Source organism: Bartonella refiksaydamii (genome assembly GCF_902652675.1).
GTDB lineage: Bacteria > Pseudomonadota > Alphaproteobacteria > Rhizobiales > Rhizobiaceae > Bartonella > Bartonella refiksaydamii.
Map to the genome: position 1 here is coordinate 1 of NZ_LR736291.1, position 57671 is coordinate 57671.

Sequence of the window (57671 nt, forward strand, 5' to 3'; positions counted from 1 at the left end):
CCAAAGGGGCAAGTTCAACCTTTGATCGATCATGATGAGGAATAGGTGCAACTTGTACCAATTGCTCAAAGAACAATAGAACCAAGTTGATCCTATTGCATGAGTACAGCAATAGGGTAATGTTTACCCAATTCCTCAAAGGAGCAATGGTGCAAACATTGCACAATTGCATACTGAAAAGCAATTCGGTCAAGTTGACCGAATTGCTTAAATATTTTTCTCTTTAATAATGTGCTTAGAATACAGAAAAATTATCACTCAATTCATTTTAAAAGAGGTCACTGCATCTTATAAATGCCGCGTCTCAAATAATCCGACTCTGGCTCAAGAAATCATCATCTCAAATTGCGACTTTTAGGATGAAGAGAAAAGATGCATTAAAGGGTCTTTAAATACCCTCTGAAAGGTCTTTGAAGACCCTTTGAGAACCCCTTAAAAAACTTTTGAAAAAAATAAATTGGTACAAAACCTAGTGGCAAAATATACAAAACCTGCCGTCAAGCTACAGCCGTCAAGCTACAGTCAAGCTACATCAAGCTACAATCAATCTGAAAAAAAGACGGTAGCGGAGGAGGGATTTGAACCCCCGACACAAGGATTATGATTCCTCTGCTCTAACCTACTGAGCTACTCCGCCAAAATAGAAAGATATGATTGCAACTTATATCATCCTTTGCGGATATAAGAGGTAGAATAGTGAGATGTCAAGCATCGTTTTTAAGCTTTTCTCTTGTCATTCTGTTTCATCCTCGATATGGAATGAATGGGAGTATGTTTTTTATATGATGAGTAGGGTAAGGCATAAAATGGTGCCACGTGTAGCGGTTTTAGGATGCGGTTCTTGGGGTGAAAATCATATACGTACACTTCAAGAGCTTGGAGCTTTAGTCGCAGTTTCTGATATAGATGTTGAGCGCTCTGCGCAGTTTGCTTCTATGTATGGCGTTAAAGCCATTGCGCCCAAAGATCTTTTTACTCATAAAGATATTGATGCGCTTGTGTTGGCATTGCCTCCGCAATTTCATACAGAAAATGTTCTGCGTGCTGTTAAAAATGGTAAAGACGTCTTGGTTGAAAAACCAATAGCCTTGAATATTTCTGATGCTGAACGTCAAGTGCAGGTTGCCGGTGAATATGGGCGCATTTTTATGGTAGGGCATATTTTGCGATTTCACCCTGCTTTTGAAAAAATATGTGAGTTGGTGGCAAAGGGAGAACTGGGGGATGTGCGTTATATTTATTCTCATCGATTAGGCTTTGGCAAATTTCATACACAAAGTGATGCTTTATGGGATCTTGCTCCTCATGATCTTTCAATGATTTTGACTTTGACAGGTTGTGAACCTTCTGAAGTTCGCGGAGAGGGGGCTGCTGTGGTTGATAAGCTTTCTGATTTAGCACATGTTCATATGGTCTTTCCCAATGGTATACGTAGCCACCTTTTTGCTTCACGTCTCAGTCCCTATCGTGAAAGGCGCTTAACAATTGTTGGTACAAAGGCTATGCTTGTCTTTGATGATATGAAGCCGTGGAGCCGTAAATTAGCGTTGCATCCTTTTATTGTTTGGCAAGAAGGTAAAGAGTGGAATTTTAGCACGGATGAGCTGAATTACATTGAACTTTGTGAAGGTTTGCCGTTAACTTATGAATTGCAGCATTTTCTTCATTGTATTGAGACGCGTCAAGCACCTCGTACAAATGGTAATGAAGCTGTTGCTGTTTTAAGAATTTTGACTGCTGCTCATATTAATTATCATGGATAAAAGAGATGAGTAGTGATTTCACACGGGTATAACTATCAATGGAGTTAATATGCAATTCATCGACCTTGCAGCGCAGCGCTTGCGCATCGAAGATAAAATTAATAATGCAATTGCACATGTGGTCTCCAGCGGTCAATATATTTTAGGGCCGAAGGTAACGGAATTTGAAGATCGCTTAGCAGATTATCTTGGTGTCAAGCATGTAGTTGCGTGCGCTAATGGCACTGATGCGTTGAAAATACCTCTTATGGCTAAAAATATTGGTTCAGGTGATGCTGTTTTTTGTCCTAGTTTCACGTTTTCGGCAACTGCTGAAGTGGTTGCTTTGGTAGGTGCTGAACCTGTTTTTGTTGATGTTTTGCCTAATACATTCAATATTGACGTTGATAAACTTTCTGAAGCAATCGAAATGATCAAAAAAGAGGGGCGTCTCAAGCCAAAGGCAATTATTGCTGTTGATTTGTTTGGGCTTCCTGCTGATTATACGCAAATTGCTAAAGTGGCAGCAGAGGAAAATCTTTTTGTTATTGAAGATGCTGCGCAATCTATGGGGGGAAGAAACGGTAATATTATGTGCGGAGCTTTTGGTGATGTGGCTGCGACAAGTTTTTATCCTGCTAAACCATTAGGGTGTTATGGCGATGGGGGTGCTATGATGACAAATGATGATAATTTAGCAGTACTTTTACGTTCTATTCTGTTTCATGGTAAAGGTGAAACACAATATGACAATGTGCGTATTGGTATGAATTCACGTCTAGATACCATTCAGGCTGCAATTTTGCTAGAAAAGTTTGTTATCTTTGAAGATGAGATAGAAAAGCGTGTGGACATTGCTCAATACTATTCTAATAATTTAAGAGATATTGTCACAGTTCCAGAAGTGGAAGAGGAAGAGCGTTGTGCCTATGCACAATATACTATTAGGGTGGAAGATCGCGACAAATTAAAGGATTATTTACAGGAAAATTCTATTCCTACAATGATTTATTATAAAACTCCATTACATAAACAGTTAGCTTATAAACACTTTCCTTATGTAAAAGGTTCTCTTTCAGTTTCTGAATCTCTGGGAAATTGTGTTTTAAGTTTACCAATGCACCCTTATTTGACGAAAACTGATCAAGATATGGTTATTCAGCGAATCAGAGATTTTTATCTTTAAAGTTATTATTTTAACGGTGAGTTTTATTTCAGTTATGCTTTAAAAGGTGCCCTTTGTGTTTTAATTAAAAAATAAAGTTAAAATTAGCGAGAGTTCTGTTAAGAGGGGCGCTCATATCTTGTAAAGACTGTTTCAATATTAATTAATCCCAATATTTTTTAAGTCATTTTAAAAGGCAACTTATGTAAGAGTTTTTTGGGAGATGCGGTGCATTTTTTTGCGAATACGTGCTGCTAGGTCATTATTGCTTTTGGAGCTTTTGATCAATGTGTTGATGGGTGATGATTCACCCTCCTGTAGTGCTATTTGGACAGCTAATGTTGCTGCTAATTCTTTTGTTTCTTCACGCAGTTCATCTAGGAGTTGATGGCACGTTGTGGTGTCAAGTCCATTGGTTTGAATTTTTTGTAAACGTTGCTGATAATGGGCGATTTTTTCACGCATAGTTTTGATTTCCATTATGAAAGTGTTTGTTGTGATAACATTTTATTCGATTGGAACAGTTTTTTTGGAGGAAGACGAAGTGTTTTGTGTGGAGAGATTTAATTGATGAAGTTGTTCTGTTACTTGGCTAAGTTGTATTTTTTGTCTAGCATATTTTTTTTGCAAAGAGTCGTATTTTTGTTCACAACGTACTAGTTCTACAGCGTGTTGAGCACAAAGAAAATCATAGTTTGCTTGTATCTCAGTGTGTGATGACGGAATTTGTACAGAAACAACTTTATGTGCAAAATGCAGAGCTCTACGCCAAATAAGAGGAGCAAGAAGCACAAGCAACCAAGAAGTGGAAGCGACTCCAAGAATAAAAAAAAGAAATGATTGTATAAGCATAAATTTCCTTTTCAATGAGAGTTCGTTTAAAATGGATTCCATGTCGGTTTGGGTGTTAATTTTAAATATCCTATATTAATGCCAAGACGTGCGCCAATTCCTGTACGTACTGGAATTAGCAAGACATTGTGCCGCTTGAGGACATGAAAGCCAACACCTGCAATTAAATAGGCCGAACCTGAAATACCACCATAGCGTCCCCATAAATTATTTATATTATTAAGGTCGTAAACTAAGATCATTAAACGGGAACCTTGTCCGCCAAAATCCCATCCTACAGAAGGTCCTTGCCAAAAAACTTTATACTGACCGTAGTTTTTGGTAAAAAGCTTTCCTTCGCCATAGGTTAATCCAGCAAAGAAAGCACCAGAAGCTTCTTCCCCTAAAATATAGGCATTTGGATGACCGTATTGTGAAAAGATATTTTGAATTGCTACTGCTATACCGCTGGTAGTTTTTCCAAAAAAAGTATGACCAGAATCGATAATTTCTTGTAGCGAATAATGGAGTTGGTTTTGTTCTATTGGTCGGAGTTGGGCATTTGCAGTGTTTATGATTACGAATAAAAGGAAGATCATAGATACAATACTTTTGTACCTGCGCGTTAGAAGAAAGAGAGTCATAGAGTTTTTCCCTTTTATTAGTTACAAACAAAAAGATAATATTAGGATTTTCATTCTATTCAAACAAAAAATAAGATGTAAGGTTATTTAAATTCTTGAATTTGTTTCTGAAGAAATTTTTAGCGTAATTGTTAAAGCATCTCATATGTATGCATTGGATGTTAAGAATTTTGCTTTAAAAGGAAGCTTATTTTAATCTAGGAGTTCTCAATAATTATGACGTTAGCTGTTGCTTTGAAGCCTATGGATCTTGCTGCTTTGCTTTGTAGCCGTATTTGCCATGATTTGATTTCACCCGTTGGTGCTATTCAAAATGCAATGGAGCTCTATGATGAAGGGGGAGCTGAAGAAGATGCTTTGCAATTGGTGCGTTGGTCCGTTGCGAGTGCTTCTGCACGTCTACAATTTGCGCGATTGGCTTTTGGTTTTGCAGGAGCAAGTGGGGGACAAATAGATACACGTTCTGCTGAAAAAGTTGTTCAACAATATATGAAGGAAGAAAAAGCAATTTTAAAATGGCAAGCTCCTGCTCTACTTTTACCAAAAAATGAAGTTAAACTTTTGCTTAATTTGTTATTGATTGCAAACGCAACGATTTCTCGTGGGGGAGAAATTGTGGTTATGATTTTGCAAGATGAAAATGAACGTTTTTTTCGATTTGAGATTTGCGGGAAAACTTTACGTATTCCTTCTCATTTTATTGCGTTATATAATGGGAACATTCAGGAAGAACTTATCGATGCTCATGTCATCCAATTTTATTATACAATGTTACTTGCTGAGATGACAGATATGAAAATAAATATCGAAGAAACTGACAGTTGTGTTATTTTGGAAAGTGTGAAAAAGCTTTAAACAAAATAAAACTACTTAAGCCATGTAAAAAGAGGGTTTAGATTGTATTAGTGTGCGAGCCTTTATTGTCATAGAGAAAAATCTCGGCCCGCTACACTCCGAGATTTTACAATGTGCATTTTCACTGTTTAAGCGGTTTGACGTACGTTTTCTTCAACTGGATCACGTAACACATAACCACGTCCCCAAACTGTATCGATGTAGTTCACATGAGAAGAGACCGCTTCCAATTTCTTTCGCAATTTACAGATAAAGACATCGATAATTTTAAGTTCTGGTTCATCCATCCCACCGTAGAGATGATTGAGAAACATTTCTTTGGTAAGTGTAGTACCTTTGCGTAGAGAGAGAAGCTCTAGCATTTGATACTCTTTACCAGTTAAATGAACGGGACGCCCAGCAACTTCGACCGTTTTTGCATCAAGGTTAACGGTAAGATCGCCGGTAACAATAACCGATTGTGCATGCCCTTTAGAGCGACGAACAACTGCATGAATACGCGCAACGAGCTCATCTTTATGGAAGGGCTTTGTCATATAATCATCTGCACCAAAGCCAAAACCACGTACCTTGTCTTCAATGGCATTCATGCCGGAAAGGATGAGAACAGGAGTTTTTATTTTTGCTAATCTTAAGGTCCGCAAAACATCATACCCTGACATATCAGGGAGATTCAAATCAAGCAAAATGATATCATAATCATAAAGTTTACCTAAATCGACTCCTTCTTCACCTAGATCAGTGATATAGACATTAAAGTTTGCTGACTTTAGCATTAACTCAATGCTTTGAGTAGTTGCTTTATCATCTTCAATTAGTAATACGCGCATCTTAGATCCCTCACTTTGCTCCTCCGAATCAAAAGGAGCATTTTTATTTTATAACAGTTGGTAAAACCACTGTTTATAAAAAACAATTCATAAAATCAAACACTTACAATACAAGTGTTTATGAACATTTCAGTAGTACGCGCAACAAATCACCACTGAATTCCCCACTATCTATTATAGTGGTTAACAAAATATTTTTATTTTTGAAAGAGGCTATAAAATTATTTTAGAAAAATCGCACATTTTTTAATTTAATAAAAAAATCAAGTGCTTTTTCCGATAACTTTGGCTTAAAAAAATTTATAAAAGATTATTTTGAGTTACTTTTTTACAATTTCAGTGTTTATTTACGGAGCTTTAAGTCTCTGCATTCTACAATGGGGGTGAAAAGTAAAGAAATAGTTATTTCACTTTAAGGCAGATTGTGTTTGCAGGTGCTTTGAGAGGAGAAAAATTATAATTTTGAGTCAGGAAATACACAGTTTTCATCAGAACGAGTGTAATGAAAAATATATGTAAGAGTGTGGAAGCAAATTTTGGGTTGGCGCAATCAAGGAGTAGAAAGTATGAAGCCACGGGAAAGTATGGTGCAATTGAGGATGTTTCAAATGCGTGGGAAGCATCGTGAAGTTGCACAGCTTGAGATGATGATCGCAGAGTTTGAGCAAATGGTGTTAGAATTGGAAGCGCAAATTATTAACGAAGAACGTAAATCTGGAAATAATGATGTTCACCATTTTGCTTATTCTGCTTTTGCTCGTGCAGCACGACAGAGGCGTGATAATCTTATAAATTCGATTCGTGATTTGCAGCTTCAAAAAACAAATGCTGAAATTGCTCTCCATGAAGTTAAAACAGAGTTGCAACGCGCACAGCTTTTGGAGACGCGGGAAAAGAAGGCAAAAATCGATGATGATTGTATTTTAGTTCAATCTAATTCAATGGCTGGATGATAGAAATTTTTGTTTGAAAATCAATTTGTTAAGATGTTTATGCGCTGAAAAGATAAAAACAGCCAAACTTGATAAAAGCTTGGCTGTTTTAAGGGTATTATAGAGCCGATATTGAATCATTATCAGTAGTAACTAATGCCTGTAATGTTGGATTCTGGTCGTTCGTAATCCAGCTAAACCGTGTTCATCTATCAAACTTTGCCATGAAAGAAATTCTTCTACGGTCAAAGTATAGCGTTGACACGCTTCATCAAGACTTAACAATCCACCCCTGACAGCCGCAACAACTTCAGCTTTGCGACGAATTACCCAACGCCGTGTTGTTTTCGGCGGTAGATCGGCGATTGTAAGTGGACTTCCATCTGGCCCAATAACATATTTCATTTGTGCTTTTATCAAAGTAGTCATTGTATCCTCTACTTTAGTCAAGGACTTGATTCGTTTGTAAAACATGAAATTTAAAAAAGAGCTAAACACCTTGAAAAAAAATTAATAAATTAAGCCAATAGGTCAAAATATGGTGCAGAGTGAGGTGCATAGAATGGTCTATTACCATGTTTTTGTTGCATTTTTTAAAAAACAAAAAGGATTTTTATTGTGCCTTATTTTTATCACTCTTTTTTCGTTTGCAGCTTCTTTAAAGTAAAGTTTACACTACTGGTTGTGGAGAATATAAAAAAGCTATAAAAAAGGACAAGTGACAGAGTGCACATAGGAAAATGAGCAAAAAGATGCGCATTTCAATAGAGAATGAAACATGTTTTTGAACAGTCTTGATTTGCCAAGCAAACCTGAAAATTCCCGCATTGTTGTGGCAATGTCTGGTGGGGTTGATTCATCTGTTGTTGCAGGTCTTCTAAAAAAGGAAGGGTATGATGTCGTTGGGATTACTTTGCAGCTTTATGATTATGGTGCTGTAACACATCGTGTGGGGGCATGTTGTGCCGGACAAGATATTGAAGATGCGCGTCGCGTGGCAGAGACACTGGGAATACCTCATTATGTTCTTGATTATGAAGAGCGATTTCGCGAAGCTGTGATTAATCCTTTTGCAGAAAGTTATGCACATGGAGAAACGCCCATACCCTGCGTGGCATGCAATCAGACTGTCAAGTTTGCTGATTTATTAGTAACTGCGCGCCAATTAGGTGCGGATGCTTTGGCAACAGGGCATTATATTCGCTCGCGTCCCAATGGAATACATCGGGCACTCTTTCGTCCTCTCGATATTGATCGCGATCAGAGTTATTTTCTTTTTGCAACGACACAAGAGCAGATTGATTATTTGCGTTTTCCCCTTGGTGATCTTCCAAAAGCACGTGTTCGTGAAATAGCAGCAGAAATGGGATTTGTTGTTGCTAATAAGCATGACAGCCAAGATATTTGTTTTGTTCCACAAGGAAAATATTCTGATGTTATCACAAAATTACGTCCAGAAGCCGCTAATCCTGGGGTTATTGTGCATATTAATGGACAGGTTTTAGGAAAACATTCGGGGATTGTTAATTATACTGTTGGTCAGCGTCGTGGTATTGGTGTTGCAACGGGTGAAGCGCTTTATGTGATTTATCTCGATGTAGAAAATGCGCGTGTTGTTGTTGGACCGCGTGAAATGTTGGAAACATATAGGCTTTTTTTGCGTGATGTAAATTGGCTTGGTGATGAGCAATTAGATAATTTCCCTTCTGATGGTGTTGAGGTTGCCGTAAAAGTTCGTTCAACACGTCCACCCCATCTTGCTCGCGTATATTATCAAGACGGTGTTTTTTCCGTTGAATTGTTGGAGCGTGAAAACGGTGTGGCACCAGGGCAAGCTTGTGTTTTTTATAATGGAAAAGGTGATGGAGCACGTGTTCTTGGAGGTGGATTTGTTACTCATTCAGAACGTGCTGCCGGTGCTGAAGGGATGTTGAAGCGCGTTTTGTGCAATCTAGAAACAAAAGCTACTGTCTCTTCCAAAATTTAAACTACCATTTCTTATAAATACAAAGTGGCATTTTCATCGGATATTTTTTACAAATTAAAGTATTATCAATCTTTAAGAGAGTTTATCAAAATCACTAAAATGGGCGAGTGCAATACCTGATTCTGTGGCAACATTGAGGCTGTCGAAGCCATGAGCCATCGGAATATGTAAGGTGTCTGATTTTTGTAGTACATGGTTTGGTAAGCCATCCCCTTCTGTTCTCAAAATAAGGGCTGTTCTGTTTGTTATTTTTGCTTGCTTGAGAGTGTATGGGCTAGAGGGAGAAAGCGCATAAATATGAAAGTCTACATCGTGTAAAGCTGTTATAATGTCATTAATATCGGCGCCTTGTGTGTAGGGCGTCTTGAGAGCTGCACCAGCAGAAACTCTGATTGATTCGCGGTAAAGTGGATCGCATGAAGTTTTATCAACGATAATGCCATTACTGGCAAAGGCAGCTGCATTGCGAAAAATAGCACCCATATTATCGTGATTAGAGATGCCACACAAAACCAGAATCAAGGCTTTTTCTGGGAAATCTTGTAAAAAATTTTGTAATGATAGTAGCGTTTTGCGTTTACCGATACCGAGCACACCACGATGAACATGGAATCCCACGACATTATCCATAACTTTTTGTGAAATGCAATAAATGGGACATGTTGGCTGTGTTTTTCCTAAAAGGGGTATAAATCCAGGAAGACATTCTGTCACAATAAGCAGAGAGAGAGCTGAAAACTCTTTTGAATGCAACAATGCCGACAATATTATTTTGCCTTCAGCAATAAATTGATTTTGTCGTCCAACAAGATCTTTTTCACGGATATTGTGATAGTCTCTCAAACGTGGATCATCAGTTTCATAGATTGTGGTGATATTCAAATGCATATGGGGCTTTAAAAGTTCTTTTTTCTAAATTGCCGGATGTTAAATATTTGCTTTATTTTTGAAGAGAAAGACGAAAAAAACATTATTTTAAACCTAGGGTAGAATTTATGTTGACATGATACAACCATTGATATATAAAGAAAGCACCGAGGGCGGTACAATGTGTTTTGTTTTCGCATCGGGTGCAGGGTTTTAGGTCCCCGCTATTTCCTGAGCTCTGCATACCCTTAATTTCTAAGGGAAAAGAATCTGGGTCCCCAATGCCCAGATTCTTTTTTTTGGTATTCTTTTTTCGTTCCTGAAAATGGTTTTTAAGTTGTTTTAGCAGTCATATTTTTTGATACAGTTGAAGTATAAAATTGCAACAGAACGCTAAGCGGTCTTTTTATGCTTCGCACGATTATGTCGATTTGTTAAATGGTTTTATGATCATAAAAAATTGAATTATGATGCGTACAAATGATGCATTTGAGAAAAATAACAGGTGATTTTTCTTAAGGGCTGTTAGTTTGAGTTATATCCATGTTACTTCCGTTCCTTGCGTTATATTGTATAATCATAGGGCAGTTATTGCAATAACAATGGTAGGTTGAGAGAGTCATTTATTGTATTGTAAAACTTCTGTGATATTGAAGAAATATTGGTGTCATGTCAAAAATATCATAGGGATATTGTGAGAAGTGTTAGGTTTTATTGCGTGAAGAAGAGGGTGTGGTTATGGATGTAAGAATCAATATACAAAGCTTGACCTTATACTCTATTTTCGTCGCTTGTATCGTTTTTGCTCTGAAATATTGGGCATATTACATTACTGATTCTGTTGCACTTTATTCTGATGCCTTAGAATCCATTGTAAATATACTTGCTGCATTGGCAGCATGGTGGGCTGTTAAAATCAGTATGAAGCCGGCAGATCATGATCATCCTTTTGGACATCATAAGGCGGAATATTTTTCTGCGATTCTTGAAGGAATCCTAATCATTATCGCAGCAATTATTATTTTAAGAGAAGCATGGGTTGCTCTTTCAACCGTGAAATTATTGCAAAAGCCTGGGATATGGCTTGTTATTCATCTTGTTGCAAGTGTTATAAACTATATGTGGGGTTGGATTTTAATGAAGCAGGGAAAAATTCACCGTTCACCAGCTCTTAAAGCTGATGGAATACATTTCATAACAGATGTTTTTACGTCACTTGCTATTTTAATTGGTCTGGTTGCTGGTTTTGTGGGTGGATGGAGTGTTTTGGACCCGATTTTAGCGATAATTGTTGCCGTTAATATTCTTTTACAAGGCTGGAAGGTGATTAGGAGTGCTATTCAAGGCTTAATGGATGTTGGAGTTGAATTAAATGAAACGATGCGAATTCGTGAGCTTATTTCTGCAAATGCACATGGTGCACTTGAAGTGCATGATTTGCTTACGCGTATCTCTGGTAGAGTCACTTTTATAGAGTTTCATTTGGTTGTCCCAGCTGCAATGTCGGTGGGAGAAGCTCATCAAATTTGCGATAAAATTGAAGGGGTTCTTCAAAAAGAATTTGATAATGTGCGTATTTCTATTCATGTCGAGCCTGAAGATGAAGCTAAGTTGCCTCTAGGTACAACGGTGATTCCTTTTATATAAAAAAGATTTTTCCCAATTATCTGTAGTAACGTAAAATATTGAGTTTCAGGATAGTGATATAAAGCCTGATGGAATAGACTCGAAAAGAATTAATCTATAGTCAGATGGGTAGTTAAAAATTTCTTTCTTTTAGAGTGAAGAAGAGGCTGAACTATTATTTAGAGGGATATGAACAAAAAGATATTTTCGTTTTTTGCTTTTTTTACAACTTTTTGGCTATTCTTACAGAGTGTTTAAAGATTAATTATTTCAGTACACGTTATTTCATTTTTTTTATTGATAAGATTATAGCGTTGCAACTGGCAGTTCCAACGATGGTGAAAACGCTCAATGGCAAATAAATTAAAACCTGCTGGTGGTTTTTTATCACCAAAAGCTTGCGATGCGGAAGCAACACCAACAATAGGAATTTTTCCTATTGTTCCTTCAACGGTCTTTAGTGTGGGTAAATGGGTATGTCCGTGAAGAACAAGTTCACAGCCATGATGTTTGATAACATCTAGAAAACGTTCGATGCCCCATAACTTTTTATGCCAAGAGGTTGCATGATGAAAGGGAGGATGATGTATCATGACAACACGAAACAGATTGCGTGCTGTTGCTTCGTTTAAAAATTGCGATAAAGCTTGCGCTTGCATTTTACCAAAATAACCAAAAGCTTGAAAAGGTGGTGTAGCTATGGCTGAGGATGCCCCTATAATAGCAATATTTTTGCGAATACGCATATAAGGAAAGGGAAAGGCATTTTGAGGAGGAAAATCATCTTTGATCCAAGGTTGGAAGAGAGTACAGGCTTTTAGGAATGCTCCACGGACATAGGCGTCATGATTACCAAATGTTAAAGAAATATTTTGAGGCTGTCCTTGCTTAAGCAACCAATTGTGTGCTTGTTCAAGTTCTTTGTCGAGAGCAAGATTGACAAGATCTCCAGAGATTACAAGATGATCAGGATTTGTTTTTTTTAAGGTGTCCATTAAAGTTTCTAGGACATTTGTTGCCATTTGGCTCTTACGTTTTCTTTGCCAATTAAGATAGCCAGTAAGCCGCTTGCCAAAAAGTTCAAATAAGGAAGGTTGCGGTAGAGGTGAAAGATGCACATCCGATATATGGGCAAGATAAAACATAGATGTTAGCATAGCGTTGAAAACAAGTTAGGCAATAAAAAAGATTGTAAAACAATCCAGTGCATTTGGGAAGTAAGATGGGATTGTGAAATAAAAAACAGTTTGTCATAAATGTCAAAAAACTTTGGGGAATTTATGCTTCATTGGTTTTTGAATGACAAAAAGGGAGTATGATACTCCATGTTATTCTTCATCTCATCGGCGTATATTTTTTTGTAAGATGCATTGCACTTTTAGATTTTGGTATAAATACTCAGTTTTTTAACGGCTTTCGCGATACCACATGCTGTTCAATAGTAAAAGACAAGCAAGGAGCGCAAAGAAACCGGAAAAGATCGAAAAATAGAAGGTATTGATTAAACGGGTCTCCGTTGCTTCTTTCAGAACAATTGAATGAGCAGAGGAGGATGTTGGGCTTGTTTGTGATCGAATTACCTTGAGGGGGGGAAGATGAATGCTTTTCCTTTGTTTATTATATAAACGTGTGATGTGCCCGCCAGTCTGTTTACTGATGGGGGCTAATTTTTCTTCCGTTGAAATTAAGTCAAACAATTCGAGATTATCAAATATCCCTACAGAAGAAAGCGCTGTTAAATTGCCATTTTTGATGGTAAAAACACCTGTTTCATCGGTATTAATAGCTGCTGTAAAGACACCTTCCTGTTCTTTTGTAAGGGTAACATTTTCTTTTTTTCCAGAAGGAAAAATTATTTCAGCTGGCTCTGGGTGATCTTTGAGCGTTTGGCGGTGAATCATTAAACGATGTTGGTCGCTGGTGGCACTTAACTTTTCTTCTTCAAGTTCTGGTTCTTTCATAAGCCAATGAGCAATTCTGCGATAAAGAGCTGCATAAGGACCTCCTCCATCGAAACCTCTTGCCCAAAGCCAACTTTCGTCGGAAAGCAACATGCCTACACGTCCTTTACCAACATGAGAAAGAAGTAAAAGTGGTTGCTCATCAGCTCCTTTCATGAGAGCAGTGCCTTTGTATCTGTTTTGAATGGCAATTTGTCGTAGCCATTTTCCCCACTGAGAGGTTGGATAATTAAGTGTTGCAAGTCCTCTTGTGACAGGATGACGTTCACCTTCCTTTGTTAATTGAGGACGAAAAGGTTTTTGAATAATAGCACCATTTGGTCGTGCGGGTAAGATGCTTATTAAAGGTGTTTTTGCAAGCGAGTTTTGTTGGGTAAACTCAGGCCCTGTTACCATCAGCAACGCACCACCCTTTTTTACATATTGGGCAATATAATCATAATAAATTAATGGAAGAACAGCAGAGTGTTGGTAGCCGTCAAAGATGATGAGATCAAAATTACTGATCTCTTCAACAAAGAGTTTTCTTGTAGGGAAGACTACAAGTGATAATTGGCTTGATGGTGTATTATCTGCTTTGTTGGGAGGACGCAAAATAGTAAAATGAACAAGATCAATATTGGAGTCACCTTTCAAAAGATCACGCCATGTTCGTTCACCATTGTAAGGTGCACCTGAAATAAGAAGGACACGCAAATTTTCTCTGATTCCTTCAATAATAGCTATAGCACGGTTGTTTTCGAAGCTTAATTCACCTTTGTGCGCATCGGTGGTAACTTGGATGATATTTTTTTCAGCATGAAGAAGAGTGATTTCAGTTTGAAAAATAACGCCAGGAGTTACAGAATAATGGCCAACTTCTTGTCCATTGATACTTATAGTAATGTTTGCTTGCGTTGGTAGAGATTCTTGGGATTGTCCTTTATCTTCTACCAAGATGGAGAGCATTTGTGGTTTATTAATAAGGGCAAAGCGGGGAGGAGAAACAATTTTGATTTGGCGGTCAAATTCATCTGATCTTCCTGTTATAAGAGCATTGACAGGTGCTTGATGGTGAAGTTCTGAGAGTGATGGAATGTCATGGACTTGTCCATCAGTGATGAAGATTGTACCTGCATAACGAGATGGTGGGACATCAGATAGTGCTTGTGTTAAAGTACTAAACAAATTTGTTGAGTGCGCATATTGATTATCAGCGAGTTTTCCTGCCTCAATAAAGCGTGGCTCAAATTGCGGATAATGCGCCAATACATTGGTTAATTGTGCGCGTGCTGCATCACTATCACTTGTGCGTGTGCCAAACGTTTGGCTTTTGCTGCGGTCAATAACAATGCCTACAGTGCTTTTAACTGGTTCACGTTGCTCTTTTATGATCATGGGATTAAGCAGAGCAAGGATGAGTGCGGTTAATGCTATAAAGCGGAATAAAGAGCCTTGACGTTGTGTAACAAGGCCAATAATGACGAAAAATATGGATAATCCACTTAAGAGGAGAATCCAAGAGAGTGGTAAAAAAGGTTGAAAAGTGATGAATGCTATCATTACCTTCTTTCTCTTTTAAAGCGTTCTAAGAGTGCCGGAACATGAATTTGGTCAGCTTTATAATTTCCTGTAAGCACATAGATAACAATATTTAATCCTGCACGAAATGCCCATAGGCGTTGCATTGGATCATTAGGAATAAGAGGGTATTTCCACATGCCTTTTTCATTTAGTGCCCAAGCACCAGCAAAGTTATTCGCGGTGATCAGAAGGGAACTTACATTATCACCCGTGGCAAGAAAGCTTTTGTTTTTTTTACTTGTCGATGATGATTCAACCCACAAAGGTGAACCACGATAGAGTCCGGGGAAATCAGGCATAATATAAAAAGAACGCGCAATAACATGATCGGTTGATGCTGGTTCAATGGCTGGAATGTTCAATCCCTTTAAGATGGTTCGTAATCTTTGTGTAGCAGGGGTGGCAGCTCCTTCAAGATTAAGGTCGGTATTTATCTGATCACGCGTGTCAAATAAAATAGTGCCTCCGTGTTTCATAAAGTTATTTATTTTTTCAAGGCTTTTTGGAGTTGGTACAGGACTGTTAGCATCAATTGGCCAGTAAATGAGAGGATAGAAGGAGAGTTCATCTTTATCGAGATCAAGTGCTATCACAGAGCTTGGCAAGAGCATTGTACGTTCTGCAATAAATTGGCTTAAGGCTTCTAGACCACTTTTACTCGTTTTATCAATTTCATGATTATTCGTTATCACGTAAGCAAGATGTGTAGAACCAGCTGCTTGTACTATGGTTTCATTATTATTTTCTGTACCTTGTGCATGAACTGTTGGATTATATGAAAATAAGGCGATGATACCTATTGTAAGGGGGAGGAAAAGGAGTATATTGCGCCGCCGGTTGAGAAAAAAAGCACCTCCCATCCATAACATGAGAAAATTGTCAAAGGCGAATAATAAGAGAGCCAATCCTAAAAGTGGGCCAGTAAGATGTTTTTCTTTTGTATTGTAAGATAAAGGACTCTTGCTTAAAGGGGATAGTAATGATGATTGCTTCATCAAGTATGATGAATGATTTAAGAGATTAAGTGCATAAAAATTATTTTTTATGCCGTAGAGTCCAGGTGGGGTATAATAGGAAGGAAGAGGCGGCTCTTGGCCATCAAGGACTAATGGAACAACATGAGGAGGAGGCATTTGTAATTGCCCGTCGGTATTCACTGTTCGCCAAGGATTTTGTATTGTTGTTCCTTTTTTTATGTTTTTTATGTGTGATGGGTTTGTGTTTTCATAGGCGCTTAATGTGATCAGTTTTTGCAACATTTGTGCAAAAAAGCCAGAAAGTAGAAGATTTGACCATGTGGGATCGGGAGCGATATGAATAAGAATGAGTGTTCCTTTGCCACGACGCGTTGCTGTAATAAGGGGTGTTCCATCAGAAAGACTGAGCCATGTTTTTTCAAAAAGATCTGAGCTTGGTTCTGCTAGAATTTGGCGAGTGACAGTAACATCTTCTGGAAAAGGAAGATCGAAGAAGAAGCTATTTTTTGCAAAAGGCGCAAGTTTTTGCGGTTTAGTCCAAGACATAATACTCCCAAGTGAACGTTTACCAGGACGCAGTGGTACTGGTAGTAGGCTATCGTAGTGTTCTGCAGTACTCAGATTCTCCCCTGCAAAGCGAATGAGTGTTCCTCCTTTATTTACAAAATTAGACAGCTTTTTTTCTGCTTCTTCCGACATGTTCACAATATCCCCCATAATGAAAACAGAAGGACTTTGTTTGAGTAAGTGATCAATATCAGTTGAAAGTTCTCTTCCACCGGCTGTTATAAGCTGTGTGTGGCTTTGTAAGGCTTTGATAATGTAGTAAAATGGAGAGAGCAGAGGCTGTACCATTTCATTGGTACCTAGTGAGAGGAGAGCAACACGGTTTACTCTATTGTGGCTGTCTACTAAGAAAGTAGCAGCAGCATGTGCTTGGTTATTGATTTTTATCCAAGCAATATCATTGTGGAGTTCAAGTGGTACATTAAATGGAACAAGCGCTGTTGTTTCTCCCTCAAGAAAGTTTGTTGTAAATTGTCCGAGCAATTTATTGTTTGCATCGTAAAGACTTAGAGTAGCTGGAGTTTTGCCACGTGTCGTTGGACGGATGATGCGCGCTACCATGTTTCCATTGTTATTTTCTATGGCCGCTATGCCGACTAAATCCGAAATATCAGCTGAGTACCATAAGAGTGTTTTGGGTTTTAATTGTTTAATAAGAGCGAAAGTTTGATCATCTTCACTTATTTGTAATCCATCACTTAAGTAAGCAATATCAAGGGGTTTACCTTTGGTTATTTCAATGAGTTTTTTTAGAGCTGACATACGATTGACAGGCCAAGGGTGAGGCTGTAAATGCATTAAATGTTGTTTTATAGTTTTTGCGGGCAAGGGGACTATATTGGAGCTATCATTTTCAGCAGTTGCAAGTAAGTAAATATCTTTTTGATGTTTTTCTGCTTGTGCAAGGAGAGTTTTGGCAATAGAAATGCGTTTTTCCCATTCTCTCGCTGACGCCCATCCATTGTCGATAATGAGTGCAAGGGGATGAGACCCAGAGAGTGTAATTGGCTTTTGATTCCAAGTGGGTTGTGCCAAAGCGATAATAATGAGCGCCGCTATGGTTAACCGTAATACCAGTAACCACCAAGGTGTATGATTTGCGGTTTCTTGCTGATTTGTTGGTTTTGGTAGAAAGCGCAAAGGAGGAAAGAGCTCTTTACGCGGGGATGGAGGTGTTATCCGTAACAACCACCAAATGGCTGGTAGGGATAAAAGTCCTAGTAATAACAAGGGAGCAGCAAAACTCAAAACAACCTCCTGCTGTGAGATGGAGGGCACCCCATTTTATTTGCAAGATGCAAAATGGTTTCTGTGAAGGGCTGGTTTGTTGTACTCACGTGATAGGTCCATCCTTGGCGTGAGCAAAAATTTGCTAACTCTTGTCTCCTTGCTTGATACAGTTTGCAATAGTGCTTACGAAGGTTTTCTGCTTTTCCGAAAATGTGCTTTTCTTTCGTTTCAGGGTCAAAAAATTCTGTGCGACCCTTATAGGGAAAGTTTTCTTCTGCGGGATCAGCAATTTCAATTAAATGAGCCGTGACCTGTTTCGTAGATAAAGTGTTTAAATGTTGAATGATTTTTTCAGGACGATCAAGAAAGTCGCTTATTATGATAGCATGCGAAAAACGCGTAATCGTTGAAAAGTTTGAAAATGGATTTTCACTTTGATGATTTGTCAAAGCTAATGCCATCCGTTCTAGTATATTGGATGCCATTGTAGGGGACATTAAGTTAGGGATAGCAATACGTTCACCACTTTGGGCTAGAAGTGATGCCAATGCAAGGGTAAGAATGATAGCATGATCACCCTTAGAGATTTTGGAAAAGCGCGAACAGTAATGCATAGATGCACTTTGATCAGGACAAAACCAAACTGTTTGTGTCATTTCCCATTCATGTTCGCGTAGGTAAGTATGTTCATCACGTGCTGAGCGACGCCAGTCAATGCGTGTAATGGATTCTCCTTCAACATAAGGGCGAAATTGCCAAAAATTTTCTCCGTTGCCGCGTTTACGTTGTCCATGCCATCCAGTTATCAGTGTCTTGGCGATTTGACGTGCTTGTAGAAGAAAATATGGCATTTTCGCTGCATTTTCATGCAGTTTAACCGCAAGGGTCATTGGAGGCTGTTTTGAAACTTTTTTACCAATAGCCATCAGAGAGTGTCTTTCACGAGATTATTGATAACATCTTTTATGGTTATATTGTCAGAATGTGCGGAAAAATTGAGTGCCATGCGGTGTTGTAATACGGGGTAAGCTAATGCCTCAACATCATCAAGTGAGGGAGCTAAACGCCCATGATAAAGGGCACGGGCGCGGACACAGAGTGAAAGCGCTTGTGATGCTCGAGGACCAGGTCCCCAAGCAATATAAGCATTTGCAAGAGTATTGTCTTTATGAGGGCGGGCTGAACGGACAATCTTTAAAATGGCTTCTATAATATTTTCCGAGAGTGGCATTTTACGAACGATCTTTTGAATTTTTTGCAGTTTTTGAGTTGACAAAATCGGTTTTGCTTTTTTGTTTTTCTCTCTCGTTGTTTCTAAAATAATACGTCGTTCTGTGCTTAAATCAGGATAGTCAATATCAATTTGCATCAAAAAGCGATCCAGTTGTGCTTCAGGAAGTGGGTATGTTCCTTCTTGCTCAAAAGGATTTTGGGTTGCAAGCACATGAAAAGGTTGTGGTAAATCATAACGATTACCGGCAACAGTGACATGATATTCTTGCATGGCTTGTAAAAGAGCTGATTGCGTGCGAGGAGAAGCGCGATTAATTTCATCAGCCATGAGAAGTTGGGTGAAAATAGGGCCTGGAACATAGCGGAAAGAACGCTTACCATTTTTATCTGAATCCATAATTTCAGAACCAATAATGTCCGAAGGCATTAAATCAGGAGTGAATTGGATGCGTTTTTCATCAAGTCCTAATACTGTTCCTAAAGTTTCAACAAGACGCGTTTTAGCAAGTCCTGGAGCACCCACGAGAAGAGTGTGTCCACCAGCAAAAATAGCTATTAAAGCATATTCAATCACATGATTTTGTCCAAAAATAACTTTATCAATTTCTCGTTGTAAAATATCCAATTCTTTGTGTGCTGTATCAATATCATTAATAATTTCTTGGGCTTCATGATTGATATTAGCTTTTTTAAGAGAATTGGATGATGTATCAGGTTGACTCATATTTTTTCCTTAAGGCGTCTATTGAAAAATCACTGATTTTCTCTGCATAATAATGAATATTTTATAATTTGTAACAGAAAATGAGGAGAAAAGAAGTGTAATATGCTGTTTTTTTATATTCGTACATACACAGAGTAATCTATTTGGAACAAACAGATGTGTTGTATAAGGGATAGCTTAGAAATATTGTCCTCATGAGGATATTTGATTAAGGCAATGAGGATAATTTTTGAAAGGTTAAAGGGTGAGTATAAGACAAAATTTTAAGCAGGTTGAGTGGTTACAGCATAGTGATGTCCAAACACTTCTTCGTATTTTGTCTTTGGAGGGTGAAGAGGCGCGTATTGTGGGGGGAGCAGTGCGCAATCAGCTGTTAGGACAGCCTATTAGTGATATTGATATTGCGACAACCTGTTTGCCACAACAGGTTATAGTACGCGCAGAAGAGGCAGGATTTAAAGCTATTCCTACAGGCGTTGCGTTTGGTACAGTGACTGTGGTTTCTCAGTCATGTTCTTATGAAATAACAACGCTTCGCTCTGATATTGAAACGGATGGTCGTCATGCAAAAGTGGCATTTGGTCGTGATTGGCAAAAAGATGCTGAGCGGCGGGATTTTACAATTAATGCACTTTATTGTGATGCTGCTGGGCAGCTTTATGATGATGTAGGAGGCTTGGATGATATTGCCAGCCGGACAGTGCGTTTTATTGGTATTGCAGAAAGTCGTATCCGCGAAGATTATTTACGTATTTTGCGTTTTTTTCGCTTTTTTGCTTGGTATGGAACAGGACGACCTGATGTGCAAGGATTAAAAGCATGTGTTTGTTTAAAAAATGGTCTGCAAAAACTTTCATCTGAGCGCATTTGGGGAGAAATAAAAAAACTTCTCGCTGCTTCAGATCCAATACGTGCTCTTTTATGGATGCGTCAAAGTGGAATTTTAACACGCATTCTCCCTGAAACAGAAAAATGGGGAATTGATGCAATCCACTCATTGGTGAAAGCAGAACAGGCTTCTGGTTGGAAAATCGATCCATTGTTGCGGCTAGAAAGTCTTCTTCCTCCTGATCCCGTACGTCTTCATGACATGGCGCATCGCTTGCGTTTTTCTCATAAAGAAACAATGCGGTTAAAGGAATGGGCAGAGTTAAAAATGATTAGTCAAAACTGTTCAGATGGTTTCGTGCAAAAATTGATTTATTTTCATGGTCGACAGCCGGTTTTGGACCAATTGTCCTTATCTGTAGCAGCAGCACATACTGATGCTTTTGAGGGAAATGGGATTTCGCAAAAAGTAGAAGATTATGAAAGACTTTATCAGCTTGCTCAAAAATGGCAGATTCCAACGTTTCCTGTTAAAGGCAAAGATTTGATAAAAAAAGGTTTTTCTAAAGGAGTGCTTTTGGGGAAAAAACTCAAAGAGCTAGAAATGATATGGATTGAAAGCGGATTTTTAATGGATCGTAATGCATTATTAGAAAGAGTTAATTCATAATACGGACTTTTACAAAAAAGCTTTTGTTATTTTTATGGCAGGATTGTTTGTAGTTGCTTGATTATTGGTAGCAGAAATGGTGCGGTGAAGTGTTTAGCTTCCAACTCTTAATCTTATTTTGCATAATTTTTTCGGATGATTTGTAAAGGTGCTTTGAAGATTATAAAGTTTTAAGAGATTGTAGGTCCTAGGAAAATGTGGTGATTGCGTTCTTTTGAAAATTATAGGCTATGTACAATACATGGGGCGTTTTTATCAATGTATTGAATCTCTTAATGAGATTTTTGTATTTTCTTTATGAAGTTTTTCTTTTCTCATTATAACCAATTTGGCGAAGCGCTTCTCCTGTTGTTATAGCGACGCTCATTGCAAGATTGAGAGAACGTGCGTGTGGTTGCATGGGAATTTTCAGTGCACAGTCAACGGCTTCATGAATATAGTCGGGAACTCCAGCTGATTCACGACCAAAAAGTAAAACGTCGTTTTTCTGATAGCATACCTGCGTATAACATGTTTTTGCCTTTGTACTCAAAAGCAAAAGGCGACGGTTAAAGTGTCTCATGTTTTTTATAAAATGTTGCCAATCAATGTGTCGCTCTAGCGAGGCGTATTCAAGATAATCCAACCCTGCTCGCTTAAGGTTGCGATCTGACAAATTAAAGCCTGCGGGCTCAATAATGTGCACATGTAAACCAAAACAGGCACTAAGACGCAGAATTGTTCCAGTATTACCAGCAATATCGGGTTGAAAAAGAGCAATGTGAAGTGTCATATTTCATGTAGTATGATTTTTCTTTCGTGTTTGTAAAGAAGCTCTGTATCTTATTCAAAAAAAATAATTGAGAAGCACGTAATTTTTGTGTTTACCTGTTATTCAATTTAGATTTCAAGGAAAAGCTATGCTCCTCAATTTGTTATTAGATGAGTAAAGCATGAACAGTGAAAAATGATCATGATTAATGAGTTTCAATACAGATTTGGATGATTAGAAGAATGTGTCCTATCCAGAGAATGTCCAGTTTATTTTTCTCGCAACATTTTGTTGCTTGAGTCAGGTGTTTATCCGTGAAAGAATTCGATTAACAATAAAGATCGCTCGTGGAGTCATACCAGTTATCAAATAGGCTTTTATTATTTCTTTTATAAGTATTAATTATGGGACAAGCTTTATTAACTCGACAAGATGATAAAGCAGGTTATACGTAGAATTTCGATATTGTTGGTAGAGGAAATAGCAGAATATTTAGTGAGTCAAAAATCAAAGGAATTCTGGGGTTTCGTAGTAAATAGGATAGCTGTAAAAGATAATATATCTGAGAATATTGCTTTATAGAGCTTGAGAATGTTGAAGCTGTATCTACAATTGGAATAAGAAAATTTTAATTTCCAAATGTAGGATTTGAAAAACAAAAAAGTGTCGAAGATAGCAAGTATGGGGAATGTTTATGCTCAATTATTTATTGAAATTGCGTTTAGTTAGGGAAAGACAAAAAAGAACAAATCATATAAATGACAAAAAGTCTTTTGAGGGATATTTTTCATGGTTGAGGAGGCTAAATGATCAGGGATTATGTAATGGGGAAGGGTATGGTAAAAGAAATTTCTGAAGCTCGTGCTACCAAATTGGATATTCTTAGAGATTGTCAGGCGAGTAATCCTAATCTTGAAGGTGAAGAAGAAGCGACGGATTTCGCGCGTTCTGCAGGCGAGGGACGTGAGAATTGGCTTATTATCATTAATCTTTGCACGCATCTAGGTTGTATAACACTTGGATAATTAGGTAAATTTTGGGGCTAGTTATGCCCGTGCCATGGCACTGCTTATGATACATCTAGAAGAGTGCGCTCAGGGCTTGCTCCTTATAATTTAGTTATTCTGCCCTATCAATTTCTTTCTGATACTTTGCTGAAAATAGGATAAAGTGATGGCAAAATTTCCTTCCTATTTTCCTAAAAGTGCTCTTTCCCGTTGGTTTGATAAGCGTTTGCCTCTCCCTCGTCTTTTTTATAATGTATTTGTCATTTTTCCTGTTCCACGTAATCTTAACTATTTTTATACATTCGGCGGTATTTTGACCGTTATGCTTTTATCACAGCTTTTGACCGGTATTGTATTAGCACTGCATTATGTGCCAGATGTTCATTTAGCTTTTGAAACTGGTGAACATTTTAGGCGTGAAGGGCAGTTTGGTTAGCTTTTTCGTCCATGGCATTGTGTAGGATCTTCGTTCTTTTTTATTGCTGTTTATATCCATTTAGCACGTGGTCTTTATTATGGTTTTTATAAAAATATGCGAGAAATGGTTTGAAACACGGGGGGTGTATCTATATCATTATGATGGCATAGCATTTTGGGGTTATGTGCTGGTTTGGGGGATGATGTCTGTTTCCGCAGCTTCAGTGGTTGCAGGCCTTTTAAAAGCTGTTCCTTTAATGGGGACGTGGTTGCATGAAACGTTTCTTGGTGGTTATAGCGTAGGACAACCAACCTTGAACCGTTTTTGTGTTTTCCATTATTTATTGTCATTTGTTTTGCTTTTTCTTGTGGGGCTGCATATTTTTGCACTCCACCAAATTGGGCAAGCTAATCCAACCGGTCTTGCAATGCAATCAGATGAGGAATTTGTTCCTTTTGCGCTTTATGCGCTTATCAAAGATATTTTTGCCATTACTGTTTTTTGATTTTTTTGGTTTGTTTTTTGTTTTATATGCCTGATTATATGGGACAGGCTGTAAATTATAGCGCCGCTGATCCTTTAAAGGCGCCTCTTTGTGTGGTACTAGGGTAGTATTTTCTGCCTTTTTATGCGATGTTGCGTGCTATAACCTTTAATATTGGTGCTCTTTCATCAACTTTTCTGGGTGTTGTTCTCTTAGCTGGTTCGGTTTTCGTTTTGATTTTTGTCCCATGGTTAGATTGCTCTAAAATATGTCCCGCAAGATATCGACCTATTTATAATTTTTTTGGGGGCGTTAATTATCGATGTTGTTTTTACTTGGTTGGCTTGGTTCACAAGAAATCAGTGACAGAACCCTTTTATAGACGTAATTGGCTACAGCATATTATTTTATATTCTTTTTGATTGTTTTACCGCTCCTCCCTTCTTTTGAAAAGAGTCGTTCTCTTCCTTCTTCAATTATTGAAGATCTGAAACAGAAAAAAATGTTCTATGGTAAAAGTTTTTATTGTATTGATTGTTATAATAGTGATGAGTTTTTCCTCTCACAGTATTGCTGGTAATGTCTTTGATACAGAGGGAGTCTATTTTTTCCTTTACAATCTCCTAAAAAACAGGAATGGAGCTTTTCAGGACCATTTGGGGCTTATGATAAGGCGCAATTACGGCGTGGGTTAAAAATTTATAAACAGGTTTGTTCTAGTTGCCATGGGTTAAAATATGTAGCTTTTTGTGATTTGAAAGCGCTTGGCTATGATCAGGAATAGATTAAGGTTTTTTCTAGGCAATATGAAGTAAGCGATGGACCTAATCGAGAAGGGAAATTTTTTAAATGCGCAGGTATTGCAACAGACACTTCTCCTTTTGCTAATGAAGAAGAAGCAAAATTTGTTCTTAAGGGCGCTTATCCTTCAGATTTATCACTAATGGCACGTGCACGTGTTATATATTTACCGTTTCCTGCTTTGATTACTGATGTATTGATTCATTATAATGCTGCTGGTCTAGATTATATTACGGTTCTTTTAACAGGACATCAGAAGGTACTAGAGAATACAAAATGCTGATGATTATTGGTATAATCTTATTTTATTGCAAGTAATTCTTTGACTATGGCACCTCCTCTGAGGGATGGTGTTGTATCCTATGAGGATGGGACTCCTGAAACAGTTGAACATTATGCACGTGATGTTTCTGCTTTTTTTGATGTGGGCTGCTGATTCCACATGGAGTTTCGTAAAAAACTGGTTTTCGTGTTATTTTATTTCTCATCTTTTGGGGAGGGCTTGTTTATATTTTAACAGTCCGTATCTGGTATAGTTTAGAGGAGGAACTTGAGAAGAAAACAAAAGATTGAAAAGGAGAAAAGGCTAAGATTCTGGTATTGAGAAAGTATAGGGAACAAATCCGGTTACGATGCATTGAGGCTTTGTAAAGTAAAAGCAAAGTAAAAATGGAGATGTTAAAATGAAAAAAATTGCATGTACTACTCTTATGTCAGTTTTGATGGCTTCTAGTACTTATGCCCAGTCTTTCGCTGTACCTTCTAAACCTGAAATGATTTCTTCGATGGGTATCGTTCAGGTGGGGTCAGATATGTCTGTGCGTTATGTTACACCTTTAGCAACTGATTTTGTTGCTTCAAGTCTTATTGGTGCAAATGTATACAATTTAGAAGATGAAAATATTGGTGAAGTAAAAGATATTATTCTGCGTGAAAATAACATTGCGGGGTTTGTTATTGCGATTGGTGGTTTCCTTGGTATAGGGGAGAGTTATGTAGTTGTTTCTCCAGAAACAATCCAGATGATAAATGATTATGGCAAGTGGAAACTTATTACGAATGCAACAAAGGATTCTTTAAAGGAAGCTCCTACATTTAAATATGAAGGACGTTGGGCACGTTAATTTTGCGTTCCATTTTCTATAGACAAAACCGTTGCTATTATAGATAAAATGGTAGCAACTGTTTTTTCGTGTTTTTTGAAGGTAAAATTATTTCAGTTTCTTAAAGAATTTAAAGGCATAATTTTTTTGAGGTGAGGAAGTTTTTTTAAGATTTTGATTTGTTTAGAGTAAAACGCTCTAGATGGCTAGCGCATCTAAAAATACCTCAAAGGGGATACTTGTAGATTTAGAGGAGCGTTTGAGAATTCTATCCCCCATCTTTAAAAAGATTCATAAAACAAGATGTTCTTTACATTGGATAACTCATTTATAAAGGCAATTTATCATTATACGATTTGAATGAGAGTCTTGAATACAGGAATATTCTCTCATTTTATTCCCCTTATGATGAAGCACAAAAATCATTCTCTTGTATTTCACAAGAGGAATCACTGTGTGGATAAGAGCCGTTTAAGAAAGAAGTAGAAATGTCTCACACGGATTGTCTCAATGCAAAAATAGTTGCATCATTTGGAGTTTACAAAGGAAATAATGATGCTAGCTTATAACCTTTACAGGCGGAACTGTAAAATAGGATTAAGGGCAACGAGAGATGTTTCTTTAAGGCAAGCGTGTGAATGAGTAATACAACAACGCACCATTTTCCGTGAGAGGTGTTCTTCATTAAAGAAACGCTTTGTTATTTGCTTAATAAATGTAACACATTGAGATGAAGTAGGTATTATGTATTATGTTTAAACAACATAATATCACCGTCTTGCACAATGTACTCTTTGCCTTCATCTCTGGCTTTGCCAGCTTCTTTTGCGCCGTTTTCTCCACCCAGAGCAATATAATCATCGTAGCTGATGGTTTGGGCGCGAATAAAGCCGCGTTCAAAATCTGAGTGAATTACGCCAGCTGCTTGGGGTGCTTTCGTGCCACGCGTAATTGTCCACGCTCGTGTTTCTTTAGGTCCGCACGTAAAATAAGTAATGAGGTCAAGCAAATTATAGCCAGCGCGAATGAGGCGATTTAGACTTGGTTCGCAAAGTTCTAGGGCATTAAGATACTCGGAGGCTTCTGCATCATTAAGTTGGGTGATTTCAGCTTCGATGGAAGCAGAAATGATAATGCTTTGAGCGTTTTGCTCTTTTGCCATTTTTTCAACCATTTGGGTAAAGCTATTTCCATGAGCGGCGTCATTTTCACTTACATTGCACACATAAAGTACAGGTTTGGAAGTTAAAAGATTTAAGCTCTCAAGGATGTGGTGTTCATCGGAAGAGATATCTTTAAGTAATAAGCGGACAGGACTTCCTTTCTGCAGCAAATCTAATGCTACTTCCATAACGGGAAGAATCGTTAGAGCTTCCTTATCTTTTCCAGTTGCACGTTTACGGATTTGTACGATTCTCCGCTCAAGACTTTCAAGATCCGCGAGCATGAGTTCCGTTTCAACAGTTGTGGCATCAGAAACGGGATCAATGCGTCCTTCTACATGGGTAATATCTTCATCTTGAAAACAGCGTAAAACGTGGATAATGGCATCGACTTCGCGGATATTAGCTAAAAATTTATTGCCTAAACCTTCACCTTTTGAAGCACCACGTACAAGTCCGGCAATATCAACAAAACTGATGCGTGTGGGAATGATTTCTTTTGAGCCAGCGATAGAAGCAATTTTTTCCATTCGCAAGTCCGGAACGGCAACTTCTCCTGTATTTGGCTCGATTGTACAAAAAGGATAATTGGCAGCTTGTGCTGTCGCTGTTTTTGTTAATGCATTAAAAAGGGTTGATTTACCAACATTAGGTAATCCCACAATACCGCATTTAAAACCCATGAATGTCTTCTTTTCTATTGTGATTATTTAGTTAAGATAAAGTTTTTTAGAATTTCTATAGCATATTTTGAGGAGAGTCATAGTCTCTTGTTGTTGTCGGTAAAAAAATCTATGTTAGATAAGCTAATCTGCTTTTTTGCCGTATTCTAAATATCCCCTATCTTATATCATAATATGAAGTCAGAATTAACGTTAACAATGTGCTAAGTTTTTCATAGTAAGCAAGTCTACATGAAAAATTAATTGGAGAAAATATAAGAGTGTTATCTCGTTATGCCTTTTTAATTGCAGCATCTTTGGCTTTGGTTGGATGTGCTACGCGTCAGTCAGATGTGTCATTTGTTTCCTCTCAACAAGTTCGGTATATCCCAGCAGAAATGCAGGCTTTGTATGGACCTGTAACAAATGAGCCTTATTTATTGCCTGCTGTTGATCTTTCGACAATTGATCCAAAGTTTTGGCGTCAAAAAGTGATTTATTATACGTCTTATCCACCTGGTACATTGGTTATAGATACGCAGGAGCGTTTTCTTTACCTTATTGGTGAAAATGGGCAAGCTTTGCGTTACGGTATCGGGGTTGGTAAAGAAGGGTTGGCATTTGAAGGTGAAGGGGTTGTGCAGCGCAAACGCCGATGGCCAAATTGGGCTCCTACAGCGGCAATGATGGCTCGAGAACCAGAACGTTATGGTCATTTGGGTCAAGGAATGTCACCAGGTCCTGATAATCCATTGGGGGCACGAGCACTTTATCTTTTCAAAAATGGACAGGATACCCTTTTCCGCATTCACGGTTCGCACGAGTCGTGGTCGATTGGTCACGCTATTTCAAGCGGGTGTATACGTTTACTCAATCAAGATATTATTGATCTTTATGATCGTGTTCCCACTGGTTCGCGTGTAGTGGTGCTGCAAAATGGTGAGGGTAGACCTCGTGTTTTAAGTCAACAATCAAATGTTTACGATCCATTACAGTCAACAATCAATCCAGATCCAAGTGAAATTTTTTAATTCTAAGCAGGGTAAGCTTATTTAGTATCATTCGATCATTTTAGGTTTTCTGCTCGATCTCTCTTAAAAAAGAGTATTTTATGAGCAAGAATTGTACCAAGTAGTATTATTGTTTTATGTTCTGGAAAAATGGGTCGTTATTGTGAAGATCTTTGTTTTTTATTGTTTGTGAGATTTTGTTCATAAAGAGGCACTTGTCACCTTTTATGAGGAAAGCAATATTTTTTGCAATCGTTTCTAAAAGGGGGGATAACCATTCTTGATCAGATTTTGTAAAGTTTCCTAAAACATGCTGATGAACAAGTTCTTTGATTCCAGGATGTCCGATCCCTAATCGTATACGGCAGTAATCATTACTGCAATGGGCATCAATAGACTTTATACCATTATGTCCATTATTCCCTCCACCGATTTTTACACGTACTTTTCCCGGTGTTAAATCTAGCTCATCACAAATAATGATCAAATTCTTCGAATCTAATTTATAAAATCGCAAGGCTTCACCAATAGCTTGGCCGGAGAGATTCATGAACGTTTGAGGTTTTATAAGAAAAGTTTTTTCACCATTTATGAGACCATTGGAAATTTCGGCTTGAAATTTTTTTGACCACGGAGAAAAAGAGAAGGATTGGTAAATAGCATCAACAGCCATAAAACCGATATTATGGCGGTTATTTTGGTATTGTGAACCAGGATTGCCAAGACCAGCAATAAGCCACATGCGTACCTTCAGTAAAGTATGAGCGGTTAATAAATATCTAAAAAGTTAAGGCGGGGAAAATTCCCGCCTGTTAAAATTTATCAAGTTTCTTTGTTGTTCTCGTCATCTTCTTGCCCAGAAATCTCATCACTGACATCCATGCCAGCAGGAGCTGCAATGGTTGCAATAGTAAAGTCTCGATCTTGGATGACTGGAGTAACATCTTTCGGCAGTTGCACTGCAGAAATATGTATAGAATCACCAATAGAGTAGCTGGAGAGATCAATCTCAATTGCTTCAGGGATAGCATTTGCTGGAGCGATACATTCAATTTCATGTCGAACAATATTGAGGACACCTCCTTTTTTAAGTCCAGGAGCTGTGTCCTCATTGAGGAAGTGTACTGGAATATTCACTTCCACAACAGATTTTGCTGAAATACGGAGGAAATCTACATGTAAGGGAAAGTCACGCACGGGATCCAATTGGTAATCTTTTGGTAAAACCGTAATTTTTTGTTTGCCAATTGCAATAGTTGCAACAGTGGTACGAAAGCCACCAGCGTGAATTTTGTGGAAAATTTCTTTATAGGGAACTGTGATTGCCAAAGGGGGCTGTTTTTCACCATAAATGACAGCAGGAATGAGACCATTGCGGCGAAGTTCACGGGAGGACCCCTTACCAACCCGCTCGCGTATCTCGGCCTTAAGAATATAGCTTTTGCTCATGATTTAAGTCCTTTTACATGATTGGAGATCCATCAAAAACCAACAACAGTTTTTGCATGAATATGAAGATATGCACTGTCAAGCAGCGATTGCTCCATTCTGCGTTGCCTCCAAGGGTGTCTACGCAGAAGTTTTTCTATAATTCAAACTATTCACAGATGCAAGAGTTGTGGGAAAAAACGATGATTTCTATCGTCGGATAAGAGGAAATGTTACAAGCATAGTTTAGATGGAGAATAAATAACTTACTAGCTGTTATATTCAAAATCAAATAGTGGAGATATTATGAAGGTTGAAATTGCCTTGGGTGAGATGGCAGAATGCCGTGCTTTGCATAAATCTGTGCCGGCTTTTGTTGATTTAGAAGAATTATTAGCGACGCGTCTTCTTGTGCAAGGCAATTCTGGTTCAGGAAAGTCTCATCTTCTTCGCCGTCTTCTTGAACAAAGCGCTTCATGGGTACAGCACTGTGTAATTGATCCAGAGGGTGATTTTGTCACTTTAGCAGATAAATTTGGTCATGTTATTGTGGAGGCTCAACGCAGCGAACTAGAATTGACACGTATTGCTCAACGCATTCGTCAACATCGGGTTTCGGTGGTGTTCAACCTTGAAGGTTTAGATACTGAACAACAGATGCGCGCTGTAGGGGCTTTTCTTGGTGCATTATTTGATGTGGAACGTGACTATTGGTATCCCATGCTCGTTGTTGTAGATGAAGCACAATTATTTGCTCCAGCAGCGGCAGGAGAAGTTTCTGATGAAGCGCGTAAAATTTCACTTAGTGCTATGACTAATCTTATGTGTCGGGGGCGCAAGCGTGGTCTTGCTGGTGTCATTGCTACACAGCGTTTGGCTAAACTTGCCAAAAATGTAGCTGCTGAAGCCTCAAATTTTTTAATAGGGCGGACTTTTTTAGATATTGATATGGTGCGTGCTGCTGATCTTTTGGGAATGGAACGTCGCCAAGCGGAAATGTTTAGAGATCTTGAGCGCGGTCATTTTATAGCTTTAGGTCCCGCTTTATCAAGGCGTTCCTTACCGATTATCATTGGTCCTGTCGAAACATTGGCACGTTCTTCTAGCCCCAAATTAATGCCACTTCCAACAGAGCGGGCTGATGTAAAAGAGCTTGTTTTTACTGCTTCACCGGAGGAAATTTTAATTCCATTTAAACAATCACGAGAGTTGGTGAAAGAAAAATCAATTCATGAGATGTTAGAAGAGGCAGTTCATAAAAAACAAGAATTGTTAGAAGAAGAACCAAGCTTATTTCCTGAACTGTCTATCGTTGATCGTGATAAACAAGCAGAACGCGTTATTCGGGAAATTCTTGATGATCCTGAGGCTTTTTATCGTTCAACCGCGGTGCTTTATCAAGATTTTTTAGTTCGTTGCCGTATTCATGGTTTGTCAGGAGAACTTTTAAACCTTTCGCAATTTCGGCGTAAATTAGCTATTGCTCAGGCTTGTGTTGATGAAAAAACCGCTGTTAGTGAAAGCTGGAAACGCGTTCTACATCTATCAGAAAGTTTGGAGGATGATGTTCAAGGTGTTTTTTTGAATGTAGCACAAGCTGCTTTGAGCGGACAACCATGTCCATCAGATGCATTTTTGGCACGTCTTTATGGAACCCATTCTTTAAGTCGTGCACGTCGACTTTTAACCTACTTTGAAGAGCGTGGACTCATTATTATTCATACGCATTTTAGTGGTCAACGCATTATAGCTTTTCCTGATCTTGGTGTAGAAACAGCACTAGGAGATCCAAAGGAACCAGTTTAACCGAATAAGCTTGAAACAGATTGTTCTGCTGCTGTTCTTGCAATTGCTTCTCCAATCAGGTCGGCAATTGGCAAAACACGAATATTATGTGCTTTTTCAATTGCTTGTGTTGGCATAATTGAATCTGTAATAACCAATTCTTTCATTTCTGAGTTGGTAATGCGTTCGATAGCATCTCCAGAAAGAACACCGTGTGTGATGTAAGCGGTGACGCTATTGGCACCGTGTTTAAGGAGAGCACTCGCTGCATTGCATAGCGTTCCACCTGAATCAACAATATCATCGAGCAAAAGGCAATCTTTTCCAGATATATCTCCAATGATATTCATCACTTCTGATTCGCCAGGACGATCACGACGTTTATCAACAATAGCCAGCAAACTGTTTAAGCGCTTGGCAAGTGAGCGTGCGCGTACTACTCCACCGACATCAGGTGAAACAACGATCACATTTTCAAGAGGGTAATGGATCTTGACATCGCGAGAAATGACGGGAACCGCATAGAGATTATCTGTTGGAATATCAAAAAAACCTTGAATTTGTCCTGCATGAAGATCCAATGTTAAAACGCGATGGGCTCCTGCTTCAGTAATCAGGTTGGCAACAAGTTTTGCGGAAATGGGAGTCCTTGGTCCAGGTTTACGGTCTTGGCGAGCGTAACCAAAATAGGGTATCACAGCTGTGATACGACGCGCCGAAGAACGACGAAGAGCATCAATCATGATGAGCAATTCCATCAAATGATCGTTTGCAGGATAGGAGGTAGATTGCAAAACAAACACATCTTGTCCGCGGACATTTTCATGCAATTCTACAAAAATTTCCTGATCAGCAAAGCGCTTCACAGTTGCTTTACCTAAGGGAATGTTTAAATAATTTGTAACATCTTCAGCTAAACGTGGATTAGAATTTCCGCAGAAAAGTTTCATGTTAGAACCTTTAAATAATTACAGTAGAGAGCAACAACGACTTTTAACTTCTTGTCACCAGATTGCAAGGAAACAATTACGAAAGCATTACAATTTTATCTACCATTATTAAAGAGGGATGCATTTTGTTTTTTCTTCTTCAAAGATTTTTATTATTTTTAAAGCAAAGTTTTTTATCCATGGAGAAGAGAGGTGCATATTGATTAAGCTTTTTTTGCTTTCTTTATAAAAGAATAGCTTCAATGCTATGCCTTATGTATGAAATGGACCAAAGAAAACTGTTGTTAAAAGAAAAAGAATTTGTCTTAACTTAATCATCACAACTAAATATTGAAAATAATAATAGCCGAAACATTTACATTTTGTGTGTGAATGGATTATTAAAAATAAACACAGTGTAAAAGGTCTTATTATTTCAACATAATAGCAGAAATTTGCCGTCCATAATCAGGTTTGTTGCGGTGTGTTGTACGGCGATAGGAGAAAAAGTTTTGTTCATCTTGGTAGGTGCAAAGCTCCACACAAGAAGCATAAACTCCTGCTTCTTTTAGTTGATTCATAATAAATGCCCATAGATCAAAGCGAAAGTGATTTACTTTATCTGTTTTTAAAAAATATTTTTGGAACTTATTCTGGCAATCAATAAATTGGTTGTAAAACTCGCTTGTTACTTCGTAATGGCAAGGGCCAATACAAGGTCCAAGGACTGCTGTTATTGATTGCCTTTTGGCCCCTTGTTTTTCCATAACAGAAATTGTCTTTTTTACAATTCCATTTAAGATTCCTCGCCAGCCAGCATGTGCTGCAGCGATGACACCTGCTTGAGGATCAGCAAATAGAACTGGTCCACAATCTGCTGTAAGAATACCGATTATGAGTTCTGGTGTGGTTGTAACCAGAGCATCAGCTTTAGGAGGTTCATCAATAAAAGCTTGATTAGCAACAACAATTTCACAAGAGTGTATTTGATTAACAGTGATTAAATTTTGCACCTCAACGCCAAAATAATCAGCGATTAAAATGCGATTTTGTGAAATATGTTTAGGATGATCATTGGAACCTTGTCCAACATTAAGGCTTTTATAAAGGCTTTTTGAAACACCGCCTTGACGTGTAAAAAAACCGTGCCTTATCCCATATGGATGTAAAGCAGAAAGATCTTTTGCAAGGATGGGATGAAGCACAGAATTCATAAAAGTTCCTTATGTGGATGGTTATTTTTAAAGTGAGAATGGTGTGTGAAAATTTGTCAATGTGTATTATTGCTTGGAGCATTATCGCTGGGAATCAAAATTTAGGAGGCAATGGTATGTTTTTATCACTCACATACAACACTTTAAATAATTTACCCATTTGATTTGGGCCAGCTAATCGGTTTATATCTTGGCGAATTTGGTTTTGCAATGTGGTGCTTTTGTTAGCTCCAAGCTGTGCTGCGCGTTCCAGAAGTCCCATTTTCAAAAGGAAATCTCCTTGTTCTAAAATCTCAGCAAAACAGCCTTGTTCAAGGGCTATTTTTTTTAAAAAGGAAAAATCAACATGTGATGTTAAATCATGTTCACCAGGTGCATCAAAAATATCACGGAATCTATGTTTTGAGACCGCTTGTAGTGTATCACCAAATGCAAGATCAGAAGCACCATAATCGATAAGCAAAGCAGAACCTCTCATTTGTACAAAATGGTTGCTGATTTGTTGCATTAATTGATTCCGTGAGGGTGCGTGTTCGAAAATTGTTCCATCAGGCATTTCAGAACAATAGGATTGTAAGCAGGAAGAAAGAAGTTTTCGCGGGTCAGCAATAAATATGAAGTCTCCATCTTGATTGATTGCAATGCGACGTTCTTTCCATTCTCCTTTGACTTTAATATACTGGTTGATGGGGAGTGCATCGAAGAACTCGTTGGCAATTAAGAAGAGAGGTTTTGAAGGGATTTGATCAAAACTTTCAATGCTACAGATTTGTTTTTTATAAGGTAAAAGACGCTTTTTTTGTTCTTTTGCAAGCTGTTTACTTATTTCAATAAGAAAAATTTCAGCAGCATTAAATGCCGTGGTGGATAATTTTTGAATGGTACGCAAAATATCATCCATCAAAGTTCCCCGTCCTGGACCTATTTCGGCGAGAATGAAAGGATGGGGGCAACCTTGAGCTTTCCAGTTTGCAAGAGTCCAAATGCCAATCATCTCTCCAAATAACTGGCTTATTTCAGGAGCTGTAATGAAATCACCAGCTCTTCCAAAGGGTGTTTGTGTTTGATAGTAGCCAAACTGCGGATCTGTGAGTGCTAATGTCATATATTGACTGACAGTGATTGGCCCATTAAGCGCAATAATTTCTTTAATCTTTTCTTTGAGAGTAACCATTTTTTGTAGATTTGTGTTTGAAGGCTCGAAAAAGGAGACAAAACCCCAAAAAAAGCATAGGAAGAGATAAAGCCATGCCATAGGTAAATCCCATAGAATGGAAGAGGGCAGAAAACCATTCTGGATCTTCTTGAGGTGCACGGTAAATCTCTGAAATACTGCGTGCTATTGCATAGCCTATAATAAATATTCCTGCTACGGTACCAGGGCGTTTTAATGCTTTGAAAGCAAAAATAAGAATGAATAAGATGATGAAGAGAATAAATCCTTCCATGAATGCTTCATAAAGTTGGCTTGGATGGCGCGGTAGATAGTGAGGATCTAGGGGAAAACAAACGCCCCAAGGGTATGAGGTGATATTGCCCCATAGTTCTTGGTTAATGAAGTTGCATATTCGTACAATACCAATACCAACAGGAGCACCTGCCGCAATTATATCAAACATTGCTTGTGTGTTGATATTGTTTTTATGGGCAAACCAGATCATTGCAATGATAATGCCAATGAGTCCACCATGAAAGGACATTCCTCCATCCCATACTGCGATAATGGCATTTGGATGGCTAAAATAATAAATAGGATCCCATACAAGCACTTGTCCTAAGCGGCCACCAACAACGACACTGATAGCAGACCAGACAACAAAATCTCCAATCGTTTGGTTATCCATGGGAGGATGATTTGCATGCCATAGGGTTTGTTTTTTTAATAGCTTTTGTGCATACCACCAAGCAAAAAGAATACCTAGCACGTACCCAAATCCGTACCAATGAAGAGCTACAGGGCCTAAATGAATAATGACAGGGTCGAGAAAAGATGGAAAAGAAATGGCTGGACAAGAAAGATTGTTCATTGGTTAAGCATTTTACATTATATGAAGTTACATGATGGTCAGAAATGACAGATGAACGTACAATGGTCAAGTCAGAAGGGTAATAAGTTTCCACTAGTTTATATGTGGTAAAAGAAGTGTAAAAAGATTTAAATATTTCAGAATAAAATCTGCACAGTAAGATAAAATCTATCGGGTAAAAGGAACAAATGCAGTATCTAAATGTTATGGAAATGCGTTATAGTGTGTGTGTCAATAATTAAAATGTAAGGAAAAACATTATGCATAATGGATCAAACCGTATTCTTGATGAATTGGCAAAATTAGCAACAGATGCTGCTGACGTTGTGCAAGGTGTACGACGTGAAGCTGGAACAGCTTTTCGTTTGCAGGCTGAAAAGATAGCTAACAAACTCGATCTTGTTTCACGTGAAGAATTTGAAACGCTTAAGGAGATGGTGTTGAAAGCACATGCCGACAATGCTGATTTGAAAAGGCGCTTTGATGATTTGGAAAAAACGCAGACACGAAAAAAGTAAAATAGTTTCTAAAAAAATATCCCCAATTTTTCGATGGAATGTATGAAATTAAAAAATGCTTAATCCTGAGTCTGTTAGAGCAGATTGATCGTTTGTTTTTGATTTGTTTTTTGTAAAAAAACACTTTTTTGAATCTGGGGGACTAGTACTATGGAATTGTATCAATACACTGAAAAAGCTTGATGATTCGTTTTATTGTTATCAGGCTGCCGCAGAAAGTATTAGTGGGTTCTGGGGTTTCGTGTACTGTCAATGTTTTTAATGTGTATTTGTTTGGTGTAAAGGCTTTGATTGTAGCAAAATGTTGTTACAACTTTTTAGGCTGGTTATGTTCTGTTGACAATATTTTAATATGATTGAGGATTATGATGAGGCTTGCATTCTGCACCACAGAAAGAGAAGAGCATCCTGTTGACTTTATCGAACAGATTGCTTGTAAATATGATTGGTCGTTTGAGCGGGACGTACAAGATGAAATTAGTGTTTGTGTGGAAGGAAAAAGGGCAAATTATAACCTTGCTTTTTCATGGATAGAAGAGCAGGAGGCTCTTCATTTAGCTTGTGCATTTGATCTTTCTATTGAAAATGCTTGCGTGGCAGAAATGCATCGCTTATTGTTAGCAATCAATGAAAAGTTGTTGATGGGGCATTTTGATTATTGGCAAGAGAATAATTTGGTTATTTATCGGCAAGGGCTTCTTCTGGCTGGTGGGGTGCATCCATCTCATATACAGGTTGAAACATTGTTAATAAATGCGCTTACAGTTTGTGAAAGCTATTATGTTGCATTTCAGATGGTCGCTTGGTGTGGGGAAAGCGCTTGCAAGGCGTTGCAATATACTTTGTTTGAAACTGTAGGCAATGCCTAAATTGTCAAGTTTGTTGAACATTTTTTTCTTATAGACGATTTTAAATATTTCTAGAGGGGAATATCAATGATAGCGCGCAAGCCCCCTAAAGGGCTATCATCTAATTGAATATTTCCTCCATGGCTCCGTGCTATATCTTGAGCAATAGAAAGTCCAAGTCCTGTTCCACTTGCATCTTGATTTCGTGCTTTATCAAGTCTAAAAAATGGTTTAAAGACTTCTGTGCGCATATTTTTATGAATACCGGGGCCATCATCGTCGATAGTTATGATAAAAGATTCTTGTTGGGATATGGCTGTTAGTTTGACAATATTGGCGTGACAAAATGCGTTTGATACAAGATTGCTGATGAGGCGTGTGAAGGCACGTGGGCGTACTTGTATTTGTGTAGGTCCTTCAATGCTATAAGAAAATTGACGTTTGTGAAGATGCGCATCGGTGGAGAATTTTTTCATAAGAGCATGTAAATCGAAGATTTTAACACATTCACTTCCTTCACCACGGGCAAAAGCAAGGTAATCTTCTAACATGTTTTGCATGTCGCTCACATCTTGCTCAAGCGGCTTAATGTCAAAGTCAGTATTTGCTAACGCTAGCTGAAGTTTAAAACGGGTGAGAATGGTTCTTAAATCATGGCTTACACTTGAAAGCATCATGGTGCGTTGTTCGATTTGGCGTTCAATACGTTCACGCATGCGTAAAAAAGCAAAGCCAGCACGACGGACTTCGTCAGCTCCTTGTGGTTGAAACCCTTTTGGCAAAGGACGACCGCGTCCAAAACTTTCTGCTGCTTCAGCCAATTGTTGAATTGGTTTGATCTGGTTGCGCAAGAAGTAAATCGCTATCAATAATAAAACAAGAGCTGTTCCGACCATCCAGCTTAGAAAAATAGAGGTATTGGAAGCATAGGCTTGGCTGCGCAGTGCAAAAACACGCAAGATGTTGTCACCAAGGTGAATACGAATTTCGACAAGATCAGAATCTCCTACAGTATCAATCCAGAAAGGACGATTAATTTGGCGGGTGATTTCTTCACTTAGAAAATAATCAAGAATTGCGAAAAATGGTTTCGGTCCTGGGGGCGGGAGAGGGGACGTGGGAAGGATAGAAATATTTAATCCCATACGTTGTTGTGCAATACGTTTGATATCTTCATAGTTATCTTGTTGCGGATATGTTTCAATGATATCGATAATGGCTGAAATATCGTGGACAACAGTGGTTGAAAGACGCTCAGTTACCATTTGCCAATGACGTTCCATAAAGACGTAAGCAATCACCGTTTGCAAGAGTACCATAGGGGCAATAATAATGATCAAAGAGCGTGCATAAAGCCGTTTAGGCATCTTCTTTGTTAACCACTGGACGATTTTTTTTGAGGATTCAATCATTGTGTATTTATTCAATTGAGAGTTTATAACCTATTCCTCGCACAGTTTGGAGCCATATTGGGAGAGCTGGATTTTTTTCGATTTTACGACGGAGACGATTGATCTGTACATCAATGGCGCGTTCACCGATATTGTTATCGTCCGTTGCAAATTTATGGCGTGGAATGATATCACCTGCATTTTCGGCAAAAAGAACCATCATTTTTTGTTCTGTATCTGTCAGTTTAATAATTTCTCCTCCTTTTTTTAGCTCGCGTCGTGCAATTGAAAAGATATATGGTCCAAAAACGATCTGTTCGATTTTGGGTTGCTTTAGTGAAAAACCACGTCGTAAAATAGCGTTAATGCGAAGTAAAAGTTCACGAGGATCAAACGGCTTAGCAAGATAGTCATCAGCGCCCGCTTCTAAACCATGAATACGGTGGACAGTTTCTGATAAAGCTGTAAGCATGAGGATAGGAACATCTTTTGTTTGTCGCAGTGAATAGGTAAGATCTATACCATTTTCGCCGGGCATCATGACATCAACTATAAGAAGGTCAAAATCTAAGCATGCGAGTTGTCGTTTTGCTTCATTGGCATTGGCTGAGACTGAAACGCGAAAACCATTTTTAATGAGGAATTGAAATAAAAGATTGCGAATACGGGTGTCGTCATCAATTACAAGAAGGTGAGGTGCATCGTCACACAAAACTTGAACATGATCGGTCATTTTTAAAAACCTTGACAAAAATTTAGTTTACACAAAACTCAAGTTTACATAAGTTGTATAAAGCTGTCGAGCAGGCTATTTTCTATAAAAGGGAAAGAAATGTGTCTTTTAAGTTTGGAAGAGTTTTGTTTTTGAAAAGGACATCATGAATAATTTTAGTGCACATATTATTCCAGTTACGCCTTTTCAACAAAATTGCACTTTGCTTTTTGATAACGAAAAAAAAGTAGGGGTATTGGTTGATCCTGGAGGTGATTGGCTTCGCGTCCAAGAAGTGATCCAGAAGAGGGGTGTTACCGTTGAAGCTATTTGGATAACACATGGTCATTTTGATCATGTAGGAGCGGCAATGCAAGCTAAAGAAGCCCTTGATGTTAAAATCATTGGTTCTCATCGTGCTGACAAGCCCCTGATGGATGCTGTAAGCGAAAGCGCAAAAAGTTATGGCATCACTGATGCGTGTATTTGTATCCCTGATCAATGGTTAGAAGATGGTGATAGCGTTCATTTTGCTGGGCATGAGTTTAGGGTTTTTCACACACCGGGACACTCTCCTGGTCATGTCATTTATTTCAATGAAAAAGAACGCTTCGCTTTATTGGGGGATGTCCTTTTTCGTGGCTCTATTGGACGTACGGATTTTCCATTCTGTTCTCATGAAGAATTGATGAAATCTCTTAAAGAAAAAGTTTTACCCTTAGGCGATGATGTTCATTTTATTTGCGGTCATGGTCCAAGAAGTCAAATAGGATATGAACGCCAAAATAATCCTTTTCTTTAGGGGGGGTAATATGTGAGCAAACAAAAAAACGCCCTAAAGCGTTTTTTTGTGCCGTTTAAGATTTCTCTAGCAAAATTATTAAAAAGTTAATTTACTGGAGCGTAACAAAAGTGTTCCGCACCATCATAGCCTCGGAATGTGCCCGTTTTAGGATTGAATGAACGATATTTTTTTTTGCAATATTTAAGCCAATCAGATATTTGCGATTGTTGAAGTGGCTGATATGTTGGCTGAACTTCATAGATTACCTGATTTTGTGGTGCTGTTTGGTAAACAATTGTTGGTTGTTTTGGCTGCTTTAAAACATTGCCAAGAATTGCACCTGCCGCAAGACCAAGAATACCTACGGCTAAAGCATCACCTGAGTTATTTGTATGAATATTACTGCGTTTCGTCGTTTTGCGCTCGACATATTTATATGTTTTGCGTTCAACATGATGATCATGATGATGATGATGATGATGATGATGATCCGTTCTTTTATGGTCGATATAATGATGGTGGTGGGGCTTATCAAAAGAAGAGTGATATTTACTATGAGAAGAATAGGAACTAAAATTGTGAGACGATAAACCAGCCTTGCTCCTCATTTCCCTCATCATATCATCTGTTTGTTTAATCTTATACCTTATCATATCATCTATTTCTTTTGAAATATGGTTACTATGATACCATGCCATATCCGCAAGCGTTGTATCTAACGGTATCAAAACGGTTACAGTTGACATTGCTGATAATACCGCTAACCTGATCACTCTTTTCATAATGATACTCCTTGTGTAAATTCGTATTTTTCACATCCTACGCGTTTCAAACTGAATAGGGCCTGAACAATTTCAGACTTTATTGTGACAAAACAAATAATAATCTATTTAGTTAAACCTATTCTTGATACAGTAAAATAAAATAGTGACAGAATTTTGATTTCAATTATTTTACTTAGCTTAAGTTTACTTGATAAGTTTGTATTGAGAGAAGCTATTTTTTTACTATTTGTTATAAATTATTTATTTAGTAATAATTTTTTGTATTACTTTATACAATATGAATTTAACAATATGTGTATGAATGAAAGCTATCGTTTTTGTTATAATAGGCTTATGGTGTTATGATAAAGTTTTATTTTACTTTATTTGTGTTATAGAACACTATCCTGTTTTGCTATTCTTTTGTAATGATAAATAATATTGAGTTATATATCATAGTATAATTGTATTAAGATAATATATTTCGATTATTTTTTTGATATGTCAGAGATGTTTTCTTTAAATTTGTCTGCGTTTTTTAGAATTTATAAGTTTTTTATAGTTTTATGGATTTTTATAAAGTGGTTTAGCGAGAAAAATTGCTTAAAAAGTCAATAATTTTAAGCATTTTTTGTAAACTGTTTTCTCTTATGGTGTTTTAGACTAATTGGAGTATCCTTAATGTTTGAGGTTATCTATTTTTAGGGCAATATTGGTTGCTTTTCATGTTTAGTCATTTTTTTAGAAGAGCAGAAGATTATTTTTGGTGGTTTTAATTTTTGGGATCCTTTGTTGGACGCGTATTTTTTCGTTTTATGGTCGTTTGGTTAGGGGTGTTTTTACGAGATTTTCCTTTTCGATTTTCCGGAAGACCAGTATCTATGGTTGGTCCCATATGATCAAGGTCTGGTTTGGAGAAAAGACTTGGTTGTAATACTTGGTCGTGGGGGGATTGTTCGCCATGATGTGTTAAGGGATTCTCCGTGATTTCTAGTTCTATCTCTTGTAATTGTTTGATTTCATCGCGAAGTCGTGCTGCTTCTTCAAAGTTAAGATCAGCAGATGCTTCATGCATTGATTTTTCAAGGTATTTAATATGGAGTGTTAAATTGTTGCCAACCATATTGTTTTGCCTGATAAAATCAGGAATATTTGTGGAAGTATGGTTGTTTTTGCCTCCTGAATTGAGAATATCATCGATATTTTTTTTGATACTGATTGGTGTGATATGGTGCTTTTCATTGTAGGCTATTTGTTTTTGTCGACGTCTTTGTGTCTCCTGTAAGGCGCGTTCTATGGAGCCTGTGATTGTATCTGCGTAAAGGATAACGTGGCCATCTACATTGCGCGCAGCGCGTCCGATTGTTTGTACGAGAGAAGTTTCAGAGCGCAAAAACCCCTCTTTATCGGCATCTAAAATAGCAACAAAACCGCATTCTGGAATATCTAAGCCTTCTCGAAGTAAGTTGATGCCGATGAGAACATCAAAGGTACCAAGCCGAAGATCACGTAGAATTTCAATACGCTCTAACGTATCAATATCAGAATGCATATAGCGTACGCGAATGCCTTGTTCATGGAGATATTCTGTCAAATCTTCGGCCATACACTTGGTTAAAACCGTTACTAAGGTACGGTAGCCTTTTTGAATTGTTTTACGAATTTCGTTCACAACATCATCGACTTGGCTGGATGCTGGGCGAATTTCTGTTGCTGGATCAATCAATCCTGTTGGGCGAATAATTTGTTCAGCAAAAATCCCGTGAGCTTGTTCTATTTCCCAGCGTCCAGGTGTTGCGGAGACAGCAATAGTTTGTGGGCGCATAGCATCCCATTCTTCAAAGCGTAAGGGACGATTATCCATACAGGAAGGGAGACGAAATCCATATTCTGCTAAGGTTGCTTTTCTTCGAAAGTCACCTCGGTACATGCCACCAATTTGGGGAATAGTTACATGGCTTTCATCGATAAAAACGAGAGCATTGTTTGGAATATATTCAAACAAGGTTGGAGGTGGTTCACCAGGTTTGCGCCCCGTTAAATAGCGTGAATAATTTTCGATTCCGGCGCATGAGCCGGTTGTTTCCAACATTTCCAAATCAAAAGTTGTACGCTGTTCTAAACGTTGTGCCTCTAAAAGACGTCCCGCGGCATTTAATTCGGCAAGGCGTTGCACCAATTCCATTTTGATGAATCTCATTGCCTGATTTAATGTTGGGCGTGGTGTGACGTAGTGTGAATTGGCATAAATTTTAATTGATTGAAGATCATCTGTTTTTTGTCCTGTGAGGGGATCAAATTCAGTAATTGTTTCTACTTCTTCGCCAAAAAGTGAAATACGCCAAGCACGATCTTCAAGGTGGGCAGGAAAAATTTCAATTATATCTCCTCGAACACGAAAGGAACCACGAATGAAGTTGATATTTTGTCGACGATAGTGTTGAGCAACTAAATCAGTGAGTAATTGTTGTTGATTAAGTTTGTCACCTTTTTTTATTTCAAACGTCATAGCAGTATAGGTTTCGACTGAACCAATTCCGTAGATACAAGATACAGATGCAACAATAATGACATCATCACGTTCAAGTACAGCACGTGTTGCAGCGTGGCGCATACGGTCGATTTGTTCATTAATAGAGGATTCCTTTTCAATATAAGTGTCAGAGCGCGCAACGTAGGCTTCTGGCTGATAATAGTCATAATAAGAAACAAAATATTCGACGGCATTGTGGGGGAAAAAGCTTTTAAATTCTCCGTAAAGCTGTGCTGCTAAAGTTTTATTTGGTGCTAGGATCAAAGCTGGGCGTTGTGTTTTTTCAATGATTTTGGCCATTGTATAGGTTTTTCCTGAGCCAGTAACACCCAAAAGTACTTGTGTACGCTCATCCTTTTCGATCCCCTCAACCAGAGTTTTGATTGCTTGAGGTTGATCTCCCGCAGGTTCAAAGGATGTTTCGAGTTGAAACGGAATGCCACCTTCAGATTTTTCAGGACGAGCAGGGCGGTGGGGTGTCCATAATACGCCATTCTTAAAAAGGGGATTGCCTGACGCAATCAGAGCAGAAAGAGCTTCTACTGTTGCTGTAACACCATTTTTCATTGTTGCATCCTCTTTTTGATATAAAAAAGTGTTTGTGGTTAAAAAAATACTAAATTTTACAATTTAATCGTGATAACGACAAAACGTTAATTAGCAGTTTTGTTGCGGTTTATCGAATATTTTATAGAATATTTGATAAATTTGGGATATTAGACTAATCCTATAAGAAGGTTTTTCGGTTTTTTAGAGTGAGACGATATTTGTAGTTGTTCATGTACATTGTCCCACCTGCGTCATGATATTGACAGGGCGCTTATTTGTAATATTTACCATTAGCTACCGTGGATAATGGCTGTATGTATTATGCTTAGTTTCTGAAAGTGTCGTGTATGTCTGATAAAGGTCATTTCCATCTTTAAATGAGAGGTAACGAGATGATACCCAACCTATTTGAGTGTTATATCTGATGTGGCACCAGTTCCTTTTACACGTTTGGACAAATACTAACTTTCCTGCAGGGATTAAACCACGAAGCATATATTGAATGCTTGGTCCCGTTCTAAGATTAAGGTTTTTTGTGGTAAAGGCATCTGCAGCTCCAGATCCCGTTGAGGTTAGAGAGAGCCAAAAACAAAAAAAAATTACGAGCTTTTTCATTTTTTGTAGAGGATTCCTTTAGAGTTTTTCTTTTCTTTTCATATGAGATCTCTTTCATTAAGTTATGATAAAACAGAAAAAAATACAATTATTTCCTCTTTAAGACTCTAATAGTCGGAGTGCAGTTTAGCGTTTTAAGCGCTAAAATAGTAGATAGCTTAAACACAATTGGTGAATACTTTATTCCTTTTTCTATTTTTATATGGAAAAGGGGGATACTGTACTATATAATAAGAGAGGATTATGGTTTTCGGATTCCAAAAGTGATTTTGGAAGCCGTTTTTTGTGTTTTTATTAAACCTTCCGTGTAATAGAAAGGGACGGGTTATGGAAAAAGTTCCGATGACTACAGCTGGTTTTGAAAGTCTTAAAGAAGAGTTACGTTGGCGCCAACAACAGGAACGTCCGCGAATTATTGAAGCAATTTCTGAGGCACGTGCACATGGTGATTTATCAGAAAATGCTGAATATCACGCTGCTAAAGAGGCACAAAGTCATAATGAGGGGCGTATAAATGAGCTTGAAGACTATATTGCGCGGGCGGAAGTTATTAATGTTGCACGCCTTTCAGGGGACAAAATTAAATTTGGAGCCACTATCAAGCTTTTGGATGAAGATACTGGGGAGAAAAAGGTTTATCAGATCGTTGGTGATCAAGAGGCTGATGTCAAAACTGGTAAAATCTCTATTTCTTCCCCTATTGCGCGTGCACTCATTGGCAAGCAAGAAGGTGATGTGATTGAGGTGAATGCACCAGGTGGTTCGCATAATTACGAAATTATTAAGGTTCAGTACATCTAAATTGTTATGCATGTATCTTTGGAAGAAACAGAGATTATCGTTCCTCACTTTAAAAAGCGCTTATCAGGAGTGACCTCTACAGTTATCCAGCTCATTCCATTGCAGCGACAACAGGGGGTGCGTATCTCCACTTTTGGATTTGGGTTACCGCGAGATTTACCGTTTCTTTCCTTCAGCGATCTTTTTGGACTTTGGAAAAGTCCGAGGGAAAAGCCGTTTCGTATTTGGCATGCACGGCGCAATATTGAGATGCTTTGCGGAATATTTTTGCGGGATGTTTTGCGAATGAAGCTTAAACTCATCTTTACTTCGGCATCTCGACGCCACCATAAGCCTTTTACCAAATGGTTGCTTCGTCGTATGGATAAGGTTATTGCTACTAGTGTATGTACAGCAACTTATCTGGAAGTACCTTGTCAGGTTATTATGCATGGAGTAGATGTTAGGCGTTTTTCACCTCCCCAAATTCCTGATGATTACTTTTCAGCAACTGGATTGCTAGGGAAATATGCAGTAGGGTGTTTTGGGCGCGTGCGTTATTTGAAGGGCACTGATCTGTTTGTGGATGCAATGATAACATTATTGCCTCACTATCCTGAGTGGACAGCGCTTATCGCTGGTCGGACTACAGAACAGCATTATAGTTTTGAAAAAAAATTGCGACGGAAGATTGCTGAGTCTGGTTTGAGCGATCGCATTATTTTTCTTGGTGAGAGGCTTGATATACCTCTGTGGTATCGTCGTCTGTCACTTTATGTGACTCCTTCTCGTTTGGAAGGTTTTGGTTTGACACCATTGGAGGCAATGGCATCACAGACAGCTGTAGTGACGAGTGATGTGGGAATTTTTAAAGAATTGGTAGTAGAGGGAACAGGAACGGTTGTGAAAGCTGGAGATGGAGCGGCTTTAACAGCAGCGATTGAACCTTATTTTACTGATTTAGAAAAAACAATGGCAGTAGGGAAAAAAGCTTTAGCCCACGTTCGTGCCCACTTTCCTTTGGAAAAGGAGGCAGCTGAAATTGGGGGCATTTACGAGGCAATGTTTGCGGAAAAAACATTTTAAATATCTCAGAAATCTTCTTGAGAAGAGGAGAGAATGTGCCATTTTTAAAAGTCTCTACAAGTAAATATTTCAAGCGAATAGCTAAATAATGCAAATGTTATTTCGCAGAATTTGGCATGTTTTTCAGGTGATGTAACGATAAGCTAGCAAAGTTTTTGATCGAAGAGCTAAAATTTTATACTTTTAGAGTGATGTAAATACAGGAAAGGGATAATTTTTTCTTACTTGAGGAATGCTTTTTGAGAATATATTGCGGTGTTCTTTTTATAAATGCTGGATTGTTAAAGATGTTTGTATTGCTTCAGGAGTGGAAATAATTGTGTATTCTGCAATAATAAAATTATAACAGGCGTGTTATACTAGAAAAAAAATTTTATTAAAATCACTCAATGTTTTTTCTTAATGAGAAACTATTGATAAGATATATTGAGATGTTATATGAAGTTTTCTCCTCTTTGTTGAGGAGATGCATAAAGAAAGAATGTTATAAGATCTTGCTGATGTAAAAGCTCTTGAGTAACATTGGAGAGTTCTTGGTATGTCGCGTCTATTTTTAACAGTTAATGCGCAAAAAAAAGAAGTGAAGGTTTCTATTTTGAGAACCGATTTTGTGTAATATACGTTGTTTATCTTGTGAATTTCTTATTATTACGAGATTAAATACTATGCATTAAAATTGCTCACGCCAAAAAGCGGGGATAAAAAGCACGAATATGGTTATAATTTCAAGACGCCCAGCGAGCATGAGAAAACTCAAAATCCATAGAGCATTATCATTAATTGTGGAGAAATTTCCAGCAGGACCAATAATATCTCCAAAACCTGGGCCAATATTTGAAAGAGCCGTTAAGACGCCCGTAAAGGCAGAAGTAAAGTCAAGACCGGTTGTAAGCAAAAGTGCAGTGCCGATAAGAAGACAAAACATATAAAGGCATACAAAAAATAAAACTGCTTTGGCAACATCGCTCGAGATGTTTGAATGATCATAGCGCGCTTTTACAACGACATTAGGAGAAAAAAGTTTTTCTATATTTGTTTGCGTAATACGCCAAAGGATAATCAAGCGATTGATTTTCATTCCACCAGAGGTAGAACCAGCACACCCACCTGTAAAAGAAACAATAAAAAAAATCCCAAGCGCAAACGGTCCCCAAAGTTGATAATCTTCAGCACTATAGCCAGTAGTGCTAATGATAGATGAAAGGTGAAAAATGACATCAAGAAAAATTAAGTAGAAAGCCCGATGATCATGAAATCGCAGCCATGCCGCTAAAGCAAAGCTGAAGAGGAAAACAATATGGAAAAAAACAACCACTTGTGGATCGATGAAGCGTTTGGAACGGCCAGGAAGCAATAATTTAACATAAAGTACGAAAGGTAGCGCGGAGAGCAACATGAAGATTGTTGAAATAATCAAGATGGCTGGTTTATCAGAGAAATAGCCAAAAGAGGCATCGTGCGTTGAAAATCCAGCTGTTGCTACCGTACTCATTGCATGGTTTATGGCATCAAATAAGCTCATCCCCGAAGCAAAATAGGAAAGCATACAAGTAAGTGTTAATCCAACATAGGCTATGATAATTCCATTGGCAATTTGGTTGATACGGGGCAATATTTTTTCAGATTTATCGGATGATTCCATATGAAACAGTCGCACTCCACCAACTCGTAGTGAAGGCAAAAGCAATAATGCTAAACCGATAAAGCCAATGCCTCCAATCCAGCATATTATAGAACGCCATAACAAAATACTTCGCGATAAATTGTCAAGACCAGTGAGTACTGTAGAGCCTGTGGTGGTGATTCCAGAAACGGATTCAAAGATTGCTTCTGCTAGAGAAATTGAGAGAGGAGAAAGATAAAGAGGTAAGGCACCCACGATGCTTCCTGTTAGCCAAAGGCAGACAGTGAGCATAAAACCAAGCCGTGCTGAAAAACGGCAGGTAGCACCTTTTGTTGCTAAAAGAATCAGTGTTGCTAATATCGTAGTTATGGCGCAAGAGTAAAGAAAGGTTATCCAATTATGATTGTTGTCGTGCAAATCTATGAAGATTGGTAGAAGCATTGCTCCTCCCATGATTAACGCAAAGCGTGCACAGACATTGATAATAAATTGAAAAATGACCGTTCCCTATCTTTGAATCTTTTTTTGTGATGGTTTTGTACTCATAAGAATTTACGTTTTTTTCTTTATAGGGTAAAAACTGATTCCCACATTAAGTAGGATCTAATGAATTGACAACTAAACCTTTTCACTAAATTTAGAAAGAAATACGTATACACCATAATTGAGGCTGTTGAAAAATGTTTTTAATGCAGCATTTCATTATAATTTATAGAATAATTAAATAAGAAAAAGTGAAGGGGATTTTATGGCACAATCGCATATCCGGTTGCTTATTATTGGCTCGGGTCCAGCTGGTTATACAGCGGCGATCTATGCGGCAAGAGCAATGCTTAAGCCAGTTTTGGTTACTGGCTTACAGCAGGGCGGACAGTTGACGATTACAACTGATGTTGAAAATTATCCAGGTTTTGCTGAACCAATTCAAGGACCATGGTTGATGGAACAAATGGCAAAACAAGCTGAAAATATGGGTACAAAAATTGTCTATGATAGTATTACAAAGGCTGATTTATTAAAGTACCCTTTTATTTTATATGGAGATTCAGGAACGCAATATTGTTGTGATGCACTGATTATTGCAACAGGAGCACAAGCGCGTTGGCTTGGTTTGGAAAGTGAGAAGACCTTTATGGGTGGTGGCGTTTCTGCTTGCGCTACATGTGATGGCTTTTTTTATCGTGATAAGGATGTCATTGTTGTGGGCGGTGGAAATACAGCCGTTGAAGAAGCTCTTTATTTATCGCATTTGGCAAAGAGTGTAAGTGTGGTTCATCGTCGGGATTATTTTCGGGCAGAAAAAATTTTGCAAGATAGATTGCTTGCTTGCGATAATGTACGTGTTTTTTGGGATCATGTGGTAGAAGAAATTGTTGGTTTGCCAGCTCAAGATTCAAGGGGAGCTGTTGTAACGGGTGCACAACTTAAAAACGTTAAAACTGGACAAGGAATTAAGGTGAATGCAGAGGGAATATTTATTGCCATTGGTCATGACCCCGCTGTTTCTTTGTTTGAAGGGCAACTGAAACAAAAACGAGGCGGTTATTTATGGACAGCGCCAGATTCAACAGCAACAAGCATTGCTGGTGTTTTTGCTGCTGGTGATGTAACAGACGAAACATTTCGCCAAGCTGTAACAGCAGCAGGAAGGGGATGTATGGCAGCGTTGGAGGTAGAACGTTTTTTAGATATGCAAACATGAAGATTTGTTGAAAAAGTAAAAAAAATTAGAGGTAAAAGTGTGATGTCACCGTTGGATTGGGATAAATTAAGAGTTTTTCATGCTGTTGCAGAAGCGGGGTCTTTTACACATGCGGCACAAAAGCTTCATTTATCCCAATCAGCAATTTCACGACAGGTTTCAGCTTTAGAGAACGATGTTGGGGTGTCCTTGTTTCAGCGTCATGCTCGTGGGCTAATCTTAACAGAGCAGGGTGAAATTCTTTATCGGACAACGCATGATGTTTTGATGAAACTTGAGAGTGCACGCTTGCAATTAAGTGAAAGCTGTGAAAAGCCCGCAGGGAATTTACGTGTTACATCGACCTTCGGAATGGGAGCAGGGTGGCTTGTGGAGCGTATGCCAGAATTCCTTAGTCTTTATCCGGATATACGGGTTCAGCTCTTGTTTGATGATAAAGAACTCGATTTAACGATGCGTCATGCAGATTGTGCTGTTCGTTTACAGCAGCCTCAACAGCCTGATCTTATACAAAGAAAATTATTTACAATTCATATGCACGTTTACGCTTCGAAAAATTATATTGTAAATTATGGAAAACCAAAAACATTGTCTGAGCTGGATGAACACCGTATTATTTCATTCGGAGAACCTGTTCCACTTTATTTGTCTGGTTTAAATTGGTTGGAAAAGGCTGGTAGAAGTGATGGTTCTTTGCGTCTTTCAGTATTACGAATCAATAATATTATTTCAATCAAGAAGGCGATTATGTGTGATCTTGGTATCGCTGTGCTTCCGGATTATATTGTGAATCATGATGAGCGACTCGTGCGTCTTTTTCCTGATATGGTTGATATTCCTTCCTTTGACACTTTTTTTTGTTACCCTTACGCTTTAAAAAATTTAGTAAAATTGAAAGCTTTTCGGGATTATATTTTTTTAAAAGCGCGTCAGTGGTCTTTTTAATGATGTGGTATTTTAAGCTATGTATTTATTGCATAGCAGATACGCTTAAGTTTTTATTGTGCTTTTTCTTATAAAATGACATAGAGTGCTATCTCTTGATTGTGTTATCTTTCATTGCATTTTCTTGAGTGTTCCCTTACGAGAATCTTTCAGATTGGTTTTATCTCTGGGGGTTCTCTAAATTTGCCGAACGTTTGTTCGGCTTTTTTTTAGTTTTTGGGAGAGCCTCTAAAAATGTACATTTCTTAGGAGATGATAAAAAAAGGCTTTCAAAAATTTTTATGGGTGTCCAATATTTTTTAAGTACATCGAAGTGTGATGAGGAGCTTTGAGGAATATTGGGATTATAATAACCATTGTGGAATAGAAAGAGTTTGATTGAGAGGCCTAGGATTTATAAGTATCAAATTTTTAGCGGATACAAATTTAATTTAAGAAGTATAAGTTGCATGAGTATGTAAAAGCGTTTTTGGTGATAGTTATTTAATATGGATAAAAATTTGAAAAAAATTATTTTTTGATCGTAGAGTTATAAAAAGCCAGTGGCATGTGTCAATATGAAGGAAAGAAGATAAAGATGTGCTTTATAAGTATATTATTTTTAAAATTATTCGTGTCCTCACTCTTGTGAATAGAATGTTTTATTTTTTGCTTTGTTCTAAAAAAATATCTCCGTGTAGTTTTATCGATACACACTTTCTGAAAAATCCGTTCACTTAAACTATAACCAAATGACTGAAAATCTTTCAGATCAGCTGTTTGGCAATGAAAAAAGCTGTAAAAACAGACGCGTCTAAAGTCTTTAAAGCAAATTATTACAAAAGCGCTGGATACGTAAGCAAGCTTCTTCAAGCAATTTTTCTGATGTTGCATAAGAAATACGGAAAGCTGGTCCCAGTCCAAAAGCAGATCCATGAACGACAGCAATTGATTCTGCTTCCAGAAGCGCTATGACAAAGTCTTCATCATTCGTAATAATTTGGCCATTAAGGGTTTTCTTTCCAATGAGTTTTGCACAGGAAGGATAAACATAAAAGGCACCTTCTGGCGTTGGACAGTGAATACCAAGAGCTTGGTTTAACATGGAAACTACGAGATCACGGCGTGCTTGAAAAACACTTTTATTTTTGGCGATAAAATCTTGAGGACCATTTAGTGCTTCGACAGCTGCCCATTGTGAGATAGCACTTGTACCAGATGTTTGTTGACCTTGAATGGTATCCATAGCTTTAATTAATTTTCGCGGGCCTCCCGCATAACCAATTCGCCACCCTGTCATGGCATAGGCCTTAGAAACACCGTTCATTGTTAGTGTACGGTCATAAAGCTCTGGTTCTACCTGAGCTGGAGTGACAAAAGTAAAACTCCCATATGTGAGATGTTCATAAATATCGTCGGAGAGAATATGAACATGAGGATATTTCATTAAAACATCAGTTAGCTTTTTTAATTCATCATGCGTATAAGCGGCTCCTGATGGATTCGAAGGAGAGTTAAAAATGAACCATTTGGTTTTTGGGGTAATGGCAGCTTCTAGCTCTTGCGGTTGAAGTTTATAAGAAAACTTGGCTTTGGTTTCTACAAAGACAGGTGCACCACCGTTGAGAGTAACCATTTCCGGATAACTGACCCAGTAAGGGGAAGGAATGATGACTTCATCTCCTTTATTCAAAGTTGCCATCAATGCATTAAAAATGATTTGCTTACCACCGGTACCAACAATAATTTGTTCTGGTGGATAAGTGAGATGATTTTCTCTTTGAAATTTTGCAGCAATTGCTTGTCGTAATTCTGGAATACCAGATATAGGCGTATATTTTGTTTCCCCACGTCGAATAGCTTCAATGGCAGCATTTTTGATATTGTCTGGTGTATCAAAATCTGATTCTCCAGCGCTTAAAGCAATAACATCACGGCCCAACGCTTTCAAAGTACGCGCCTTTTGGGAAACAGCAATCGTTGCAGAAGGTTTAATATGTGAAAGCTTGTTGGCAATAAAAGCCATAATTTCAGTCCTTTACGATATAAACAAATAGTTGTCGCTCTTTTTTAAGAGCATTTTATAAGAGATTATCATTTTATAAGAGATTATATTGTGTGCAATAAAAAACTGTCGGAAAACGCCTAGAAAATTTTGTTTAAAATACGGAATTTGTATCGTTGTTTTTTGAAGTTTTTACAAGGAAGCCGTTTAGGATACTTATGAAATAAGAGGAGGGACAGAAGTATTTTTATAATTGTACAAAATAGATATTCAGTGTTTTGTTTTATAAGGATAAATTATGCTTTATAAAAAACAAAAATCCTCATCTTTACAGGTGAGGATTTTTAAATAGCATGTAGAATTTAAATATCAAAGTGCGGTAAGGTTACCAGCGGCAAATTTTCCAGAACGACGATCTTGAAGAACGTCATAGGAAATTTTCTGCCCTTCATTAAGATTATTGAGACCAGAACGCTCAACAGCAGAAATATGTACAAACACATCTGCACTTCCATCACTAGGTTGAATGAATCCGAAACCTTTTGTTGTGTTAAACCACTTAACTGTTCCTGTAGACATAGGAAACTCCTTAGAATATATAATTACATTGTGTACTGAAGCTAAAAGCATCCAATACGGTTTTAGATCGAAATTAGGTGGGAGAAGTTTCGCCGAAAGTGCAGATTGCACAGGAAAGAAAGTCACATAACCGAAAGTTCGATGGGACCCGTATAAAGGTTTTTGAGATAAAAGGCAAGCTTTAATCAATATTTTTATATAAAGATAAAGAGTGGTAGAAAATATAAAGGGTGATATGTTTTTCTGCATATAAAAATTTTTAAGAGAAATAACTTTGCAGTGAATGCACTTCAAGGCTACTTTTTTTGAGTGCTTTGATGGCTTCCACTACGGATTCGGCTCCAGCTATTGTTGTATAATAGGGGACTTTTTGCATGAGTGCTGCATGGCGTAATGACTTTGAGTCTGAGATAGCACTGGCAGTACTTGTTGTATTAAAAATCAATTGAATTTGTCGATTACGAATGGCATCTTCAATATGAGGGTGTCCCTCTAGAACTTTGTTGATTTTTTTCGCTTCAACATTATGTTCAGCAAGAAATTTTTGTGTTCCACTTGTTGCTAAAACAGAAAAGCCAAGTTTATTTAAAAGTTTTACGGGATTTAAGATACGTTTTTTGTCTTCATCTCTTACGGAAACAAACAAAGTTCCTTCTTTTGGAAGCTCAACACCAGCTCCAAGTTGGGCTTTAGCAAAAGCAAGAGCAAATTTGTAATCAAGTCCCATAACTTCACCGGTTGAACGCATTTCTGGACCAAGAAGTGTATCGGCACCTGAAAAACGAGCAAAAGGAAAAACTGCTTCTTTGACAGCGATGTGTTGTTTCTGTTGTGGTAATCCACCGTAAACTTGAAACGTTTTGTGAAGAGTTTCTCCTGCCATAATACGTGCGGCCATTTTTGCAATGGGACGACCAATCGTCTTTGCAACAAATGGGACAGTACGCGAAGCACGGGGATTAACCTCTAAGACATAAATTGTTTTATCTTTAATGGCATATTGTACATTCATTAAGCCACGAACGTGAAGTGCTTGTGCTAATGCTTTCGTTTGACGCTCTAATTCAGCTACTATTTTATGTGAGAGAGTGTGCACTGGTAAAGAACATGCTGAATCACCAGAGTGAATACCGGCTTCTTCAATATGTTCCATAATGCCAACAACGCATGTTTCTTCTCCATCACATAGACAATCAACATCAACTTCAATTGCTTCTGTTAAATAGGTATCAAATAAAAGTGGATTTTTACCAAGCAATGTATTGATCTGTGCCGTTTGGTCGTTGGGATAGCGGGATTTAATATCTTCTGGAATCAGTTCAGGTACACTTTCAAGCAAATAATTTTGTAAGTTGCGCTCATCGCGGATAATTTGCATAGCACGTCCTCCTAAAACATAAGAAGGACGCACAATCAATGGAAAGCCTAATTCATGGGCGATGAGGCGTGCTTGTTCGATTGAATGGGCAATACCGTTTTTAGGCTGCGTTAGGTTAAGTTTGAACAACAATTTTTGAAAACGGTCTCTGTCTTCTGCCAAATCAATGGAATCAGGTGAAGTGCCTAAGATAGGGATATTATGTTTTTCTAGTGCACTTGCTAATTTCAATGGCGTTTGTCCACCAAATTGGACAATGACTCCAACCAATTCGCCTTTTTTCTGTTCTGTTTCTAAAACAGCGAGTACATCTTCTGTTGTTAAAGATTCAAAATAAAGGCGATCAGAGGTATCGTAGTCTGTTGAGACGGTTTCAGGATTACAGTTAATCATAATAGCTTCGAAACCTGCATCACGTAGCGCAAAAGCAGCGTGGCAGCAACAATAGTCAAATTCAATGCCTTGTCCGATGCGGTTTGGTCCCCCGCCTAAAATAGCAATTTTTTTGCGGTCAGAAACTTGTGCTTCTGAGTGTTCTACACCTGCAAAGGGAACTTCATAGGTTGAATACATATATGCGGTAGGTGAAGAAAATTCAGCAGCGCAAGTGTCAATCCGTTTGAAAACGTGCTTAACATTAAGTGCTTTACGCAAAGCAGCTATATTATCGGGTTCTTGCCCTGTAAGGGTAGCTAAACGTGCATCCGAAAAACCCATAGCTTTTAACATGCGTAGATTGTCTGTATCTTGGGGTAAGCCATGAATGCGGATGCGTTGTTCCATTTCAATAATCGAGGCTATTTGTTCTAGAAACCATGGATCAATTTTGCTGATTTGGTGAATTTCATTTAAGGGCAAGCCCGTACGCATTGCTTGGGCAATGTAGCGCAGACGATCAGGACTTGGTATTGCAATGGCGGAGCGTATGGAACTCTTTTCATCACCTTCAGCATGTTTTGGGATTATAATTTCATCAAGACCGGTAAGACCTGTTTCAAGCCCACGGAGCGCTTTTTGCAGTGACTCTTGAAAAGTACGACCTATGGCCATTACTTCTCCTACAGATTTCATTGCAGTTGTTAAGACAGGTGATGAGCCGGGAAATTTTTCGAAGGCAAAACGAGGAATTTTGGTAACAATATAGTCAATAGAAGGCTCAAATGATGCTGGTGTTGCACCACCCGTGATATCATTTTTTAATTCATCAAGTGTGTAGCCAACTGCCAGTTTAGCTGCTACTTTGGCAATTGGAAAACCTGTTGCTTTTGAGGCAAGCGCTGAAGAGCGAGAAACACGCGGGTTCATTTCAATGACGATGAGGCGGCCATTTTCAGGGTTAACAGCAAACTGTACATTTGAGCCACCGGTTTCAACACCAATTTCGCGCAATACGGCAATTGAAGCATTGCGCATACATTGATATTCTTTATCCGTTAAAGTGAGGGCAGGGGCTACTGTGATTGAATCACCGGTATGAATCCCCATAGGGTCAATATTTTCAATGGAACAAACAATAATACAGTTGTCGTTCTTATCACGAACAACTTCCATTTCATATTCTTTCCATCCCAAAACACTTTCTTCAATTAAAACTTCTGTTGTAGGTGAAGCCTCAAGTCCGCGTTCAATAATTTCATAAAACTCAGAACGGTTGTAAGCGATTCCTCCACCGGTACCACCAAGGGTAAATGAAGGACGGATAATAGCTGGAAGACCAATAACATCAAGAGCTTGAACCGCTTTTGCCGTCGCATGAGCGATATAGTGTTGTTTGCGGTCGGCTTCTGTGTGTCGCCAATCGCGTTCAAGCTCTTCTAGTGCTTGGTCAAGAGTATCACCAGAAAATCTCGATTTAAGTTCATCGCGCGTTTTTGCGTGCTGTTGACGATTTTCTTCTTTGAGTTCCGTCGCATTGGCTAACATAGAACGTGGTGTTTCCAAACCAATTTTTGCCATCGCCTTGCGAAACAAGGCACGATCTTCCGCTTTATCAATGGCATCCGCATTTGCACCTATCATTTCAACATGGTAGCGGTCTAAAATTCCCATACGCTTTAATGATAAAGCGGTATTGAGTGCTGTTTGACCTCCCATAGTTGGTAAAAGGGCGTCGGGTCGTTCAAGAGCAATAATTTGTGCAACTATTTCAGGAGTAATGGGTTCAATATAAGTCGCATCAGCTAAATCTGGATCTGTCATAATGGTAGCGGGATTGGAATTCACTAAGATAATTCGATAACCTTCTTCTTTTAGTGCTTTGCAAGCTTGTGTACCTGAATAGTCAAATTCACATGCCTGACCAATAACAATGGGTCCTGCTCCAATGATAAGAATAGATTTTATATCTGTGCGTTTTGGCATGGTTTTTCCCTATGACAAATATCCGTACGCGATTGCGGCAGACAAAATTAAATTTTGAGGTTAAAATAATTTTATAGGTTAAGTGACAAAGAAAGTAAGCACTAAAATGCCTTTTCCCTGTTTTTTTTCATAGATTGAAAATCAATATCTTTTTTTGCTGTTCAACTTTAATATGCGTACGAGAGTGTGAGTTTAATAAGAAAACAATGATGTGTCAAAAAGTTAGAATGTCGAAGGTCTTGATAGCTAATTAAGCATAAGCAGTTATTTGCGGGTAAAAGGAACGTCGTGAAATAAAATGAGGCTTTTTATGTATAGTGGTGGGCCAATGCCTTCATCATTTTGCATTGCAGGGTAATTTTATGATCTCCAAATTAAAATTATCTGATGTCGCAATTAAAATCATGAACAAGAATGTTGTATCTGCATAAATTGCGTGAATTTGGATATTTATTTTGATGACTTAAATGCTGACTTGAGTACATTTTGATAATGTTGGGGATA

General features: G+C 38.1%; 45 protein-coding genes, 1 tRNA gene and 4 pseudogenes. 22 read left to right on the forward strand and 28 right to left on the reverse strand.

The annotated features are described in order from the left end of the window. Positions 1-563 precede the first annotated feature (563 nt). A tRNA-Met gene (locus tag GQO39_RS01735) sits at positions 564-637 on the reverse strand. Positions 638-806: 169 nt separating this feature from the next. Here GQO39_RS01735 and GQO39_RS01740 point away from each other — a divergent pair. Both GQO39_RS01740 and GQO39_RS01745 read left to right on the forward strand, forming a co-directional pair. Beyond that, positions 807-1763, forward strand: coding sequence for a Gfo/Idh/MocA family protein (locus GQO39_RS01740; RefSeq protein ID WP_156850687.1), 957 nt, complete (start codon positions 807-809; stop codon positions 1761-1763). Between the two features lie 49 nt (positions 1764-1812). Then, positions 1813-2928, forward strand: coding sequence for a DegT/DnrJ/EryC1/StrS family aminotransferase (locus GQO39_RS01745; RefSeq protein WP_156850688.1), 1116 nt, complete (start codon positions 1813-1815; stop codon positions 2926-2928). Between the two features lie 180 nt (positions 2929-3108). Here the strand turns inward: GQO39_RS01745 and GQO39_RS01750 are convergent. Next, positions 3109-3759 (reverse strand): annotated as a pseudogene (locus GQO39_RS01750) (hypothetical protein). Between the two features lie 26 nt (positions 3760-3785). Further along, entirely contained in the window at positions 3786-4382 is a 597-nt protein-coding gene (locus GQO39_RS01755; protein ID WP_156850689.1) for a DUF1134 domain-containing protein, read from the reverse strand. A 216-nt stretch (positions 4383-4598) separates the two neighbouring features. Here GQO39_RS01755 and chpT point away from each other — a divergent pair, with 216 nt between their 5' ends. Then, positions 4599-5237 (forward strand): histidine phosphotransferase ChpT, encoded by a 639-nt coding sequence (chpT, locus tag GQO39_RS01760; protein ID WP_156850690.1) that lies wholly within the window; start codon positions 4599-4601, stop codon positions 5235-5237. Between the two features lie 128 nt (positions 5238-5365). On the opposite strand, the gene ctrA is transcribed toward chpT, so the two are convergent. After that, entirely contained in the window at positions 5366-6067 is a 702-nt protein-coding gene (gene ctrA / locus GQO39_RS01765) for a response regulator transcription factor CtrA (RefSeq protein WP_007553502.1), read from the reverse strand. A gap of 566 nt (positions 6068-6633) precedes the next feature. Here ctrA and GQO39_RS01770 point away from each other — a divergent pair. Beyond that, positions 6634-7020 carry a flagellar export protein FliJ gene (locus tag GQO39_RS01770; protein WP_156850691.1) on the forward strand — a complete coding sequence of 129 codons (387 nt, stop codon included), beginning with the start codon at positions 6634-6636 and terminating at the stop codon, positions 7018-7020. Positions 7021-7152: 132 nt separating this feature from the next. Here the strand turns inward: GQO39_RS01770 and sciP are convergent, their stop codons facing one another. Continuing rightward, the gene (gene sciP, locus GQO39_RS01775) at positions 7153-7428 is read right to left on the reverse strand and encodes a CtrA inhibitor SciP (RefSeq protein WP_007553500.1); all 276 of its coding nucleotides are present in this window, start codon (positions 7426-7428) and stop codon (positions 7153-7155) included. A gap of 349 nt (positions 7429-7777) precedes the next feature. Here sciP and mnmA point away from each other — a divergent pair, with 349 nt between their 5' ends. Further along, positions 7778-8986, forward strand: coding sequence for a tRNA 2-thiouridine(34) synthase MnmA (gene mnmA, locus GQO39_RS01780; protein WP_156850692.1), 1209 nt, complete (start codon positions 7778-7780; stop codon positions 8984-8986). A gap of 72 nt (positions 8987-9058) precedes the next feature. Here mnmA and GQO39_RS01785 read toward each other — a convergent pair whose 3' ends face one another. Next, entirely contained in the window at positions 9059-9874 is an 816-nt protein-coding gene (locus tag GQO39_RS01785) for a TrmH family RNA methyltransferase (protein WP_156850693.1), read from the reverse strand. A gap of 717 nt (positions 9875-10591) precedes the next feature. Here GQO39_RS01785 and GQO39_RS01790 point away from each other — a divergent pair. After that, on the forward strand, positions 10592-11500 hold the full coding sequence (locus tag GQO39_RS01790) for a cation diffusion facilitator family transporter (RefSeq protein ID WP_156850694.1): 909 nt from the start codon (positions 10592-10594) through the stop codon (positions 11498-11500). A gap of 233 nt (positions 11501-11733) precedes the next feature. On the opposite strand, the gene GQO39_RS01795 is transcribed toward GQO39_RS01790, so the two are convergent. From GQO39_RS01795 to GQO39_RS01815, 5 genes are all read right to left on the reverse strand, one after another. Then, entirely contained in the window at positions 11734-12636 is a 903-nt protein-coding gene (locus tag GQO39_RS01795; protein WP_156850695.1) for a metallophosphoesterase family protein, read from the reverse strand. Between the two features lie 249 nt (positions 12637-12885). Beyond that, complete coding sequence (locus GQO39_RS01800; protein ID WP_156850696.1) at positions 12886-14982, reverse strand: glutamine amidotransferase; 2097 nt, start codon at positions 14980-14982, stop codon at positions 12886-12888. Next, positions 14982-17795, reverse strand: coding sequence for a DUF4159 domain-containing protein (locus GQO39_RS01805; RefSeq protein WP_156850697.1), 2814 nt, complete (start codon positions 17793-17795; stop codon positions 14982-14984). Before GQO39_RS01805 ends, GQO39_RS01800 begins: the two co-directional genes overlap by 1 nt. Next, entirely contained in the window at positions 17792-18703 is a 912-nt protein-coding gene (locus GQO39_RS01810; RefSeq protein ID WP_156850698.1) for a DUF58 domain-containing protein, read from the reverse strand. The genes GQO39_RS01805 and GQO39_RS01810 overlap by 4 nt, the downstream gene beginning before the upstream one ends. Continuing rightward, a complete protein-coding gene (locus tag GQO39_RS01815) occupies positions 18703-19734 on the reverse strand; it encodes an AAA family ATPase (RefSeq protein ID WP_156850699.1) in 1032 nt (343 codons plus the stop codon). The genes GQO39_RS01810 and GQO39_RS01815 overlap by 1 nt, the downstream gene beginning before the upstream one ends. A 244-nt stretch (positions 19735-19978) precedes the next feature. Between GQO39_RS01815 and GQO39_RS01820 the strand changes: the two genes are divergently transcribed. Further along, positions 19979-21232 (forward strand): CCA tRNA nucleotidyltransferase, encoded by a 1254-nt coding sequence (locus GQO39_RS01820; protein WP_156850700.1) that lies wholly within the window; start codon positions 19979-19981, stop codon positions 21230-21232. A gap of 295 nt (positions 21233-21527) precedes the next feature. Here GQO39_RS01820 and GQO39_RS01825 read toward each other — a convergent pair whose 3' ends face one another. Beyond that, entirely contained in the window at positions 21528-22004 is a 477-nt protein-coding gene (locus GQO39_RS01825; protein ID WP_156850701.1) for a tRNA (cytidine(34)-2'-O)-methyltransferase, read from the reverse strand. Positions 22005-22825: 821 nt separating this feature from the next. Here GQO39_RS01825 and GQO39_RS09425 point away from each other — a divergent pair. The 6 genes and pseudogenes from GQO39_RS09425 to GQO39_RS01860 all read left to right on the forward strand — a co-directional run. Beyond that, a pseudogene (locus GQO39_RS09425) lies at positions 22826-23152 on the forward strand (Rieske 2Fe-2S domain-containing protein); the annotation flags it as partial. Between the two features lie 4 nt (positions 23153-23156). After that, positions 23157-23540, forward strand: a pseudogene (locus GQO39_RS09440) (hypothetical protein). Then, on the forward strand, positions 23506-23913 hold the full coding sequence (locus tag GQO39_RS01845) for a cytochrome b N-terminal domain-containing protein (RefSeq protein WP_156850703.1): 408 nt from the start codon (positions 23506-23508) through the stop codon (positions 23911-23913). The pseudogene GQO39_RS09440 and the gene GQO39_RS01845 overlap by 35 nt, the downstream one beginning before the upstream one ends. Positions 23914-24041: 128 nt before the next feature. Further along, complete coding sequence (locus GQO39_RS09445) at positions 24042-24314, forward strand: hypothetical protein (RefSeq protein WP_156850704.1); 273 nt, start codon at positions 24042-24044, stop codon at positions 24312-24314. Between the two features lie 275 nt (positions 24315-24589). After that, positions 24590-25129 (forward strand): annotated as a pseudogene (locus GQO39_RS09070) (cytochrome c1). Between the two features lie 247 nt (positions 25130-25376). Beyond that, a complete protein-coding gene (locus GQO39_RS01860) occupies positions 25377-25817 on the forward strand; it encodes a PRC-barrel domain-containing protein (protein WP_156850705.1) in 441 nt (146 codons plus the stop codon). A gap of 721 nt (positions 25818-26538) precedes the next feature. On the opposite strand, the gene ychF is transcribed toward GQO39_RS01860, so the two are convergent. Then, positions 26539-27642, reverse strand: coding sequence for a redox-regulated ATPase YchF (gene ychF / locus GQO39_RS01865; RefSeq protein ID WP_156850706.1), 1104 nt, complete (start codon positions 27640-27642; stop codon positions 26539-26541). A 260-nt stretch (positions 27643-27902) separates the two neighbouring features. Between ychF and GQO39_RS01870 the strand changes: the two genes are divergently transcribed. Continuing rightward, the gene (locus tag GQO39_RS01870) at positions 27903-28652 is read left to right on the forward strand and encodes a L,D-transpeptidase (protein WP_156850707.1); all 750 of its coding nucleotides are present in this window, start codon (positions 27903-27905) and stop codon (positions 28650-28652) included. 106 nt (positions 28653-28758) lie between these two features. Here the strand turns inward: GQO39_RS01870 and pth are convergent, their stop codons facing one another. Together pth and GQO39_RS01880 are read right to left on the reverse strand one after the other, a co-directional pair. After that, entirely contained in the window at positions 28759-29373 is a 615-nt protein-coding gene (gene pth, locus GQO39_RS01875; protein WP_156850708.1) for an aminoacyl-tRNA hydrolase, read from the reverse strand. 80 nt (positions 29374-29453) lie between these two features. Next, entirely contained in the window at positions 29454-30080 is a 627-nt protein-coding gene (locus GQO39_RS01880; protein WP_156850709.1) for a 50S ribosomal protein L25/general stress protein Ctc, read from the reverse strand. A gap of 285 nt (positions 30081-30365) precedes the next feature. Between GQO39_RS01880 and GQO39_RS01885 the strand changes: the two genes are divergently transcribed. Then, positions 30366-31865: a helicase HerA domain-containing protein gene (locus tag GQO39_RS01885; RefSeq protein WP_156850710.1), complete on the forward strand. Its 1500-nt coding sequence runs from the start codon at positions 30366-30368 to the stop codon at positions 31863-31865. Here GQO39_RS01885 and GQO39_RS01890 read toward each other — a convergent pair. The 4 genes from GQO39_RS01890 to lgt all read right to left on the reverse strand — a co-directional run bounded on the left by GQO39_RS01890 (position 31862) and on the right by lgt (position 36014). Beyond that, positions 31862-32794 (reverse strand): ribose-phosphate pyrophosphokinase, encoded by a 933-nt coding sequence (locus tag GQO39_RS01890; RefSeq protein ID WP_156850711.1) that lies wholly within the window; start codon positions 32792-32794, stop codon positions 31862-31864. The genes GQO39_RS01885 and GQO39_RS01890 overlap by 4 nt on opposite strands. 410 nt (positions 32795-33204) lie before the next feature. Continuing rightward, entirely contained in the window at positions 33205-33987 is a 783-nt protein-coding gene (pgeF, locus tag GQO39_RS01895; RefSeq protein ID WP_156850712.1) for a peptidoglycan editing factor PgeF, read from the reverse strand. A gap of 94 nt (positions 33988-34081) precedes the next feature. Continuing rightward, positions 34082-35161: a class I SAM-dependent methyltransferase gene (locus tag GQO39_RS01900; RefSeq protein WP_156850713.1), complete on the reverse strand. Its 1080-nt coding sequence runs from the start codon at positions 35159-35161 to the stop codon at positions 34082-34084. Then, a complete protein-coding gene (gene lgt / locus GQO39_RS01905; RefSeq protein ID WP_156850714.1) occupies positions 35136-36014 on the reverse strand; it encodes a prolipoprotein diacylglyceryl transferase in 879 nt (292 codons plus the stop codon). The genes GQO39_RS01900 and lgt overlap by 26 nt, the downstream gene beginning before the upstream one ends. A 260-nt stretch (positions 36015-36274) precedes the next feature. Here lgt and GQO39_RS01910 point away from each other — a divergent pair, with 260 nt between their 5' ends. Together GQO39_RS01910 and GQO39_RS01915 are read left to right on the forward strand one after the other, a co-directional pair. Further along, entirely contained in the window at positions 36275-36532 is a 258-nt protein-coding gene (locus GQO39_RS01910; protein WP_007553472.1) for an accessory factor UbiK family protein, read from the forward strand. A gap of 368 nt (positions 36533-36900) precedes the next feature. After that, positions 36901-37401: a type III secretion system chaperone family protein gene (locus GQO39_RS01915; protein ID WP_156850786.1), complete on the forward strand. Its 501-nt coding sequence runs from the start codon at positions 36901-36903 to the stop codon at positions 37399-37401. A 50-nt stretch (positions 37402-37451) separates the two neighbouring features. On the opposite strand, the gene GQO39_RS01920 is transcribed toward GQO39_RS01915, so the two are convergent. Then, entirely contained in the window at positions 37452-38792 is a 1341-nt protein-coding gene (locus GQO39_RS01920) for a sensor histidine kinase (RefSeq protein WP_156850787.1), read from the reverse strand. 7 nt (positions 38793-38799) lie between these two features. After that, positions 38800-39504, reverse strand: a complete 705-nt coding sequence (locus GQO39_RS01925) for a response regulator (RefSeq protein WP_156850715.1) — start codon at positions 39502-39504, stop codon at positions 38800-38802. Positions 39505-39649: 145 nt separating this feature from the next. Here GQO39_RS01925 and GQO39_RS01930 point away from each other — a divergent pair, with 145 nt between their 5' ends. Next, positions 39650-40285 carry an MBL fold metallo-hydrolase gene (locus GQO39_RS01930; protein WP_156850716.1) on the forward strand — a complete coding sequence of 212 codons (636 nt, stop codon included), beginning with the start codon at positions 39650-39652 and terminating at the stop codon, positions 40283-40285. An 86-nt stretch (positions 40286-40371) separates the two neighbouring features. Here GQO39_RS01930 and GQO39_RS01935 read toward each other — a convergent pair whose 3' ends face one another. The 3 genes from GQO39_RS01935 to GQO39_RS09395 form a co-directional block, all read right to left on the reverse strand. Next, a complete protein-coding gene (locus GQO39_RS01935) occupies positions 40372-41049 on the reverse strand; it encodes a BA14K family protein (RefSeq protein ID WP_156850717.1) in 678 nt (225 codons plus the stop codon). A 754-nt stretch (positions 41050-41803) separates the two neighbouring features. Continuing rightward, on the reverse strand, positions 41804-44131 hold the full coding sequence (gene uvrB / locus GQO39_RS01940; protein WP_156850718.1) for an excinuclease ABC subunit UvrB: 2328 nt from the start codon (positions 44129-44131) through the stop codon (positions 41804-41806). Between the two features lie 276 nt (positions 44132-44407). Continuing rightward, positions 44408-44728, reverse strand: coding sequence for an SH3 domain-containing protein (locus GQO39_RS09395; RefSeq protein ID WP_156850719.1), 321 nt, complete (start codon positions 44726-44728; stop codon positions 44408-44410). Between the two features lie 327 nt (positions 44729-45055). Between GQO39_RS09395 and greA the strand changes: the two genes are divergently transcribed. Together greA and GQO39_RS01955 are read left to right on the forward strand one after the other, a co-directional pair. Then, positions 45056-45529 (forward strand): transcription elongation factor GreA, encoded by a 474-nt coding sequence (gene greA / locus GQO39_RS01950; RefSeq protein WP_156850720.1) that lies wholly within the window; start codon positions 45056-45058, stop codon positions 45527-45529. A 6-nt stretch (positions 45530-45535) separates the two neighbouring features. Beyond that, positions 45536-46594: a glycosyltransferase family 4 protein gene (locus tag GQO39_RS01955; RefSeq protein ID WP_156850721.1), complete on the forward strand. Its 1059-nt coding sequence runs from the start codon at positions 45536-45538 to the stop codon at positions 46592-46594. Positions 46595-47264: 670 nt separating this feature from the next. On the opposite strand, the gene GQO39_RS01960 is transcribed toward GQO39_RS01955, so the two are convergent. Next, the gene (locus tag GQO39_RS01960; RefSeq protein WP_156850722.1) at positions 47265-48659 is read right to left on the reverse strand and encodes a TrkH family potassium uptake protein; all 1395 of its coding nucleotides are present in this window, start codon (positions 48657-48659) and stop codon (positions 47265-47267) included. Between the two features lie 307 nt (positions 48660-48966). On the opposite strand from GQO39_RS01960, the gene trxB reads away from it, so the two are divergent. After that, positions 48967-49920, forward strand: coding sequence for a thioredoxin-disulfide reductase (gene trxB, locus GQO39_RS01965; RefSeq protein ID WP_156850723.1), 954 nt, complete (start codon positions 48967-48969; stop codon positions 49918-49920). A gap of 39 nt (positions 49921-49959) precedes the next feature. After that, positions 49960-50865 (forward strand): LysR family transcriptional regulator, encoded by a 906-nt coding sequence (locus GQO39_RS01970; protein WP_156850724.1) that lies wholly within the window; start codon positions 49960-49962, stop codon positions 50863-50865. 802 nt (positions 50866-51667) lie between these two features. On the opposite strand, the gene GQO39_RS01975 is transcribed toward GQO39_RS01970, so the two are convergent. The 3 genes from GQO39_RS01975 to carB all read right to left on the reverse strand — a co-directional run bounded on the left by GQO39_RS01975 (position 51668) and on the right by carB (position 57167). Then, the gene (locus GQO39_RS01975; protein ID WP_156850725.1) at positions 51668-52870 is read right to left on the reverse strand and encodes a pyridoxal phosphate-dependent aminotransferase; all 1203 of its coding nucleotides are present in this window, start codon (positions 52868-52870) and stop codon (positions 51668-51670) included. 348 nt (positions 52871-53218) lie between these two features. Beyond that, on the reverse strand, positions 53219-53428 hold the full coding sequence (locus GQO39_RS01980) for a cold-shock protein (RefSeq protein WP_004855916.1): 210 nt from the start codon (positions 53426-53428) through the stop codon (positions 53219-53221). Between the two features lie 259 nt (positions 53429-53687). Continuing rightward, the gene (gene carB / locus GQO39_RS01985) at positions 53688-57167 is read right to left on the reverse strand and encodes a carbamoyl-phosphate synthase large subunit (protein ID WP_156850726.1); all 3480 of its coding nucleotides are present in this window, start codon (positions 57165-57167) and stop codon (positions 53688-53690) included. Between the last annotated feature and the right edge of the window lie 504 nt (positions 57168-57671).

What these genes read in the sequence shown, in the direction of transcription:
- GQO39_RS01740 (WP_156850687.1), top strand. Translation starts at nt 807, where the DNA reads ATGGTGCCACGTGTAGCGGTTTTAGGATGCGGTTCTTGGGGTGAAAAT.
- GQO39_RS01745 (WP_156850688.1), top strand. Translation starts at nt 1,813, where the DNA reads ATGCAATTCATCGACCTTGCAGCGCAGCGCTTGCGCATCGAAGATAAA.
- GQO39_RS01755 (WP_156850689.1), bottom strand. Translation starts at nt 4,382, where the DNA reads ATGACTCTCTTTCTTCTAACGCGCAGGTACAAAAGTATTGTATCTATG.
- chpT (WP_156850690.1), top strand. Translation starts at nt 4,599, where the DNA reads ATGACGTTAGCTGTTGCTTTGAAGCCTATGGATCTTGCTGCTTTGCTT.
- ctrA (WP_007553502.1), bottom strand. Translation starts at nt 6,067, where the DNA reads ATGCGCGTATTACTAATTGAAGATGATAAAGCAACTACTCAAAGCATT.
- GQO39_RS01770 (WP_156850691.1), top strand. Translation starts at nt 6,634, where the DNA reads ATGAAGCCACGGGAAAGTATGGTGCAATTGAGGATGTTTCAAATGCGT.
- sciP (WP_007553500.1), bottom strand. Translation starts at nt 7,428, where the DNA reads ATGACTACTTTGATAAAAGCACAAATGAAATATGTTATTGGGCCAGAT.
- mnmA (WP_156850692.1), top strand. Translation starts at nt 7,778, where the DNA reads ATGTTTTTGAACAGTCTTGATTTGCCAAGCAAACCTGAAAATTCCCGC.
- GQO39_RS01785 (WP_156850693.1), bottom strand. Translation starts at nt 9,874, where the DNA reads ATGCATTTGAATATCACCACAATCTATGAAACTGATGATCCACGTTTG.
- GQO39_RS01790 (WP_156850694.1), top strand. Translation starts at nt 10,592, where the DNA reads ATGGATGTAAGAATCAATATACAAAGCTTGACCTTATACTCTATTTTC.
- GQO39_RS01795 (WP_156850695.1), bottom strand. Translation starts at nt 12,636, where the DNA reads ATGCTAACATCTATGTTTTATCTTGCCCATATATCGGATGTGCATCTT.
- GQO39_RS01800 (WP_156850696.1), bottom strand. Translation starts at nt 14,982, where the DNA reads ATGATAGCATTCATCACTTTTCAACCTTTTTTACCACTCTCTTGGATT.
- GQO39_RS01810 (WP_156850698.1), bottom strand. Translation starts at nt 18,703, where the DNA reads ATGGCTATTGGTAAAAAAGTTTCAAAACAGCCTCCAATGACCCTTGCG.
- GQO39_RS01815 (WP_156850699.1), bottom strand. Translation starts at nt 19,734, where the DNA reads ATGAGTCAACCTGATACATCATCCAATTCTCTTAAAAAAGCTAATATC.
- GQO39_RS01825 (WP_156850701.1), bottom strand. Translation starts at nt 22,004, where the DNA reads ATGACACTTCACATTGCTCTTTTTCAACCCGATATTGCTGGTAATACT.
- GQO39_RS01845 (WP_156850703.1), top strand. Translation starts at nt 23,506, where the DNA reads ATGGTTTTTATAAAAATATGCGAGAAATGGTTTGAAACACGGGGGGTG.
- GQO39_RS09445 (WP_156850704.1), top strand. Translation starts at nt 24,042, where the DNA reads ATGTTGCGTGCTATAACCTTTAATATTGGTGCTCTTTCATCAACTTTT.
- GQO39_RS01860 (WP_156850705.1), top strand. Translation starts at nt 25,377, where the DNA reads ATGAAAAAAATTGCATGTACTACTCTTATGTCAGTTTTGATGGCTTCT.
- ychF (WP_156850706.1), bottom strand. Translation starts at nt 27,642, where the DNA reads ATGGGTTTTAAATGCGGTATTGTGGGATTACCTAATGTTGGTAAATCA.
- pth (WP_156850708.1), bottom strand. Translation starts at nt 29,373, where the DNA reads ATGTGGCTTATTGCTGGTCTTGGCAATCCTGGTTCACAATACCAAAAT.
- GQO39_RS01880 (WP_156850709.1), bottom strand. Translation starts at nt 30,080, where the DNA reads ATGAGCAAAAGCTATATTCTTAAGGCCGAGATACGCGAGCGGGTTGGT.
- GQO39_RS01885 (WP_156850710.1), top strand. Translation starts at nt 30,366, where the DNA reads ATGAAGGTTGAAATTGCCTTGGGTGAGATGGCAGAATGCCGTGCTTTG.
- GQO39_RS01890 (WP_156850711.1), bottom strand. Translation starts at nt 32,794, where the DNA reads ATGAAACTTTTCTGCGGAAATTCTAATCCACGTTTAGCTGAAGATGTT.
- pgeF (WP_156850712.1), bottom strand. Translation starts at nt 33,987, where the DNA reads ATGAATTCTGTGCTTCATCCCATCCTTGCAAAAGATCTTTCTGCTTTA.
- GQO39_RS01900 (WP_156850713.1), bottom strand. Translation starts at nt 35,161, where the DNA reads ATGGTTACTCTCAAAGAAAAGATTAAAGAAATTATTGCGCTTAATGGG.
- lgt (WP_156850714.1), bottom strand. Translation starts at nt 36,014, where the DNA reads ATGAACAATCTTTCTTGTCCAGCCATTTCTTTTCCATCTTTTCTCGAC.
- GQO39_RS01910 (WP_007553472.1), top strand. Translation starts at nt 36,275, where the DNA reads ATGCATAATGGATCAAACCGTATTCTTGATGAATTGGCAAAATTAGCA.
- GQO39_RS01915 (WP_156850786.1), top strand. Translation starts at nt 36,901, where the DNA reads ATGAGGCTTGCATTCTGCACCACAGAAAGAGAAGAGCATCCTGTTGAC.
- GQO39_RS01920 (WP_156850787.1), bottom strand. Translation starts at nt 38,792, where the DNA reads ATGATTGAATCCTCAAAAAAAATCGTCCAGTGGTTAACAAAGAAGATG.
- GQO39_RS01925 (WP_156850715.1), bottom strand. Translation starts at nt 39,504, where the DNA reads ATGACCGATCATGTTCAAGTTTTGTGTGACGATGCACCTCACCTTCTT.
- GQO39_RS01930 (WP_156850716.1), top strand. Translation starts at nt 39,650, where the DNA reads ATGAATAATTTTAGTGCACATATTATTCCAGTTACGCCTTTTCAACAA.
- GQO39_RS01935 (WP_156850717.1), bottom strand. Translation starts at nt 41,049, where the DNA reads ATGAAAAGAGTGATCAGGTTAGCGGTATTATCAGCAATGTCAACTGTA.
- uvrB (WP_156850718.1), bottom strand. Translation starts at nt 44,131, where the DNA reads ATGAAAAATGGTGTTACAGCAACAGTAGAAGCTCTTTCTGCTCTGATT.
- GQO39_RS09395 (WP_156850719.1), bottom strand. Translation starts at nt 44,728, where the DNA reads ATGAAAAAGCTCGTAATTTTTTTTTGTTTTTGGCTCTCTCTAACCTCA.
- greA (WP_156850720.1), top strand. Translation starts at nt 45,056, where the DNA reads ATGGAAAAAGTTCCGATGACTACAGCTGGTTTTGAAAGTCTTAAAGAA.
- GQO39_RS01955 (WP_156850721.1), top strand. Translation starts at nt 45,536, where the DNA reads ATGCATGTATCTTTGGAAGAAACAGAGATTATCGTTCCTCACTTTAAA.
- GQO39_RS01960 (WP_156850722.1), bottom strand. Translation starts at nt 48,659, where the DNA reads ATGCTTCTACCAATCTTCATAGATTTGCACGACAACAATCATAATTGG.
- trxB (WP_156850723.1), top strand. Translation starts at nt 48,967, where the DNA reads ATGGCACAATCGCATATCCGGTTGCTTATTATTGGCTCGGGTCCAGCT.
- GQO39_RS01975 (WP_156850725.1), bottom strand. Translation starts at nt 52,870, where the DNA reads ATGGCTTTTATTGCCAACAAGCTTTCACATATTAAACCTTCTGCAACG.
- GQO39_RS01980 (WP_004855916.1), bottom strand. Translation starts at nt 53,428, where the DNA reads ATGTCTACAGGAACAGTTAAGTGGTTTAACACAACAAAAGGTTTCGGA.
- carB (WP_156850726.1), bottom strand. Translation starts at nt 57,167, where the DNA reads ATGCCAAAACGCACAGATATAAAATCTATTCTTATCATTGGAGCAGGA.